Here is a 57,671-nt window from a genome sequence, read left to right on the forward strand (position 1 = left end):
CGTTTGCTTGCTTTGTTCAGTTTTCAAAGGTCTACTGCGTTGTTTCAGCAACTTTTAAATCATATCAGATTGACAAGTGATTGTCAACTAAAAGTTTGAAGTTTTTTTCGTTTGAACAAAGTGTTTAAAACGAATTTTCCTCGGCTGCTTAACAGCGACTTTGTTATTTTAGCAATCTGTTTGCCGTCTGTCAATCACTTTTTTAAGTTTTTTCCAAACTTTTTTAATTGCTGTTCTCAAGCGTTGTTGCTCTCTTGAGGACATGTAATAATATACCAACTAAAACACGTGAGGTCAATGGATTTCTTGTGCTTTTTTTAACTTTTTTTCATATCCGATTGTTTATTTCTTTCTAGCTGATAATCATTCGTTATTTAAGCTTTTTCATGCAAAATTAACGGGTAAAAAGCGGAAATATCTAGTGAAGTTTTCTATTAAAAAAACCTGCCGATCATTGAAATCGACAGGTTTTTCTATTTTATCTCATTGTTGGGAACAATAGGACGTCGCGAATCGATTGCGCATCAGTCAACAACATGACTAGTCGGTCGATTCCGATTCCTAGTCCTCCTGTTGGCGGCATACCATATTCTAATGCCTCTAGGAAATCTTCATCCACCCCATGAGCTTCATCGTTTCCTTGTTCTCGTTCTTTTTCTTGGTCTTCAAAACGTGCTCTCTGATCGATAGGATCGTTTAACTCAGTGAAGGCATTGGCAAATTCTCTGCCTACAATAAATAGTTCGAAGCGATCGGTAAAGCGACCGTCATCCGGATTTTTCTTCGCCAATGGAGAAACTTCTACTGGGTGACCATAAACAAAAGTTGGTTGTTGCAGTGTATCTTCTACGAATGTTTCGAAAAATTCATTGATGATGTGTCCTACAGTCATCGCATCAGTAATCTCAACATGATGTTTTTTAGCCAATTCACGAGCTTCGGCAACCGTCATTTCTTGCCAGAAGTCAACACCGGTTTGCTCTTTGATGGCATCGACCATGTGGATCCGTTTGAATTCAACTTCCAGGTCAACTTGTTGCCCGTCATAGCTGATGGTTGCATTACCAAGAACCTTTTGGGCGGCGTTGCGGATAATTCCTTCTGTCAGGTCCATCACATCACGGTAATCGGTATAAGCAGTATAGACTTCGAGCATCGTAAATTCTGGGTTATGGGTCGTGTCGATTCCTTCGTTTCGGAAAACCCGACCAATTTCATAAACTTTCTCCATGCCACCGACAATCAGACGTTTTAAATGCAATTCCAAAGCGATACGCAAATATAGGTCCATATCCAATGCATTATGATGGGTCGTAAATGGACGGGCAGCGGCTCCGCCGGCTTGATTGTGCAGAACCGGTGTTTCCACTTCCAAATAGTCCAATCCATCTAAATAGCGACGGATTTCGCTGATAATTTGGCTGCGTTTGGTGAAACGGTCAAAACTTTCCCGGTTGCTGATTAAATCCAAATAGCGTTGACGGTAGCGTTGTTCAACATTCGTCAAGCCATGGTATTTATCAGGCAACGGGCGCAACGCTTTTGATAAAATCGTGATTTCTTTGGCTTTGATGGTTACTTCACCGGTATCGGTTTTCATGATTTCACCGGCTACACCGAAGAAATCTCCAAGGTCAGCATGTTTGAAAACATCATAAGCTGCATCTCCGACTTGATCTTTGCGAACGTAGATTTGGATTTGTCCTTCCCGATCTTGCAAATGGGCAAAGCCGGCTTTGCCCTTGCCTCGTTTGGTAATGATGCGGCCAGCGATACTTGCTGAGAGATTCATTTCCGCTAATTCTTCTTTTGTGCGTTGGTTAAATAATTCATGCAATTCTGCGGAGTTATGGGTCCGGTCGAAACGCTTGCCGAAAGGATCAATCCCCTCTTCTCGCAACTGTTCCATCTTTTGACGACGAACCAGCATTTGGTCATTTAGTTCTTCTTGTGTGTGTTGTTCCTCTGTCACGAGTGTTCCTCCATTCTGTTTTCTGTTCTTTCTTATAATGCCAATGATGGCGAAAAAAAGCAAGACGATTTAAGCTTTTCGTCTTGTTTTTTATTCTTTATGCAGCTATCTTGCTACCGGATGCTGTTCGATTTTTTCTACAAAAGCATCAAGGAGATCAATGATTGTGTGTTGGTCCTCCGCTTGATTGATAGCCACTTTAACTTTTGCCGCGCGAGGAATCCCCTTTAGATAGTAGGAAGCATGCTGACGAAACTCTCTGGCAGCTACTCCTTCTCCCTTTAAATCCACCAAACGTTGCAGATGTACCTTCGCTGTTGCGATTTTTTCTCTTGGCATAGGTTCGGCCATCAACTCTCCAGTTTCCAAGTAATGTTGTGTGCGATGAATCATCCAAGGATTCCCCAAAGCTGCCCGACCGATCATTACACCATCGGCACCGACTTCTTCCAGCATTCGTTTCGCATCTTCCGGGGTTTTTACGTCACCATTCCCCATAAATGGAATCGTGATATTTTGTTTAACTTCTTTTAATACTTCCCAATTTGCCACACCTTCATACATCTGAACCCGTGTCCGTCCATGCATGGCAATTGCTGAGGCACCGGCTGCTTCTGCCGCTTGGGCATTTTGAACGGCAAAAACATGCTGATCATCCCAACCAATACGCATTTTTACTGTCACGGGAATATCGACGGCAGCAGACACCGCATGTACCATTTCATACACTTTATCGGGGTCCAACAACCATTTTGCACCCGCTTCTGCCTTGATGACTTTGTTGACGGGACAGCCCATGTTGATGTCGATGATATCCGCTTGAGTATTTTCCTGAACAAAGCGCGCTGCTTCAACTAAGGAGTCCTTGTTTCCGCCAAAAATCTGAACACTCAATGGATGTTCCCGTTCATCGATATACAGCATCTCCAAGGTTTTTTTGTTACGAAAATGGATACCCTGGTCGCTAATCATTTCGCAAACGACTAATCCGGCACCAAATTCTTTGACGGTTACACGAAAGGCCGCGTTGGTAATCCCTGCCATAGGGGCAACAACAACGCGATTGGGAATCTCTACATTCCCGATTTTCCATGTGTTGTTCATTTTTTCCCTCCCGCTTCTTCCTTTAATGCAGCTAAATCTTCTTCTGTGTACTGATACTTATTATTGCAAAAAGCGCAAACTGCTTCGGCACCATGATCTTCCTCGATCATCGCCTGAATTTCATCTGGTCCTAGAGCGATGATTGCTTCTGAAAATTTTTCTTTTGAACAGTCACAGGCAAATTGCACGTCAATAGTGTCCAAAAATTCCACTTTGGTAGCTGGCAACAGACCTTGTAAAATATCTTCTGGCCGTTGTCCTTCATCCAATAAGGTGGAAATTCGCGGCGTTTCCTTCAACGCCATCTCAATTGCCTCAATTACGGCTTCATCTGCTCCCGGCATGATTTGGATCATGAATCCTCCGGCCGTTTTGATGGAATCATCTGTATTGACTAACACGCTTAACCCAACGGCAGAAGGAATTTGCTCGGATACGGCCAAATAGTAAGTAAAGTCATCCCCCAGCTCTCCTGATACAATTGGTGTTTGACCGGAGAAAGGTTCTTTCAATCCCAAATCCTTGATGACGGTGAACATTCCTTGGGTTCCAACTGCTCCTCGGACATCAATCTTTCCCTGTTCATTCAGAGGCAAACTTAAATGTGGATTTTTGATATAGCCTTTGACGTCCCCGTGACCGTTACTATCGACGATAATCGCCCCGGCAGGACCATCTCCTTGAATCTTGATAGTTAATTTATCTTCACCTTTAACGGTAGCTCCCAGCAACAAGCCGCCAACCAGCGCCCGTCCTAAGGCAGCCGAGGAAGTATTCCATGTATCATGACGCTTTTGCGCTTCGGCAACTGCGTGAGTCGCGCTGACTGCGTATGCACGAACAAAGCCGTCGTATGCTAATGCTTTTACTAAATAATCTTTCATGGGATCAATCGCTCCTTTTGATTTTACTTATGAATCATACTAGGAAGCAGCTTTTTTTTCAACGTTGCCGGTTCAAAACAAATAAAAAACTTAAAAAATCCAGCCAGAGGGACGGATTTTCCGTCTTCTGGCTGGATCTGTCATTTCTTATTGTTCATCTTTTGGTTGATCGGAATCATCTTTTGTGCGAACTTCTTCAGCTTCTGCGTCAAAGTACTCTTTCGCTTCTTCAAAATCAGATTTTTCAGCGGCTTGTTTTTCCGCATCCTTTTCTTCCAAGGCACGTTTTGCTTCTTCAAAAGTTTGTGCTTTTTCGCTTGGGTATTCTTCTTCTGTTCCTTCCGGCATTTTACCTTCTTCAAACAGTGATTTGATTGCTTTCGCATCCAAGGTTTCATGTTGCAACAATTTTTCAGCAATCAATTTGTGTTGTTCGCGATGCGCTTCAATGATTTCCCGCGCTTTTTCATGGGCTTGATTCAAAATGCTTCGTACTTCTTGATCGATCTCATAAGCGACTTGTTCCGAGTAAGCTTTGGTTTGACCGTAGTCACGACCGACAAAGACTTGATGATTGCCTTCATATTGAACAGGTCCAAGTTTTTCACTCATCCCGTATTCAGTCACCATGCTGCGAGCCAAACCGGTTGCTTGTTCAAAGTCATTGGAAGCACCGGTAGATTGAACGTTGAAGATGATTTCTTCTGCTGTCCGTCCACCAAGCAACCCAACGATTTGTTCAAACATATCGTCTTTGGTCATTAGCATTTGATCTTCTCTTGGCAAGGCGATCATGTATCCGCCCGCTTTTCCACGAGGGATGATCGTTACTTTATGCACCACTCGGGCACGGCTTAAGACCAAACCAACGATCGTGTGTCCTGCTTCGTGGTATGCCACCATTTCTCGTTCCCGTTTGCTGATTACGCGATCTTTCTTCGCTGGTCCAGCAATAACACGGTCTTCGGCTTCATCCACATCAGAAGCATCGATTTTCTTTTTATTTCGACGAGCAGCAACTAACGCCGCTTCATTCAAGACATTTTCTAAATCTGCACCGGCAAAGCCTGGTGTTTGTTGCGCTACGACTTTCAAATCAACGTCATCCGCTAACGGTTTGTTCCGAGCATGAACCCGTAAAATCGCTTCACGACCTTTAACGTCTGGACGACCCACCAAAATTTGACGGTCAAAACGACCTGGACGTAGCAAAGCAGGATCTAACACATCGGAACGGTTGGTTGCGGCGATGACGATGACGCCTTCGTTGCCGTCAAATCCATCCATCTCAACCAATAATTGGTTCAAGGTTTGTTCCCGTTCATCATGACCGCCGCCCATACCAGCGCCACGTTGACGACCAACGGCATCGATTTCATCGATGAAGATAATTGCTGGTGCATTTTTCTTTGCGGTTTCAAAGAGGTCACGGACACGACTTGCTCCGACACCAACGAACATTTCTACAAAGTCTGAACCGGAAATTGAATAAAACGGTACGCCTGCTTCACCGGCAACGGCTTTTGCAAGCAAAGTTTTACCAGTTCCGGGAGGTCCTTCCAACAAGACACCGGCTGGGATGCGGGCGCCAAGTTCCACGAAACGCCGCGGATCTTTCAAGAATTCAACAACTTCTACTAGTTCTTGTTTTTCTTCTTCTGCTCCGGCAACATCAGAGAAGCGGATACGGTTGGCTTTTTTGTCAGCTTCTTTGGCTTTGGATTTGCCAAAGTTCATGACACGGCCGCCACCACCGCCGCCACCGCCTTGTTGGCCCATCATCATATAGAAGAAAAAGATAATGATTACCAATGGCAGGAAGCTCATTAACAGTGAAAGCCATACGCCGCTGTTTGATTGTTCTTTGATGACTGTTTTCACATCGTTCTCACTGGCTAAGTCCGTCACTTCGCTAAGTGTGGAATCATTTGGTAGAACGGTTGTAGAAAAACTGGTTGTTGGTGTATCTGTGTCTCCCCAAACAGACAGCCCATTGCTGTTGCTGACCGTTTGTTTTTCTTTGTATTCACCGGTAATTTTGTAAACACCATTTGTTGGCTGGACGGAAAATTCTTTGATTTTGCCATCTCTTAATTGTTCGGTAAATTTAGAGTACTCGATGTCTGGCGATTGCTGGCTGCCGTTTCCAAAGATGAAATAGACGACCATGACCATCGCAAGGAGCACGAGTACATAGTATAAGGTATTTTTCAGCATACCGTTATTTTTCTTATTCATGCTTGCCCTCCCTGGCTATTCTTTTATCAATACTGACCATTACATTGTACCATATCTAAATTGAATTCTAGCATTAATTTGACTGATAAACGCTAGGTTTTAAAACTCCTACATAAGGAAGGTTGCGATATTGCTCAATGTAATCTAAACCGTATCCGACCACAAATTCATTTGGCACATCAAAACCGATATAATCTGCTTCGATATCTACCACACGGCCTTCTTGTTTATCTAACAAGGTCACGATTTTTACTGATTTGGCTTTGCGGTATTTGAACAGATCCACTAGATACGCAAGGGTGCGGCCACTGTCAATGATGTCTTCCACGATTAACAGGTCACGACCTTCAACATTGGTATCGAGGTCCTTCAAAATTTTTACTTCTCCTGATGAAACGGTTGCCTTACCGTAACTGGACACGTCCATAAAGTCCATCTCCAAGTAACAATCCATCGCACGAACGATATCTGCCATAAAATGGATTGAACCTTTCAAAACGCCGATTACTAGCGGGTTCTTTCCTTCGTATTCACTGGTCAGTTCTTTCCCCAACACGTCACAGCGAGCAGAAATCTCTTCTTTGGTAACTAAGATTTTCTCGATATCTTTTTCTAACATTTTCTTCTCCTTCCAATGCTACTTCCGATATTTATAAAGAAGTCTGTAGTGTATTTTATCAGTTTCCTCGGCAATACTCAAATAAGAAAAGAGGACCGGTAGAATTGCCACTATGCGTTGTTCCTCATCTTCCACCAGCCAAGCCCGTTCCCGTTGTTCATTAGGTATTTTTTTATCGATAAACACACGACTGACTTTTTTTTGCAACGCTGGAGTCAGCTGAATCCTGTCTCCTGCCTTGCGTTTACGGATTGTTACCATCGTGGAAAAGTCTACCGGTAAAACTTGACTGAATTCTGACCAAAATTTGACTTTTTTGGGAATTTTCCCCGGTTGATCACTGCGCCACAGCGCCAACCATTCATTTTCTGACAAAAAAAGGCTTTCGCCTAACCGCATTTCGTGGCATTTCAGTGCTTCTTGGCTTTGATTTCGCTGCAAAGAAAAGCGGTCATAGGTTTTGATAACTTGCCAATCTTCCTCAAAATCTAAGGTCCACTGGGCTTTCTCACTATTTAGCTGCTGCAAAATTTTCATCAGCTGCTCTTCACTGGCACCGATTCCCAGTTGTTTGCGACTTTCCATAAAGAAATATTGCAAATAAAAATAGCGTTGAGCAGGCGCATTCGCCAAAAAATCAGGCAAGGCAAACTGCCAATCCGCTTCTCGGTGGACGGCTGTTTCAAACCATGCTTTTTGCTGTTGTGTCACCCAGTCTTCTGCCCAAAGCAATTGCTGAGACAATTGCTGAAAATGCGGTAAAATCTGTGGATTTTCTTTTTTTAACAAGGGAACCACCTGATGCCGCAGCCGATTTCGCTGCATATCCAACGAAGAATTGGTTTCGTCTTCATAATAGAAGATTTTTTTTTGCTGGGCGTAGGTTTGAATTTCTTCTTTGCTGAAGGACAGCAGTGGACGAATCAGCTTTCCGCCAGCAAAAGATTGGCTGGGACGGATTCCGGCAGCACTTTTCAAATTGCCTTCCCGCATCATTTTCATCAGCATCGTTTCCAGTTGGTCATCACTGTGATGGGCTGTCATCAGAGTATCAAAATAATACGTCTGCATCAGCTGACGAAAAAAATCATAGCGAAATTGCCGTGCCGCATTTTCCATCCCGGCGATTGGCGGATTTTCCCAGCGACGAACATAACAGGGAATTCCTTTTTTTTGACAATAGTCCTGCAAAAACTTTTCTTCCTGCTGTGACGCCTCCCGCAACTGATGGTTGATATGAGCCACAGCGATGGTGCAGTCGATTTTTTGACTGACTTTTTCCATCAAATCCAGCAAAACCATTGAATCTACCCCGGTAGAGACCGCCAGCAAAATATTTCGCTGTGGCTCCCAGTAGCCCTCCTGATTGCCCCGCTGCCAAAACGCTGTTTCTAATTCCACACACTTCACCTGCTTTTTTTAAGATTCTATCCTTGATTGAATGACAGAAAAAAAATCCGAACTATCGTAGAAAGCACTCCAAAGCGCCACAGTTTTGCGACAAGGACCAACCGGACCGCAGGAGCAATATTCTATATAGTTCGGATTACATTTGATTTTGGTAATCATGGGTTCAAAAACTTCTAATCAGGAACGAATAGGTCTGATTTCTTTATCTTTGAACGAATGAATACAACTTCATTCCGCCTTTGTTTCACTCTCTGCAAAACAAATTCAGTTATTAGTTGCGACGCCCACCGCGGCCACCGCGTTTTCCTTCAGTATTGCGTTTCAAAGATGTCAGACGGTCATCGCTGTCTTTCAAAAATGAACTCATCAATGAATCGAAGTCTTGTTTATTGGCAGCATTCATTGGGCTTTGCCCACGAGAAAATGATTTCTTTTGTACGGGACGGCTGCTGCGTGGTTCTTTTTTTACAAATTCACGTTTTTCTTGCGGTTGTTCTTGCGCTTTGCGAATTGATAAGCCGATTTTCCCGTCATCTCCAACAGAAGTGACCAATACCGTTACTTCATCGCCAACCTTCAACACATCATTGATATCTTTGACAAAGCCATTTGATACTTCGCTGATGTGAACCAACCCGGTTTTTCTATCCCCTAAATCGATAAATGCACCAAAATTTGTGATACCAGACACTTTTCCTTGTAGCTTAGCTCCTGCTTCGATTGACATATAAAAACTGTTCCTCCTAGTTTTTTCCCTAAATATATATTTCACTACTCATTGGTAGTAGTAGACGATTGTGATTCGCTTGTTTGATTGTCTCCTTCTGGCAAAGGGTAGACACTTTCTCCGTCTTTTGAATAAAAGAAACGGCTGCGGGCTAATTTTGCCACGTAGTCATCGTCCTTCAACAGGGAAACATCATGTTGGAGCTGGGCAACCGTTTTGGCGGCTTCTTCCTGCTCAAGCACTGCTTCCTGCTTGATTTCCCGGAGTTCTTGCAAACGTTGATGGTCTTGAAACAATTGAAACCCGACAAACACAAAAACGGCTATCGCTGCAATAAAAATCGCACCTAAGCGTCGGCGACGAAAAACAACTTGCTGATGTTGTTCTTTGTATTTTGCATACTGAGCCTTTGCATAAGCAGTGTCAAGCGTCGTAATGTTGTTCTCGTTTTTCATCGCATACTCTCTCCATCTCTCGTGATTGTCGTTCTCATTATACCAACATCAAGATAGCTTGTCTAATCTAATTCGCATGACTTTCTTGACGTGTTTCCGAAATAATTTCGTACATTTTTTCTGCATCTTCTTTTTTCGTTGATTCATGCAGTTCGGTGACTTTGATTTCCAAGAGTTTGTTGCCAAATTGAATCTTTACAAGGTCGCCGATTTTTACGGTACTGCTGGATTTTGCCAGCTTGCCGTTGATCTGGATTCGCCCTTTGTCTGCCACTTCTTTAGCAACCGTTCGCCGTTTGATGATTCGCGCGATTTTTAAAAATTTGTCTAAACGCATCGTTTTTAGCTCCTTTTAAAACGTAATATTTTTTTCCCAAATGGCAGTAATAGCCATTCTCTAACAGTAAACAGGCGCAATCGAATCGCGCTGCCGATGAAAAAGACGACGCCAATCGCCACTCCCACCACACTGATTCCCAGTGCCTGCAATCGGTGTTGGACATTACCAAAAAGAAATGCCACACCGCTATAATAAACCAATATACTACAAATCATGATTCCAATACAGAAAATCAATGTTCTGCCGAATTTTCGTTCCCGCCAAAAAGCGTTTAGGCGAGCATCTTCTTTTTTGATCAGCCGCTGTAAAACTATCGCTAAGCCGGCCAACGTTCCTAAGCTGGCACCCACCGTCCCAAATAGCGCCGTCAATCCCCAAGTGGCAATACATTTCACCAAAAGACCCAACCCGGCTGCTTGGATTGATGTACGGAAGCGGTTTTTGCTTTGGGCAATACTTTGATAGGCTTGGATCATCCCCATCAAAAACACGGAAAAAACAAATAGAGTCAGTGTTTCATTTCCGGAAAAATCCTTGAACAGGGCAAAATTCACATAGGGCAGTAATAAAACTAGGCCCACGGAAGCCGCCAGCGCAATACTCGCCGTCAAACGCAGATAAATTTTGGCGGAATTACGAAACAGGCGTTGATTTTCTTGGTGAAGATACCCCGTCAATGCCGGCAAAAAAGTCGAACTTAATGCTGTTGCAGCCACGAGTCCCAACTGTACTAATGGCTGTCCCCGATCGTAAACACCCTTGGCGATTCGTGCCGCCTGTTGTGTCAGTCCGTAGGTTTCCAACGCATTGGTAATGACAAAGGAATCAATCAGCTGAAATAAAATCAGCAGACCACTATAAATAAAAAGCAGACCGCCTTCAATTAAAAAACGTCGCCGTAAGTCCGGATCTTGAGGAGAAAAAAGCGGCAAACGATTCAAACCTAACGTTCGGCCATGAATTTTTTTTTCGTAATGGGCTAAAATCAGCCACGCGGCAGAACCGCCGACCACTGCCCCAAGCATGGCGATTGTTCCGGTTTGATAGATAGACAAACCAAAATGGCGAAAAGCCCAAGCCGCAAGCAATATCACGCTGACCCGCAGCAACTGTTCCACCACCTGCGAAACAGCAGAAGGTACCATTTGAAGATTCCCCTGAAAATTTCCCCGATAAAAGGCCAACGGAGCAACCAATAAAAAGGCGAAGGACACCACCCGAATCAACACTGCTAACTGGGCATTTCCCATCAGGTAAGCGAAAGCTCCCGCACCAAAAAAAGTAGCTCCCCACAACAGAACCGAAGTCCATAAAACCAATGGATACAGTTTTTCCATGCCTTCTCGTTGCGCTTTTAGCGTAGGCTTTTCTGCAATGTATTTGGAGATAAACTGTGGCAGCCCGGAAAGCGCCAGCGTCATCGCCATGCCATAGATTGGATAAACCTGCTGGTACACATAGAAGCCTTCATCCCCCACCACGTTTTGAAAGGGAACTCGATAGACTGCACTCAGTAATTTCGCCACAAAAGATGCCAACGTCAGCACGAAGGCCCCTTGCATGACTGTCTTCATTTGATTTTTTGCCACAAGTTCGCCTCCGCTCTTTTCTGATTTTTACATGGATTGCTCGTTATTCCGGTTTTTTTGTTTTGTATTTTTCTGCCCGTAATGCTTTAACAAAAGACTGAATTTCTTGCAGCCAGACAATCTCCGACATTTTTTGTGGAATCGTCAGTGTAATCTGCATTTTTTCATTGCTGACTCCCAATGCCGCTTTCAGCTTCGTTGCCGTCAACGCTTCAAACAATTGCTCAACAGAATATGTTTTCGTTCCCACCTTGCTCAACACAAAACGCAACTGCTGCTGTTCCTTGCGAATCGTTTCCAGCAGGGCGCGGTCGCCATCCATCTTGATTTGTCCGATTGTCAGCAAATGAGCCACTTCATCAGGATACTCACCAAAACGATCTAACAAATCATCTTGAACTTCATCCAACATTTCTTCTGTTTCCAATTCGCGGATTCGTTTGTAAATCTCGATTTTTTGCCGTTCATCTTCAATATAGGTTCCCGGCAGATAGGCATCGATTCCCAAATCGATTTCCACGGAGGTTTTTTCGGTTTGCGTATTCTTTCCTTGTTTTCGTGCCACAGCTTCAGACAGCATTTGAGAGTACATATCAAACCCAACGGCATCAATAAAGCCATGCTGCTGTGCTCCCAACAGATTTCCCGCACCACGAATCGACAAATCCCGCATTGCAATTTTAAAGCCGGAACCCAATTCCGTAAAATCTTTGATGGCTTGTAGCCGTTTTTCACTGACTTCATTCAATACTTTTTGCTGTTCATACATAAAGTAGGCATAAGCGACCCGATTTGACCGACCGACACGTCCTCGCAATTGATACAGGGTGGATAAACCCATATAATCAGCATTTTCAACGAATAACGTATTGGCATTGGGAATGTCAACACCGGTTTCGATGATGGTGGTAGTGACTAACACGTCATACTGCCCCTCGATAAAATCAAATAGCGTATTTTCTAATTGAATTTCCGTCATCTGACCATGCGCAAAACCGATTCGAGCATCTGGCACCAGCGCTTGGATTTCATCAACTTTTTTCTCAATTGTAGCAACCCGGTTGTACAAGTAGAAAACCTGTCCTCCCCGAGCCATTTCTCGCAAAATCGCTTCACGGATTGCACCGGGATTGGTTTCCATCACATAGGTTTGAATGGGGTAGCGGTTTTCCGGCGGCGTTTCGATGACTGATAAATCACGAACCCCCAGCATCGACATGTGCAACGTACGGGGAATCGGTGTTGCCGTCAACGTCAAGACATCGACTTGTGAACGAAGTTGTTTCAACCGTTCCTTATGCTTCACGCCAAAACGCTGTTCCTCATCCACTACCAACAAACCTAAATCAGAAAACTGCACATCTTTTGACAATAGACGATGGGTACCCACCACGATATCCACTTGACCGGTCCGTAATTGTTCAATGGTTTCTTCCTGTTGCTTTTTCGTACGGAACCGACTCAGCAAACCGATATTTACCGGAAACCCTTCAAAACGATCCATCATGGTTTCATAATGCTGTTGCGCCAAAATCGTTGTCGGAACTAAAAAAGCGACCTGTTTGCTTTCCTTAATGGCTTTAAAAGCTGCCCGCAAAGCTACTTCTGTTTTCCCAAAGCCCACATCGCCGACTAGCAACCGATCCATTGGCTTGGTTTTTTCCATGTCGTGCTTGATTTCTGCCGTACTCCGCAACTGATCGTCGGTTTCCGTATAAGCAAAGGCATCCTCAAATTCTTGCTGGTACCCGTCATCCGGTCCAAACGCATACCCTTTTTCTGATTCTCGTTTGGCATACAGTGCAATCAAATCATCTGCGATATCTTCGATTCGACTGGATACTTTGCGTTTTGTTTTGCTCCATTCACTGCCGCCAAGTTTGTTGATCTTTGGCGTTTTTGATTCAGAAGCTACATATTTTTGGATCAAATTCAACTGAGTGACTGGAATAAATAATTTGTCCTCGTTTTGGTACACAATCGTGAGGTAATCTTGATGGACACCGTCGACTTCCAACGTCTGCATCCCGATAAATTTCCCAATCCCATGATTGGCATGAACGACAAAATCCCCGGGCTTCAATTCATTGTAGCTTTTTAGTCGTTCGGCATTGGAAATCGTCTGCCGCCGCGCACGTTTTTTCTTGACCTTTTGAAAAATCTCTTTTTCCGTCACTACCACTAACCGATCCTGTGGCAATTCAAATCCGCTTTGTAGACTCCCTTGGATGATTTGGGTACGTCCGGTTATTATTTTGTTGGCCGCTGCCTGCACCGCATAAATTTCATGGTCACGAAAATCATTTTCCATTTTTTGTGCGCGTTCAGCATCTGCCACCACAAAAATCACTGTCTGTTGTTGTTTTTCCCAACGGTCGATTTCTGCTTTTAACAAACCGATTTGGCTGAAAAATTGTTGCATCGGGCGGTATTGAAAATTATGGATTGCTTGAAAGCGCAGATTTCCCATTCCTTTTTGGAACAACGCAAAAAACGTAGTGACAAAATTTTCTTTTTGGAAAAATTGATGACTGTCACTGCCAAAATGTTGTTCAGAAAAGACCCGCAGCTCTTCGATTCGTTGCGTCTGCCATTCTGCTTCTTCCCGTTCGATTTCCCGATTTGTTTCCATAATTCGGGGATAATCGTCCACAAACAACAGACTGTCAGGCAGAAAGTAATCTGCTACTGTATGCTCTTCTTCGTACAACAAATCTGCATAGTAGTTCGCATTTTCTCCCGGCAAATTTTCTTGCCAAGAAGCCGCTAATTGACCAAAATAATCTGTTAAAAATTCCTTGTCTGTGGCTTCTTTCGTAACGGCCAAACGTTTTTTCAGAACTTCCTCCAGCCGCTGCCGCCCGTGAGCCATATCGGCTTCTGAAAAAACCAATTCAGTGGTCGGCGTAATCGTGACCTGCTCCACATTGCCCACAGATCGTTGCGTCTCCACGTCAAAATAGCGCATTGAATCGATTTCGACATCAAACAATTCAATACGGATTGGATATTCAGAGGTGATGGGATAAATATCAAGGATACTACCGCGAATACTGAATTCGCCGGGTTTTCCAATCATACTTTGGCGCTCATAGCCCATTAAAAGCAAAGTTTGCGGCAATTTTTCCAGTGCAAGTTCTGTGCCGATGTTCCAATGAAGCTGGTACTCCCGCCAGGTTTGCGGATCAGGTAATAATTTTCGTAGAGCCGCTACCGGTACGACGTAAATTCCTTTTTTTTGCTGACTGACCGCATTTAAGGTTTCTACTCGTTCCGCCCGAGCTTCTGGAGAAGAAAATGCCATCTCCGCCGACAACACTTCGTCCACCGGAAAGAGGTAAACATTCTCTTCCAAGTTACGTAAATCTTCCGTTATCTGATTGGCATAGTACAGATTAGGTGTGACCAAAATAATTTGTTTTTGAAATTTTTGATACGTTCCAAGAATTGCCAACGTTTTTGCCGAACCGGATAATCCCGTCAGCAATTGCCGCTTGGCTTGTTGCTTGATTTGTTCCTGCCACTGATTGATCAGCGGCGTTTGGTTCATAACATCAACCAAGTTCATTGTTTTGCCCCTCGTTCATTTTAATGTATGCCATTTTCTTACTAGAAAATGACGTTTGATTTTCTCTACATATATCATTCTGCTAGACCACTTGGTAAAAGTGGAACTGAAATTCGTGTTTATTATATAGTAATAAAATTTCTGTGTCTGTTTAATTAAAGTGGTTCATCGTTGCGGTGAAGTCTTGGTTTTCCAGGTAAAATTCACAGGCTGCCACCGCTTTGTCAATGCTGGCTGCAATCGTTGGCAGATCTTCTTTGGCAAAGGGACTCAAGACGTGATTCACTACAGTCATTCCTGCACGTGGTCGGTCGATCCCGATTTTCACACGATCAAAAACAGTGGTGCCTAAATGAGAAATCAGACTCTTCATTCCATTATGTCCCCCCGCACTACCCTTTTGTCGCAGTCGAATTTTTCCTAGCGCCAAATCCAAATCATCGTAAACAACCACCAACTCTTCAGGAAGAATGCCATAATAGGTCATCAGCGGTCCAACAGCACGACCAGAATCATTCATAAATGTTTGAGGCTTCACAAGAAATACTTTTTCTCCATTACTAAAAAAGTCGGCGATTTCCGCTTCGAAAGGACTTGTTTTAAAGCTGATCTGCTGTTTCTTTGCCAACTGGTCAACTGTCATAAAGCCGACATTATGTTTTGTCATTTCATATTTTTTTCCGGGATTTCCCAACCCGACAATCATTTTCATAAAACACATTCACTCTTCTCTTCAAACACAAAAGGCTGGACGGTATCACTACCACCCAGTTGTGTCTTTTCTAATTCTAAAAAATTATAACACAGACGAGAAGGTTGTCGTTACCCATAAACCTCTAAATTTTCATTAAACTTTTAAAGAAGCCGCTAAAAATTTGAAAACTGGCAATCCTATTATTTCAACATTGTAAGCTTTTACACAATATAACAGTTAAAAAAACTGTTATAATTTCAAGCGTATTAGATGACAGTCACAAGGAGAAATGGTACGATTGTGTAGGATAGAACAAATCTGAGGAAGGAATGATACAACAATGACAGATGTCGAAAAAAGAGAGTTTCTTAAAGATCACCAAAAAGTAATTCTTGTCGGAGATGGTGCAGTAGGTTCCAGTTATGCTTTTGCCTTAGTCACACAAAATATTGCGCAGGAAGTCGGAATCGTTGATATTAATACAGCCAAAACTGAAGGAGATGCACTGGATTTAACCGATGCTCTTGCATGGACTTCACCAAAGAAAATTTACTCTGCCACTTATGCGGATGCCCATGATGCAGATTTAGTTGTCATTACAGCCGGCGCTCCTCAACGTCCTGGAGAAACTCGCTTGGATTTAGTTCACAAAAACTTAAAAATCAATCGCAGTGTTGTGACACAAATCGTAGAATCCGGATTTAACGGAATCTTCTTAGTCGCAGCAAATCCTGTGGATATTTTAACTTACGCAACGTGGAAATTCTCTGGTTTCCCTAAAGAACGCGTTATCGGTTCAGGAACATCTCTTGATTCCGCTCGTTTCCGTCAAAAAATTGCGGAACTTGTCAACGTGGATGCTCGTAACGTCCATGCCTACATTTTAGGTGAACACGGCGATTCAGAATTCCCTGTTTGGTCTCATGCCAACGTTGCTGGTCTGCAAATTTATGAATGGATCAAAAATAATCCTGACGTTGATGAAGAAGCAATGGTCAACATGTTCTTTAGTGTTCGTGATGCTGCTTATACCATTATCGAGAAAAAAGGTGCGACCTTCTATGGTATCGCTACTGCCTTGGCCCGGATCACCCGCGCCATCTTGAATGATGAAAATGCCGTGTTCCCATTATCTGTTTATTTGGATGGCGAATACGATCAAAACGACATTTATATCGGTGCTCCTGCCGTAATCAACGCGCAAGGTATCCAACAAGTTATCCAAATTCCATTGACAGATTCCGAACAAGATCGGATGAACGCTTCTGCTTCAGAATTGAAAGCAATTTTGACACAAGCATTCAGCGACCTTGAAAAAGAAGACGCAGAAAACAAATAAAAAAATAGGGCTCATCCATTCGATGGGTCCTATTTTTTCTTTTTTCACTTTCTAATTAACCACCAATTATTACATTAAGGTTTTCTAAGTTTATCTTTAGTTTCAAGCATTATATTCGTTTTTTTTCTTTAATGTGCTATCATAAATTTACATATTTTGATATTCAATTTAAATCTACTTAGAGGAGCATTCTTAATGACCAGAGCATCGCGCCATAAATCACATAGTAAAACCATTATTTTCGTCATCCTAGGTCTAATCGTCGCAATTTCTGCGGGCTATTTTATTCGTGGAAATCATTACGCCGAACGTTTTTTGCCCAACACAACAATTAATGATGTGGACATCAGCAATTTAACGGTTACTGCAGCAAACAAGAAGCTGAAGGGAAATGCCGACGAGCAGGAGTTTTCGATTACAGACGATGGTCAGGTTTGGAAAAGTCTCAAAAAGACCCAATTAGGTTTAAAAACGGATTATACTTCTGAGCTGAATAAAGTTCTTTCTTCTCAAAACCAATGGACTTGGGGTGTTGCCTATGTCTTTGCTGCTGAGAAAGATTCCCTGGACGGCGTTGCCGTAGATGAAGACAAATTAAATCAAGAAATCAGTACATTGGAAACCGAATTGACCGCATTGAATAAAGAGCGGACAGCTACTCAAGATGCCAAGCTGGATAAAGAGGCCACCGGCTTTAAGATCACTGCCGAAGTTCAAGGAGATAGCCTAGATACGAAAAAAATTGTTACTGATTTAAAAAAAGCCGTCAGTTCTTCCGAAGATTCGTTGGAATTAGCGGACTATGTAGAAAAACCAGCCGTTACTTCAACGGATGAGTCCTTGACTAAACAGCTGGATGCTCTCAATAAAATCGCAACAATCAACGCAACCTACTCTATTAATGGTGAAACGTTCCAAATTCCTACTGAAACGATTATGGACTGGTTGACCTACAAAGATGAAAAGGCTGCTGTTGATAAAGAAAAAATTCGTAGCTATGTTGCAGATCTCGGAGAGCAATACAACACCAGCACCAATGATTCCACCTTCAACAGTACCAAACGCGGAGAAGTTTCCGTTCCTGCCGGTACTTGGAGCTGGACGATCCAAACAGATGCTGAAACGGATGCCCTAGCAGAAGCAATGTTAGCTGGTGAAGATTTCACTCGTTCACCGATTGTCCAAGGAAGCACTACTGCAGATCAAGCATTGATTGGTGATACTTATATCGAAGTCGATTTAGAAAACCAACACATGTGGTATTACAAAGACGGTGCGGTTGCGTTAGAAACTGACGTCATCACCGGAAAACCAAAGACACCAACTCCCGCTGGCGTGTTCTATGTTTGGAACAAAGAACGCAACGCCACCTTGAAAGGGCAAAACGACGATGGATCCGATTATGCAAGTCCCGTTGACTACTGGTTGCCTATTGATTGGACCGGTGTGGGTATTCATGATTCTGATTGGCAAACTTCTTACGGTGGTGACTTGTGGAAAACCCGTGGTTCTCACGGCTGTGTCAACACACCACCAAGTGTAATGAAAGAATTGTACGGTTTAGTTTCAGAAGGAACTCCAGTTATCGTCTTTTAGTTTACTAAAAATGGTTCTCGCAAAATTGCGAGAACCATTTTTTTATTCTTCAACAGAAGTAAATACTTCCGATACATCATCGTCATCTTCCAGCTTGTCGATTAACTGGTCTAACTGTGCTTTTTGATCTTCGGCTAAAACAATCGTTGTTTGTGGAATCATGGTTAATTCGGCTTGCGCCAACTTAAAGCCGTCTTTTTCTAATTGATCACGGACTGTAACAAAATCTTCCGGTGCAGTATAGATTTCAAAAACTTCCGCCGAAGTAATCAAGTCTTCTGCTCCAGCTTCCAACACGTCTTCAAACATCGTGTCTTCATCGACTGTCAACCCTTCCCGTTCAATGGCAATATACCCTTTGCGATCAAACAAATAGCTGACAGAACCTGTTTCACCTAGACTCCCCCCGTTTCGAGTAAAGGCGACACGAACATTGGTGGCTGTCCGATTGCGGTTGTCCGTCAACGTGTGCACAAGAATCGCCACGCCGCCGGGTCCATAACCTTCATAGCTTACTTCATCATAATTTGCACTTTCTGCTGCACTGGTGGCTTTTTTGATAGCACGATCTACGTTATCGTTGGGCATATTGGCTGCCTTCGCCTTATCTACTACCAGACGCAAAGCAGGATTCATCGTCGGGTCAGGACCACCTGATTTGGCTGCCATATAGATTTCACGGGAAAGTTTTTGAAATATTTTTCCCCGTTTTGCATCCTGTGCATTTTTTCTGCCTTGAATGTTGTTCCATTTTGAGTGTCCTGACATAAAATTTCCTCCTTCATGCGCCTGCTTCGAAAAAGCGGGACTGACTACTTCTCTATTGTATAACTTTATTGAAAATTTTCAAATTTCTCCTACAACTCGTGATTTATCGTTTTTTTCGCCAGCTCACAACCAGCAACACCAGTAGAACACCTGTCAACGCACCGGCAGAATCCAAGAGGATATCTTGAAACAACGGGGTACGTCCCCCAGTCAGCATTTGATGGTATTCATCCAAGCCGGCATAACCAGTTGCCGCTAACCAGGCAAAAAAAGCACTCCACCAAATAGATTTCATTTTATAAAACAAGGCCAGACAAAAACTGCCCGCCATCACAAAATACGTCAGAAAATGCGCCCCTTTGCGGATAAAAAACTCTACAAAAGAAAAGTATCCTTCCGATTGAATACTGACTTCGCTGCCGGCATACATAAACTGAATCCCAGATAGCTGTTCCTTGAATGGTTCATTTTTCAATACTTTTGACAGCAGACCAATCTGCGACTGCTGTTGGTAAGTTTGTGACGAACTGTAAAAAAGAATCGCAATCACCACTAAACCAATCACTAAATAAAAATTAGGATTTTTCCAAATACGCATGAATTCCCTTCCCTTCGTGCCTACTATCTTACCATGTTTCTCTCTTTTTGAAAAAGGACAATCTATTTTTACTTGTGCTATACTAAAGAAGATATCTAATCGAAAGGGGTCTTTTTTTATGAAGTATGCAATCAATTGGGATCTTGATACGATTTTCCCTGGCGGAAGCGCATCTCCTGAATTGCAACAACGTTTAACAAAATTATCCGAGGAGTTAACAAGCTATGGGGATGCTGTACAGCAATTTGATGCGACAGCAGACCAGCTAGCAACAATCATGCAACAGCAAGAAGTCATCACCAACGGCTTCTCTCAATGCGGCTCATTTATCAATGCCCTGCTTTCTGCGGATGTAAATGATGCAAAAGCGAAAATTCTAAGCGGACAGCTTTCTGATTTGCGTCCTCGTTTCCAATTAACAGCAACAATTTTAGCGAAAAAATTGACAGAACTTTCTGATGAAAGCTTTCAAACATTGCTTACTTCAGAAGCCTTGCAACCCATCGCTTTTCGTTTGAAGGAAACTCGTCGTGAAGGACAGGAACAACTTTCAGAAGCAGAGGAAAACATCATCAACACACTTTCTCTTGATGGTTTGGAAGCTTGGAGCCAACATTACGACACCCTTGTCGCAACCATCGAGATTCCTTTCACCCAAGCAGATGGAACCACAGTAAACCTATCAGCAGGACAAGCTTTCAATAAAATGATGGGCGATCCTGATGCGGCTGTTCGTCAGCAATTATTTGACACTTGGGAAAAAATTTGGGGAGAAAAAGCAGATCTTTTCAGCGATACATTGAACCACTTAGACGGGTTCCGTCTTTCCACCTATAAACTTCACAGTGTGGATGATTATTTGAAACAACCGTTGGAATACAATCGCTTGAAAAAAGAAACCCTTGATGTCATGTGGGATACTGTTCAAAAAAACAAACAACCGATTATTGATTACCTAACTCGTAAAGCACAGCTATTCGGGAAAGAAAAAATGGCATGGCAAGACCAAGACGCCCCAATCATTTTAGGAAACATGGAAGAACGGACCTTCAGCTTTGATGAAGCCGCAGCTTTTATCATTGAGAATTTCCATAAATTCAGTCCTAAAATGTCTAGCTTTGCCAAAAAAGCCTTTGAAAAAAGCTGGATTGAAGCCGAAGATCGTCCTGGCAAACGTCCTGGCGGTTACTGCACGGAATTACCAGAAACCCAAGAATCTCGAATCTTTATGACTTACAGCAACTCTGTCAATGAAGTCGCAACTTTGGCACATGAACTAGGCCATGCGTTTCACAGTAGCGTAATGTGGGACCTGCCTGCATTAAACCGTGACTATGCCATGAACGTTGCCGAAACAGCCAGCACTTTCGCAGAATTGATCGTGGCTGATGCAACCTTGAAGGAAGCCAAAACCAAAGAAGAAAAGATTAATTTATTGGATACAAAAATGCAAAACGCAATTGCGATGTTCATGAATATCCATGCCCGTTATATTTTTGAAAATCATTTCTACCAAGCACGACAAAAAGGATTGGTTTCTACCGATGAAATCACTGAGATGATGGTTAATGCCCAAAAAGAAAGCTACCAAAACGGTCTAGCCAATTACCATCCTCATTTCTGGGCAGCAAAATTGCACTTCTTTATCGATGATGTGCCGTTTTACAACTTCCCATACACCTTTGGTTATCTATTCAGCATGGGAATCTATGCGTATGCTACCAAGCAAGGCACCAGCTTTGAAGATGCCTATATCGCTTTATTGCGAGACACTGCATCAATGACTACCGAAGAACTTGCTGAAAAACATCTACAAGTCGATTTGACAAAACCAGACTTCTGGCAAGCAGGAATCGACATGGTCTTAAAAGACGTAGCAACCTTCATGGAACTGACAGAAGACTATGTAAAATAGTAGCACCTAAAAAACGGACCTCAATTTCTGAGATCCGTTTTTTTTGCATATCAAAAAAAGTCGGCGAGATTCGCCGACTTTGCAATTGATTTCAATGATTAACGATGAATATAAGTGTAACCTGATGCACTCAAGGTTTGGATGTTTGGTCCACCTGGTGTACTAAAGCCCATTCCACCTTGTGAAATTGTAATTGTATTATTTGAAGCGTTGTAAGACTCTACGTAAGCAACATGTCCGTAAGTACCGTCGGCTGTCCAGTCGCCAATTTGTTGACCAGCGCCAAATACAACAATTGTACCAGCTGCCGGTGTTGAGTTAACCGTGTAGCCATCTGCTGCGGCAGATCCACCCCATTGTGCGCCATTTCCCCAGTAAGTTCCAGCCCAAGGAGCACGATTTTTTACATACCAGGTACATTGACCGTAAGAATACATATTTCCTGATGAGCTATGGTCAACACCATTACCGCCATCACCATTATCTGTAACTTCGGTATTGTCACTTCCATTATCTTGTTCTTCTGATGATTTATCAGCAGAATCATTGGATGGTGTTGTTGTTTTAGCAGGTGTGTTTGTTGAAACTTCGGCTGCTGCCACTTCTTGTGCTGCTTTTTCATTCGCTTGACTCTTCGCTTCAGCTGCTGCACGTTCTTCGGCTGCGCGTTTTTGTTCTTCGGCAACTCGTTTTTGTTCTGCTTCTGCTTCTGCTTTTTGTTTCTTCAAGTCTGCTTTGTCATTTTCAGCCGTTGCTTGTTCTGCGGCTAAATCAGCTTTTAAGACATTCAAGTTTGCTTGTTTAGAAGCAATACTATCTTTTTGGTCTTGTAATTGACTTTGATTTTCTGCAATTTCAGCAATCTTTGCTTCATTTTCTTTGATGTTTTTTTCGACTTCTTCTTGATCTTGTTTTTGTTGTTCTACTAGATCATTATTGGCATTAACGATCGTTGTCATGGCTTGCACCCGACCGATAGCATCTGTTAATGAATCAGCATCTAATACTGCATCGATGAAGTTCGTGCTTTGTCCGTTGACTTGAACGTCACGAGCTTGTTTTTTGATTGCTTCTTCACGTTTTGCAATCCGAACTTTTAATTTTGCAATCGTATCTTGTAATTTTACAGTATCATTGCTTAATTTTTCTTGTTTCGCTTCTAAGTCATTGACCTTAGCAGTGACATCCGCAATTTCTGCTTCTAATGCATCGATTTGCGCTTGAGCATCTGCTTGTTGTCCTTTTAAGTCATTGATTTTTTGATCTTGTTGTTCGATTTTTTGATCGAAACTATCTGCCGCGGCTACACTTGGAGCGGCTACTGCTGCGAGCGTCAATGAACATACCATTAATGCTGATAACAAACTTTTCTTCACTCTATTTTTCCCCCGACTGGCTTCATTTTCTATCTGAATTTGACCTTAAAATTATATAAGATTCTTTAAATTCTGTTTTACGATAAATGAATTGTAACATAGCCATATGTCAGCCATATAAAAGTAATGTTACAAAAAAATTTCAATTTCCGTTCTAAATAACAATTATTCTAAAGAAAAAGGAATTGAAAACAAAAAAAGAGTCGATTTAGATATCTGATTCAGCAAACTAAAACGATCACTTTTTAGCCGCTAAATATAGAGATTGGCTGCCCATTTCCTCGAAAATGAATTCAAAATCTTCTCGAGAAATTTCTCTATCTTTGTAGCCATACGGATCATTCACAAAAATTGAGTCCTCATTGTATCCTGTAATCACGCTAGCATGATTGATTGGCGATACTTTAACCTGACCACTCGTTGTATCCCAATACCTAAAATCAGCTTCTGTTGGTCGTACAAAGTCAAGAGTGACCTTTACCCAGATTGGAGTCCCATTTTTAAGTAAATCTAATAAGCTGTCTAGTGATGTTTCTCGGCTCATTACTACTGAAAATTGTTCGTTGACCATTTTTTCAGCAACATCGGCAATCGGTTCTACATCCGCCCCCATAGCGTTGTCTCCTCCCCAAATATCGCCTACAAATCCCTCTTTAGGACTACCTTTTAGTCCATTATCCAGTGTGACCGGCACGTAAGAAAGCAGGTCAGCAAGTTGATTTTTATCTGTTTCATAATTGTAATAATTCAGTAACATAGAAAGAGCCGTCACTTCGCAGCCATTTCCTAATTCCGGTGAAGCAAATTGTTTCTCTAAAGGAACGTCAAGCTGAATAGCATCGGTTCTCTTTATATGAGTGCTTTTTTCTTCACTCTTTGTTTCTGCCTTCGCCCCCTTACTATCCGGATACAACAATCCAAAATAGATACCCATCATTATGCTGATATTGGTAATTTTTTCTTTGTTTTTCTATTCAGTTTTTTCATTTAAAAGACTCCCGAAGATTTACATAATGTACAAATTTTGAAAATCTGTTTCTGGCAAAACAAGTTTCTATTCACGAAGAGCCCCGTTTTCACTTGTAATAACTCAAAAAGGAACCAGCGAGGTACTCGCTAGTTCCACGTTTTAATTTTTTTAAATTACATACGAACAGCGAAACTTGGTCCAAAATAAGGACTGATAGTTGCAGTTGTCACAGTTTCTCCTGGTTGCGGCGCATGAATGTAAGAATTTCCACCTAATGAAATAGCTACGTGATAGGTGCTACCGTGAGAACCCCAGAATAGTAAATCTCCTGGTTGTGCTTGACTAACAGAAATCGTTGTTCCTGCAGATTCTTGTGGTACTGTCCATCCCCCGATATCTCTGCCTAACGCTTCTTTATATACATAAGCAGTAAATCCTGAACAATCGAAACCGGATGGCGTTTTCCCGCCCCATACATAAGGAACACCAATATATTTCATTGCAGTTGCAATCACTCCACCACCTGTTGGTGCAGGTGCTTCTGTAACAGGTTTTTCAGTTGAATTATCAACTGCTGGTGCACTTGGAGTCGTTGGCGTTGTTGTACCACTCGTTCCACCATCGTTACTTGGTTGCGTTGTTTCTTGTGAAGCGGAGCTGGATGAACCTTGTGTTGACGATTGACTTGGTGTTTCAGATGCTTCCGTTTGCGGTGTTTCTGCCACTTCTGCCTCTTGTTCACTTTCAGCTTGCGCTGTTTCGCGAGCTTCTGCTACCCGTTGTTCTTCTTCTTGAATGCGGGCTTGTTCTGCTTCCGCTTCTTCTTTTTGTTTATTCAAATCTGATTTGTCGCTTTCAGCCGTCGCTTGATCAACTGCCAAACTTGCTTTCATCACATTCAAATCAGCTTGTTTTGCTTGCAAATCACCTTTTTGGCTTTCCAATTCTGATTGATTCACAGCAATTTCTTCTGATTTCTTTTTGTTTTCAGTTTGTTTTGCTTTTACTGCATCTTGGTCTTCTTTTTGTTGTTGAACTAACTCATTGTTGGCATTGACGATTGTTGTCATTGCTTGTACCCGACCAATTGCATCCGTTAATGAATCTGCATCTAAAACTGCATCAATGAAGTTCGTACTTTGTCCATTAACTTGAACGTCACGGGCTTGTTTTTGAATAGCTTCTTCCCGTTTTTCGATACGTACTTGCAGTTCTTCGATATCTTTTTGTAATTGTTCTGTTTCTTTACGTAAATCAGCTTGTTTTGACAATAAGCTTTCCGCTTTTGTATCAATGGAAGCAACTTGTTCTTCCAATGCATTGATTTGCGCTTGTGCATCGGCTTGTTGCCCTTTTAATTCACTGATTTTTTTATCTTGCTGTTCAATTTTTTGATCAATAGTATCTGCCGCGGCTACACTGGGAGCTGCAACTGCTGTAAGTGTTAGTGAGCATACCAATAATGCTGATAACAAACTTTTCTTCACTCTTCATTCCTCCGACTGGCTTCTTGATTAATAAAACCTTAATTTACTATAAGAATTTCTAAACTCTTATTTCACGATAAGAGAATTGTACCATAGACAGATGTCAGTCAGATAAAAGAAATGTTACAAAAGTATTTCATTTTACCGCTTTCAATTTTATAACAAGAAAAAACCTCCAAAAAATCATTCGACTGCGAACAATTTTTTGAAGGGATAGATACAAAGAACAAATAAAATCATATTTATTAATAGTGTTGGTCCCAAGAAACGGGTAACGAAGAACATACCGTTGACACTGGTCAGCTTAAACAATAACTGGATACCCAGAGTTGCCAGCTCATAGCCGGTGACAAAAATAATCAATCCGAAAAACATCGTGAACAGATTTCGGTACAAGGTTTTCGCCATCGTAAACATTAGCCAAACAAGTATTGGTAACGCCACTGCATAGATACCTAAGACACCGATGTAATAAAAATCATACAAAATTCCCAGAATCAGCGCAGTGATCAACATGAACCGTTTAGAAAGAACCCGACAGCCGCACATCAGGGCTAAAATTAAAAAATGAAATTTTGCCATGTAGACATCCTTCGTCCAGATTTCCAGTAGACGAGTCGCTTGACCATCAAGCAGCATCATAAAAAAGAAAAAAGGTACTGCATAATATTTAACGTATTCTTTTCGCATCCCTTATCCTTCCTTTACCATCCGTTGAACGATCGTCACAACCGACAAATCGTACATTTGTGCATAAGGCTTCACGTAGACCTGTGTATCCAAACCAAAGCTGTCAGCTTTCATTTCGATCACTGTTCCAATCGGCAAATCTGCCGGAGAGTTGCCTCCTAATCCGGATGTTTGTACCACATCGCCGGCTTTCAATTTGTTTTCACCGGTCAATTGGTCGACAACCAAGGCATTGGCTTTTTCATCATATTCACTCAGTAAACCAAATGCTTCTCCGCTTTCGCTGGAAATTCGCACAGGAAAATGGTTGGAATTTTGATTTTCTGATGTCAGTAATTCGATTTTAGACGATGCCAGATTGACTTCAATCACTCGACCAATCAGACCCTTTTGCGACAATACCGCCATATTGACCTCAATGCCGTCTTTTGATCCTTTATCTACTACCAACATGTCCTGCCATGAATTTGGTGAACGGGTGATAACATTGGCAGTCACTTTTTCATAATTTGTTAAAGTTTGGTTGAGTTCCAATTCTTCTTTTAAAGATTTGATTTCACGTTCATAGTTTTTATTTTTTTGTGCTACTTCATCGTAGCTGTCGATTTTTTCTTTCAATCGTTCATTTTCACTATACGTTGTAAAAAGATTGTGGACCGAATTGACGCCATTTTCCACTAAACGAATCGGTGTTGAAACGACTTTATCGACAAGTCCTACGCTGTCATTAACAATGGATTGAAAAAAATTTGTTTTGGTTTCTGAGGCACGTTTGGCGGCTGTTACGCTCAAAACGGTTACCACAAAAATCACCAAAATCAACGTGATGATAATATTTTTATTGGGATTAAACTTCTTCACTTGGACACCTCAACTAATTCAGACTGATAGTATTGATTTTACCACTATTTTGGCATAAACAAAAGACAAGTACAGCGTCTTAAGCTTTTTTTTGCAAATCAACTTTCTTTCTTTTCTTTGCAAAAAAACAACCTAATTTTCTATCCTTGTCTCACATTCAATCTTTGCTTTGAATAACCGCAATAATGCCAGAATCAAAAGAAATCTGGGCACTGTCTGTTAAAAATTCATTGCTGGCAAAAGAGGTCGGAACATTGACCTGCTGATTCGTCAACGTGTATTTACTGTTGCTCAATGTTAAATTTTCCACTGGTGTCAAACAGCAATACCCCAAATAAGTCATTTCCGGAACCCGAGTAATCTCATAGCTGCCGGCAGTCAAATATGTCAACTGATTTTGCCGATCGGCCATCGTTAACTGATGCAAAAATGGGGCGAAGCGTGCTTCCACTCCCAACCAAATATTTGCCAGCAAATGATCCAATCGGCCACCGGTTGCACCAACTAGCAGCACTTCCGCTTCAGGAAATGTTTGAAAAACTGCCGCTAATGCCAATTGGGTATCGGTATCATCCTTTTCAGCAGGGGAAGATTTAATTTCTTTGGCTTTTTGAAAAACCAGTTGTCGTTCCGACTCATTCAGGGAATCAAAATCGCCGACTGCCAAATCCAAAGGAAAATCTCTTCCTATTAAATGGTAGCCTCCCCGATCGATCCCTACATAAAAATCATACTGATCCGACAAGGATGGCCATTCTTCCGGCGGTCCTCCGGCTGCGACTAAAATCTTCATTTACGCCAATGCCTCTTTCAAGGCTTGAATTCTTTTTTCCGGCTGTTCGCTGCCATAAATATAGGATCCTGCAACAAAAACTTCTGCCCCGGCTTTTTGACATTTCACCGCTGTTTCCGGCACGATTCCGCCATCCACTTCGATTTCAAAATGATAGCCTCTTTCTTCCCGTAATTGAGCCAATTCAGCAATTTTTTCAACACATTCTTCAATAAAACTTTGTCCGCCAAAGCCCGGATTAACTGTCATAACTAACACAAGATCTGCCATGGACAAAACATGTTTGATCGCTGAAACCGGTGTTCCGGGATTAATGGTCACCCCCGCTTTGACATTTTGTGCTTTAATCATTTGGACTGCCCGATGGATATGGGGTGTTGCTTCCTCATGAACCGTGATGATGTCTGCGCCGGCTTTAGCAAAATCTTCGATATAATTTTCTGGATCAACAATCATCAAATGACAGTCTAACGGCAATTTTGTGATGGGACGAATTGCCGCCACTACATTTGGTCCGATGGTAATGTTCGGTACAAACTGTCCGTCCATCACGTCCACATGGATATAGTCCGCTCCATGCTGTTCAACAAATTGGATATCCCGTTGCAAATTGGCAAAATCCGCGCTTAAAATAGATGGCGCAATTTTCATATTACTCTCTCCTTTTGCGATAAACCGGACGCCGGTTTTCGATTTCTGCTAAAAATTGTAAATAATTATCGTATCTTGTTTGGGCGATTTCTCCACTTGCGACCTGTCGCTTGACCTCGCATTGCGGTTCTTTGTCGTGCATGCACTCCCGAAACTTACAAAGGTGAGAAGCGGCAACAAATTCAGGAAATTCTTTCGGCAGTTCTGTGGACTCAATCGCTAAAAAGTCAATGGAACTAAATCCTGGCGTATCCGCAACTAAGCCATCAGCAATCGACAACAATTCTACATGCCGCGTGGTGTGCTTCCCCCGACCAAGTGAATCCGAAATTGCAGCGGTAGCCAAATCCAACTCCGGCAAAATTTTATTCAACAGGGTAGATTTCCCTGCCCCAGATTGCCCCATAAATACACTGATTCGTTCAGGAAACAAGCGGGTCAAGTCGTCAAAACCATTTTCTGAAGCAATCACCGTGTAGCCGATTTTTTCATAGCAGGCTTTGATCGTCGCCACCAGCGATTTATCCGTTAGTAAATCAATCTTACTTAAATAAATGATAGGTTCGATTGCTTCATACTCCAAAGTCACTAAAAAACGATCCAGCAGATTAAAAGAAAAATTGGGTTCCACCAGACTGGCAACGATGATTCCTTGATCGACATTGGCTACCGGCGGACGGACCAGCTCGTTTTTTCGCGGCAAAATTTCCAGTAGATAGCCGTCTGTCAGGTTGCTGCTTTCAAAAATTACTTCATCTCCGACTAACGGAGTGATTTTGCGGTTACGAAAATTCCCTCTTGCCCGAGTCTGATACACCTGACCCTCAGCTGCGACATAATAAAAGCCGCTCAACGCTTTTCGAATTTGCCCTCTCACGAGATTCCCCCTTGCTTTGTTCATTACCTATTTCCTGATAATCATCCGTTGCTTTCGATTCTCTTCATGGTTCATTCTAACATAGATTAGGGGAATGATTAACTGGGGATTCCATTTCCTATATTATTCAATCGACATTAGTAAAAAAATCATATTCCCCTATCTATAAGCAATATCTCAATTTTCTTGAATTCGACTCATTAACATAAAATGCTTCAATTAAATAATTCTGTTGAACTTGCTGTGTAGTGAGCTGATTCTCTTTTGCTATCTGCTTGATTTTTGATTTAAAACTCATTGCATTCTTGAACCTCACAATAACACTCCCATATAATTTCTAACTTTTTCTTCTACTCCAAACATCCGAGCGTATCGGAACAACTTATTTACATCTTTTTCTTTGTCTGTAGCATAACGCTTAAATGCAGGTATAACTTGCTCGAAATCTGCATCATACTTAGGTTTTAATAATTCTGCCAACACCCGTTCGATTTCATAGACCTTTACTAAGGTACCTCCAGGGCGTTTCGCTTCAATGATTCCCATCTCATACTGTTCATTTTTGCTGATGGTTACTGGTCGGATATTATCAGCCTTCATCCTTGTGGTTGAGGTACCTTGCTTAAAGGTCATTACAATCTGTATAGGCACTCGATCTGAATACCCTAACAAATAAAGAGCCGTTTCATGCGAAAAAATCCCCTTTGGATATCTTTGTTGCAACAGAAAAAAATCATCTGCATAGCCATTTTTGGTAACATAAATACCTCGTTGAACTGGAAATAATTTTTCTAGCCTCTCTAAATCTTGTAATACCCATCTGCCTACGCCAAGTTTCTTTAATTCTTTAGTAGTAATAATTCCATTATTTTGATTGGCAAATCTTAAAACTTTTTCTACTTGAGTCATAGTTATCACCTACTTCTATGCTAATATCTTGGGTTTATTATAGCATATTAGCAGGTTTCGCTCTACTTACTTTTTCCCGGGATTTTTTTTTCAAGCGGCACAAAAAAACGCCCCTAGAAAGGAGCGTGGTGGATAGCGCAGTAAGAAAGAACCTGATTCGTTAAAAGTGAAATGTCGAGATTTTCTGCGTTCTGCACTATCAAGGAGCGGAAAGACGTTTCGAATAATTGGCAAATAAACGGCTTCCCGATGAAAAAGATTTCGTACCTAAAGTATACGTTTAGCGAAAGAAAATTGAAAATGCGTATCGGGATATTTTTTCTTATTTTTCTATTTGTAAAACGGGGGACCCTTCCCGCTGTTCAACTTTCTACTAAGCGTATCTGCACCTATATTAACGATGTTGTCATCCATGCTAGAGAAACGAATTTACAAATTTCCTAAGATTTCTTCCTAACCTCTAACCTTTTTCGCTGAACGCAATTTATCGATTTTTTTCTCTAACGCATGGATGGTGAAAAGAAAATCATTGTAAAATGCGTGGAAAAGCTGTGCTTGGGCATGATATTCGCCGCTGAGTTTTTTCTTGTTTAAGGAATCAGAGCTTTCATCAAAATAGTGTTTCATCACTGTTAACGGTTCTGCCCACGAAGCTAATTTTTCCAACTCACTTTTTAATAAGTAAATTTCTTGATGGGTAATAGCTTTAATCGGCTGCTTATTCTTTGTCTGATATTTTCCTACCTTTACAATATCCATCTAACCTTCCTCCAATTAAGTGAAATTTATTTTTTACATCTTTGCTATCAAAAAATCCATAAAAAAGAGGTACCGGACGACTGTCCAATACCTCTGACATAGCAAATAAACGAGCAGCGGTCTACCTTGATAACTTCCTAACTTCAAATAAAAATTGCACTAAACCGATAGAAATCCAGCATAAAATTAGGTACAATTAACAAGGTTAGTGCTTGCACTAACTATGGCAACTTGATTGATCAGTTCGTCCTGATTTTTCAAGGCCTTGTGGTTTAGCGTCAACTAAACTGCAAGGTGCCTTTTTTTATTCGATTTATCCCGTCAAACGGAAAATATTAAAGAGTACAAATCTAATACAACAATTTCACTTTAGCCACGCACTCATTTATTATCTCTAGAGGCGCTTTTTCTACAAATGAAAAGCCCCTAGATGCTATGTCGATCATTCGATGATGTTCCAAAAGTATTTCACCCTTGCTTTTAAGATCAGTAGTTAAAGGAACATGCAATGGAAAACTTTTTTCTTTAGTAGTTATAGGTGCAATTCCCACCATATAATTTAGGAACTTATTAGGCTTGGAGAGAATAATACAAGGACGCTTCCCCATCTGTTCATGTCCCTTAGTTGAATTTAAGTTCACATAAATGATATCTCCTTGTTCTAAATCACGATAATCCTTTTTAACGACCATTAAACTATTTCCCTTCCCACAGGATTTCCCCAATCAAATTTCTCCTCTTCCCCTAGCGGAGAACCTTCATAGTCTTCAAATAATTCATCCAATGTACTAGGAATATCCTTCTTTGGTGTTAAAACAATTTTTCCATAGTCGATGACCATGTCAAATTTTGTGGCAGAAGGATCTCCCAGTTCACTTAGTTCTTCTTTACTAATCCTAAATCCCTGTGAATTTCCCCATTTCTTTAATTCAATCTCTTTAGCTAACATGGTATCAACTCCTCACTTAAAGTATATACATGTATAAACTCATTGTCAATTAAAAAATTCCTTGTAGAATTTTTTATTTTTCTATTTGTAAAACTGTCGTGGTTTCCCGCTCTCCAACTTTACGAATCCCAACCCCTTTTGGAAAAACAAATTGCAGTATTGTCTGTTTCGGTTTGGTAAGTCCGATTTGAAAACGAATACCGTTCATTTTTTCGCCCTTTAATTTCACCGTATACAAATTTCCCGGTAAGTTTTTAAAGATCACTTTTCCATTTTCATCTGAGTTCACGGCATAAGGCACATCATTTCGCAGCAACGTTTGTTTTCCCTTACGGTCAAACAGCACAACTTGTTGATTTTTTAGCGGTACGCTTTGAGCATCTTCCAGATAAAATACCACGTCGATGGTTTTTTTTCGCAAACGGTAATTTTGACAGACCCGATAAAAAAGATAGCCCAACACCCCCAGCAACAAAACAATGCCCAGCATAATCAACACCTGCTGCAACAGACGAGATTCATTGGTTTTCTTGACGGTTGCCGCCATTTCTTCGGTGTAAGGTACCCGATGCCCACGAACCAGCAAACGGTGGGAATTAATCATATAAGGCGTACAGGTGATCAGTGTCACCAAATCTTCGCCGGACACCAGTTTCAGATCTTCCGTGACGTTTGGTTCCACCACCTTGATCTGATCCACTTCGTACGCCAATTTTTCTCCAAGAATTTCCAAAACAAAAATATCCTTAAGCTTCACATCCGGCAAATCCGTGAACAACTGTCGCTGAGGCAACCCACGATGGGCAGAAATCGCTGAATGCGTATTTTCACCGCCGGTAGGATAAGACGTTCCCTGCAAAACCGTGGCACCACGTTCCAGCAACCGATCATTCGTGGTGTCAAACACCGGCATCACCGCTTGAATGCTGGGAATCGTCAGCGTTCCAATCAAATGTTTTTCGATGTACTGCTGACTGGCAGACTTTTCTTGCGAGGCTTCTTCAAACGGATCGGCATTCGGTGCCGTCCCTTTTTTTGCAATTTCCTCGTTTGCCTGCTGCATCGCCGTTAATTCTTGTTCCTTCGCCTTTTTTTGATACCGCTCAATCATCCGCTGATCGATAAATCCATTGATCGCATCCGAATAAAACGGATAAAGTGCCGTTAAACTTCCCACCAGAAAAAGGAAAATCATGATAATTCTTGTAATCAGTTGTTTTTTTACACCCTTTTTCATACCATCCCTCCATCAAAAAGAACGGTTTGTTTTTCCCGAGATTTCACAACCCGCACTCGTTTTTTTCGGCTGGATAAACGAAACTCTCGGTCACGAACCCGCCAGATTTTCGCTTTTAGTTTTGGTGCCACCTCTCCTTCAGCGACTACCCAATAAATGCCGCCGGGAATTTCTGAGAAAACCACTTCATTTTTCTCCATTGCCGTTGCAAAAATCGGTTCATCCTTTCGCAAAAACGGTGTCTCGTTTTTTGATAATAATTGAAAACGTCGGGGGGATTTCTCCTCGACAAAAAAGCGCAGCATATACGTTCGTTTTGAAGCCTGAAACAGAACTGCCTTCCGCCACAGCCAATAGCTGAACAAACTAAGGACAGCTACTGCGGCGGCTGACAATACCGCCAATCGCCAAAATTGAAAACGTCGGGTTTGCGTGATGACCGCCCCCATTTTTTCCTCGTAAGGAATACGAAAACCCGTTACCAATAAACGATGAGAATTTACCATGTAGGGGGTACAGGTCAACAACGTTACCAAATCCCGATCCTCTTGAATCGCCAGCACTTCGATATTGTCTGGCAAAACCACCTGAATCTCATCCACCTCATAGGCCAACCGTTCTCCCAATACATCAATATAAAATTGATCTCCTTTTTCCAGTTTTTCCAAATCAGTAAAAATCATTTTTTCCGGAATTCCGGTGTGTCCGGTAATCACCGAGTGGGTATTATCGCCGCCGATGGGATAGGAGGTTCCCTGCAGCAAAGTCGTTCCTTTTTCCAGCAGTGCTTGATTCGTTTCGTTGAAAATCGGCAAGCTGGCACGGATTTTAGGAATATACAACGCTCCTAATAAATGCTGCTCATAATAATCGGCAGAATAATTTCCGTTAAATTCTGTCGTATCAAACAATTCCTCCATCAAACCAATCCCGGCAATACTGTTGGCTTCCTGTCGCTTCGCATTTTCTGCCGCCATTTTTTCCAACGCCTGTTCCCGATTCTTTTGATTTTCCGCCGCCGCTTCTCGCTGATGCTTCTCCACCATTTTTTGATCGATATAATTATTTAAAGAATCCACAAAGAAAGGATAGGAAAAAACGCCGATGCCGGTTAGGAACATCAACACGATCAGACCTTTAATCACTAGATTGGTTCGTTGCTTTTTCGCCTCTGATTGCTGCGGTTTTTTCACTACCGTCACCTCCGTTTTGCTTTTTTTGCTATGTAGATGATTTTAAAAACAGGCTGAAACACTTCTCAACTGAGTCTCTCAGCCTATTCTTATGATAAAAATAAAAATTAGTCGTTCGTTTGTTTTTCCCGCTTATACCAAACAAATGCCCCCAGCATCAAGCCAAGACCAATTGCTAAAAAGGCTAAAATGCCGTTACCGCCTGTCGCAGGTAGAAGCCCCTTGGGTGTGTTGTAAATCGTTGTGAATTTTTCCGGATCAGAGTAGTCGCCAACGTTCACGGAAAAATGCGTTTCTTTTTCGGTGATGATGAAACCTTCTGGAGGGGCGATTTCTTCAATAACGTAATTCAGATGTTCAAAATTTGTTAATGGCGCCAATCCCAACAATTTTATTACTCCATTTGCATCAGATATAAATATGGTTGCCTCTTTTTCATCCTCGGTTCCATCAAAATTTAGTCCATCATCCATAAGTATTAGATATAATTTGACCTCACCATCAGTCATATATATGCGAAACTTGGCTCCTGATAATGGTGTATTAGTATGAGCATTTAATTTTTTGAATTTATGTCCTAGCATTGCAACTTTCTCTGACACCACCGTATCTGGACCCGAACCAAAATCAATTATTGCTTTATTTTCTAATGCTTTATCAGCTGTATCGGGTGAAATTCTCATAGAATACCAGATATTAAGGATGGTACCGGCTAAGTCTAGGACTTTTTCACTATTAAGATTAAAAATTATTGTAAATCCACCATCATCTTCCAGTGATAGCTGATAGTCCACGTCTTCACTAAGATTCATCATATATACGCTACGATTCTCATCAAATGCCAATCCTTTATCAGGAATGTCTCTTACTTCAAATTTCGTTTTATTCTGTAAATCTTTTGGTATATTGACCCAAATTCCATAATCAGCTCTATCTCCAAAATTGACATATGCGGTTTCTTCATCAATTTCTACAGCAGGCTCACCTTCTTTGATCAAACGCTTCTGGTTCCTCCGCTGTATATTCTTCGGATACAAATGAACATGGCTAAGTTCCTCGTCTGTAAAGCCCCCATCTTCCTCCATCTCATAAGCCGGCATTGGAAGAACCATTGGCGCCGCCATTTCGGTCACATTCGATGGTGCTTGGGTTTCAATAAAGAGATAAACCGCATCAACACCACCAGATTTTTTCGCCAACTTTTCAAATGTTGCTGTTCCTTCCGTTCCCTCGGTTGTTTTCTCACCAACCTTCGTACCATACGCAGAGACTATTTTTCCTGTTGCATCTTCTTGAATTTTTTTAATTGCTTCCTCACTGGTCATTCCTGTGGCAAATGGCAGAGTTGTCAAATCACCCAAAACATATTCTTGATATTTTTCGGTGACATCATAGACAACAAAGGTTGCTCCCGCCAATTTTGTTCCACCGAAATCTTTCATGATACTTCCGGTGTTTTGTTGATTTTTTGGTCGTGTGACTCCTTCTGTATCGATATTCCACGCTCGTTTATGGATAGTCACATCCACCGTTTTTGATTCTGCCGCCTGTGAAGACCCATTTCCAGTAAATAAAGCTCCTAAAAACATTGGCAAAAGCATCAGAATGATTGCTAAAAGTTTTGGCACTTTCTCTCTTTTCATATTCCCCTCCATGTTCACGTATTTGTTCATCCACAACGTTTATCCTTTTGAGTAAAATGAGCTGAGACAGTTTTACAACGACTGCATCAGCTCATTTCTATTCTACCTTGACTAAAATCTCTTAAACTTGTGCTTGTTTCTTAGAATTTTTGTACCAAACGAAGGCACCTAGCATCAGACCGAAACCAATCGCTAGCAAAGCAATGATTCCGTTACCACCTGTTGCTGGAAGGAGACCTTTAGGGGTGTTTTTCACCGTTGTCAGATAAGCTACATCAGCATAACCGCCTGCTTTCACTTCAAATTCTGTGACTTCATCGGTAATGATAAAACCATCTGGTGCTTCAATTTCTTCCAACATGTAAGTCCCTGTTTTCAACCCTTTAATCTCAAATTTCCCTTCAGAATCGGAGGTAAAAACTGTTCCATCTTTCTTGACGCTCCAACCGTTTACAACACTATCTTCAGCCATTGCATATGCTTTTCCCGTACCTGGAGTTTCTTGATAAATTTTAAATTTCGCTCCTAGCAATGTTTCACCTGTATGAGCATTTGTTTTTACAAATTTGTGACCATGAGTACCAACTTTTGGCGCTGATAACGTTTCACTTGTCGTTCCTAAAACAATCTCCGCATTATTTGCCAATCCAGCATCCAATACGTCCCCTGTAAGTTGCATTCTATATTCAATTCGAATGGCACTTCCAGATAAAGCTTGTATTTTTTCACTTTCTAAATCAAACTCAATCGTGAAACCACCTGTCTGAGGATTTTTCGTGAATTCATAGTCTTCATCTAAGACAAGTCCATCAATAGAAATAGAACCGTTTTCGTCTTCATAAAAAATCAAGCCTTCATCAGGTGTATCTGTCACGGTAAAAGTCGAAAGACTGTTTAGATCAGCAGGAACATAGACTGTTATTCCATAGCCTACTAGCCCACTTGAGTCGAGATCATAGTACGTATCTTCTCCAACTGTTACTTTTGTGTCGTACCATTCTTCATAGAGGAGCTCTTTTTTATTCTCTCTCCGAATATTTTTTGGGTATAGATGAATATCATTTAATTCTTTATCCGAAGGTGTACCATCACTATTTAATGCGTAGATTGGCATAGAAATTACCATCGGCTGTGCCATTTCAGTAATATTTGTGGGTGCTGCTGTTTCGATGAAAAGATAAACCGCATCCCGATCATCGTTTTCTAACGGAAGATTTTCAAAGGTTACTTGTCCCAGTATATTTTCCTTTTCATCTGTTCCAGAAGTAGTTCCTTTATCTATCATATTATATTCATCATCTTCAACAAAATCCGCTGCATTATCTTGAATATATTTTATCGCTGACTCTACCGTGTGTACCGAATCTTTATCATTTAGTAAATCATAGTATCCATTCGTTACATCATAGACAGTGAATTCAGCACCATTTAATGCTTCGCCACCAAAATCCATCAATTCACCCGTGTTTTGCTTAGGAAAATCCGTCTCTGGGAGACTATCTTTCCAAACTCGTTTATGCACTGTCACATTAACATGACCATCTGTCGGTGATGTTTCTTGTGCATCTACACTATTTCCGGCTCCCATTGCGCCGAAAAGCAATGGCAAGGCCATCAAACCTGTCGCTAATAAGCCAAATATTTTTTTCGCTTTCATTATTTTCCCTCCTATTTTTTTCGTAATGGTCGTGGCTGAAACAATTATCATTGATTCAGCCACAACTTCTTACTTTCTATTCTCCGTCTGATTTCGCTTTAGCCATTGCTTTACGGCGATACCAAATCACCGTTGCGATTCCCAGTACTAAAACACCAATCAACGAAATAAATGATTTGGCTTCTCCAGTCACTGGCAGAAACGGTTTTTTAGGAGGAACCTCACCCGGTTGTTGCGGTGTTGCTGGATCTTCTGGATCAGTTGGCGGTGTTGGTGTTTCATAGTTGTATACACGGGGTTCTGCTTTTTGATAAGCAGAAGCCGGTACTACACCACTTTCCAATTCATCCATTTGTTGTCCGTTAACTGTTACATACAACGGATTACCGTTCTCATCTTCCCAAGAATCAGGAACGACTACCGGAATATCCGTTTTTTCGATCTGATAGCCTTCAACGGATTGAACTTCTTCAAAGAAGAACTCTCCCGATGGCAACAAACGTCCACCTGTAGTAACAACTCCATCTTTATCTGAAGTAAACTTGCTAACATCCGGATTATTTAGCGGATCATCGGATGGAATCCAACTATTTTGTAAATCGGAAACTGGGCTTAGATCAAGATAAAGTTTTTGATTGCCTACCATTTGGTACAAGACGAAAATCGCGCCTTCTAATGGAACACCAATTTCTGGTGAGTCTGCATTTTCTTTTCCATATTTAAAGAAATACGGATCACGCAAGTACCCGATGTTTTTCGGATAGATGTGAATTTCATCTAATTCTTCTGTTTGATTGGTAGGATTCATGATTGGTAGTGCAACAATGATTGGATTTGCGATTCGCTCCAAATCAATATTGAATTCCACCGTGTCGTTATCCACTTCATTTTCAAAAATCAGATAAAGTGCATAACGTCCATCTTTCGTCCGAGAAACAGGAACACGAGCTGTACCTCGAGGATTATCCTCTGCACCAGTTGAAACTGTTGCTATTTCCTGAATTTTACCGCTCTCGATCAATTCTTTAGCTGCCGTTCGATTACCATACTCTTTCATCAATGCTTCTAATGATTGATCTGCTTTTTCTGCATAGAAGTAATCTGAAATATCGTAGACAGTGAACTCTGCACCATTTAATGGTGTCGGTCCAGTAACGATGTCAAAATCTTCGTCCAATTCCAGTCCGTTATTTTCATACGCGACCTCATCTTTGTTGATATCTCGTATGATTCGTTTATGAAGCACCAAGTCTACGGTATCACCTTGTGCATCCGCCTGTGTTGCTAAACCAAACACGCTAATCATCGGTAGCAGAAGTAAAAGTGTTAGGAGAATTCCTTTTAATCGTTTCATTTACTTCGCCCCCTTTCGATTGCGGTACACATAGTAGACGGTCGTTCCAATCGCAAAGATGATAAGTGTCGCCGCGGCAATCATAGATGCTTTCCGCCCTTGCCCACCAGTTGATGGCAGCAGACCTTTAACGGTGTTATTGATTGTCAACCGAATAATGTTATCGGCTCCTTTTATATCTACCTCATGTTCTTCTTCATCAATCGTTACTGTTCCATCTGGATTGATAACAATCTCAATTGGTTTATCCAACCCAACATGACCTTCTGGTGCTTTTGTTTCTGTCAAGGTGTACGTTCCCGGACGTAGCTTCGTAAATTCTACTAAACCAGTTTCATCAGCACTCGTTCCTGTATCGTTGTATACAGGATCAACGCCGATAAGACTAAATTTAGCTCCCGCTAATTTATTACCAATTGTATCTTCTTTGGTAACACTAACCTTGAAGTCATTTAAGGAGTTGGTGATTTCCCAACCGTTGATTTCGTTGACCGGATTTTCTGTTGTTCCATAAGTTATATTGAAATCAACTTTATTATCAATCATCACCCCACCAGTAATACCGATGTAAACTGTCCATGGACCTTCTTCAGATATTGCATATCCAGCGGGCGCTTTCGTTTCTGTCAGTGTGTATACTCCCGGCTCTAGATCAGTAAAGGTTACTTTTCCATCTTTATCTGATGTTATAACCACATCAACAAATGATTCATCTCCAGATAGAGTAAATTCAGCTCCATCCAATTTGCTACCAAATTCATCTTCTTTTAATAAATTGATTGTGAATGGATAAAGGTTGTTAATCACTTTGCCATCTTCTAAATTAGTAGTTTTAACATAGGCTTTCTCCTGTGCATTAAGCGCTATCTCAAAAGTAATATCGGCAGCTTTTTCATGTCCATTAGGTACATCAGTTTCTTCAATGGTGTAATTTCCTACTGGTAGATCTCTAAATGTTACTTTATCAGTAGAAAAAATTTCGCCGATATGCTTAACTTCTATTCCACCTCTAAAGATTGTGAATCCGGCACCTACTAATTTCGTTACTCCATCATGAGTAAGTTTATCGAAACTAAAGGATATTGTTGGTAATAGATTGGTGACCGTTACTGTTTTTGGTGCATCTGACGCATCAAATTCAGATACTGAGTAGATTGGGTTAGCATAGTTATTAACTGCACGTTCAGTATAGGTACCATCCTCATTTTTTACCTTTTCAACGACACGATAGGTAATTAAATTTCCGCCTTCATAGCTAGCAAGTTGATTGAATGTCGTTTTTAGTTTATTACCTGTACTATTGGCGGGAATTGCAAAACTAGTTACATCTGTCCAAGAAGTTCCCACTTGTTTTTGTAGTTGCAGAACGATGTCTTCTTGTAATTCCCAAATATTACCAAAGTCATTCCACACTTTTTCTACATCGACACTAAATTCTGTGGATGGCGCCTTACCAGAAGGTACACCAAAATTCACGGGTTCATTACTTCTAGTAGGTTTAAACGTTGTAGGTCCATTTATTGGGTACCAATGATCCTGCTTAAATCCTTCTCCAGTATTAAGACTTACTTGATAATGGATTTGAATTTCTTGATCTTTCGTCAAGTTAATTCCAGATACATTTAGCTCTCCTGTTTCTTTGTTAATTATACTATCTGTTGGTACAACTGCTTGTGCTATTCCAACACTTGTAATAGTCGGCGAGGAGCTTACATAACTATATTGCGAACCAATCGGATCATTGATACTTCCGCCAGATACCGTTCCGACAATCTCGATTGCTTTGTTTGTCAAATACGTCGCAATGTCATCTGCACTTTCAGCATTCTCATAATAATGTGTTCCCTCTGAATCTGTGGTGGTCATGAATTTTAGTCGTGCCCTGATTTGTTCTGCACTTAAACTACTAGCATCATCTTTATCTAGCTGAATTCCTAGTCCATGAATCTCAATACCTGCAGCTTTAGTAAGTATTGATTCACCGATTGTCGCTGGGTAAGTATTATTAATAGCTATCCGTGAACCTTCAGGATCAACATAGTATCGACTAAAATTTGCAGACTGTCCGCTTCCATCAGTCGAATTATAGTTAAATGCTGTTCCAATAGCCATTGAATCAGGGAGATTATCATATTCACTTGTATCCAACATACTAGCACCCGTAACCGTTGAACTATAGGTCGGAACTCCATCCGTTAAGAGAACGAGTACTTTTCGATCACTCGAACTAGCAGCAAGCATTTGTCTAGCCATTCGAATTCCTGCCTGTGTATAAGTTCCACCGGTAGGATTATTAGTAGTAGCAGCTTTAATATTATCTTTTACAGTATCAAAAGGACCTAGACTTACTCTGGTGTTAGCGCCATTACTAGCAAAGCTTACATACCCCAAATTTATTTTATCAGTGATTCCTTGGTCAGCAGCATCAATCGTCTCAACAAAGCTTTCTACACCAGCTTTAAGTGATCTAATACGATCTGGATTTCCATTTGTTCCCATACTTCCTGACCAATCCGCAACTAACACGATATCGGTAGATAAAATATTTCGATTCTGATTTCCTTTGACATTTAGATAAACATCAAAAAGCCCCGGAGTATTTTCACTCTCTTTTGCAAATTTTCTAATAGCAAAGTCAGGTGTTTCGTCTGCGACTGAAGAATAGTAATCGATATACCCATCTATAATATTTGCAGGATTGCCATCCCAGCCACCAGTCCAATTGCCATCGAGATTGCTAGAGTTCCCTTGGTAGTTAATCACATTGGGCTGTCCATCCATTAACCAATTATTTTCTGGATAGGTTCCACTCTCATCTGTTGTTTGCGGAACGTCAAGAGCTACATAATCAACAGTCGCTCTAGCTGCTAGTCGAGATTGTACGATTGAAGTGAGGAGTGACTCAGAAATTTCTCCTGAATTATCAGATTCATCTTTTTCTGATTTTTGAGAGACCTCATTTGTTGATTTTTCTGTTTCTCCCTCAGAAACTGCATTCTCTTCAGCTACAACCTCCTCCACCGCAACTTCCGCTGTCAACACATGCGGTCCGGCTGCTTGGGAAGATAGCACATCTGTTGTTTCAACCGTTTCACTCACTTCTTCTGTCTGAGTCACAGCTTCTGTGGTTTCCGCAGCTTCGTCTTCCTCTGCTTCTGCCGCCATTACTGCCGCAACTTCGACTTCGGTTGTTACTGTCCGCTGTTCATCCATTTGCACTTTGATTGTCAGATTAGGATCGGTTTTAGGTACTTCCATCACCACTTTTCCATCTGATTTTGCAGAAAATTCTTTTTCCACAAACCAATCATTTTGTTTCGTCAAACCTGTTTCGTTCATATTAACCACTGTACCGACGCCATTTGCTGCTTTGTCCAATCGTAGCTTCATCAAGCGCTGCACATCATCTGGTGTGCTGACGTCTTGATCCTTTTGGTAGCTGACTGTCCATTCAATCGTTGTTTCTTTCTCTACATACGCTGTCTCCACTCGACCGTAATTTTCTTCATCAAAAATTACTTGCTGGGTACTGGTGATTGCTTCCGCTTGATCCGGCAGCAATGTCGCCAATGTAGTGAAATAAGGGAAAACGATTGTCAAGATAACTACGATTGGTAAAGCAGGGCGCCATTTTTTCATAGGCTTCATTCTTTTGTACACTTCCTTTCTACTAAACTACTAACTCTTAACACAAAGTTACTGATCGACATTTTAATGGGGAAATTTCGTCGTATTCTGTTTTTCAATCCTTCACTTTTCCATTTACAGACATCACTTTTTTACAATGAAAAAAATCGTATCTGCCTCTCCCTCCTTTTCAAACCCTTTTCTAATTTATTACACTTCAAGAGTAACAATTTAATCGTTTTCTCACAAACTATAGAAAAGTCAGATAACTCAGTAATTAAATAACATTGATAAACATATAAATATTATTATAAAAGATAAAATAAGGACTTAAATAATTTATCTTCACAAATCAATCGTTACATTTATCACAAAACAAAACTTATTTTACGAAAAAAGATTATAAAAACGCACTATTTTACTGACCTACGTAAAAATAACTAGAATTATAATATAATAAACAACGTGCATTATATTAGATTAAGATTATAAAACATCCTGTTTTTTTCGATAATTATTTGATAACAGCAAGCCCTTTCTTTATAATTAAAGTAGAAAGAGGTGGGGTTATGCTGGCGACAATCATGTTATCGAAAAAAGAACAGAAGAAAATCGAAATTTTTCAATTTTTAGAGACATTGCCTGCTGGTGAACATTCTGTGAAGTCAATTAGCGATGGTTTGGGCTTCGTTTATAGTAGCACCCAAAATTTATTAGCGGAAATGAAGCTGGAATTTGATGAATTATGCGAAGATAACATCACTTTTTTTACATTACAAGGACAGATTCATTGGCCAATCATCGGAATAACCTACGATCAGTATTTCTCTCATTTAATCCAACAAGGAGTGCCTTATCAAGCGTTGCTTTATATGCTGGAACGCCCCCGCCATAATTTAAAGGATTTTTGTGCTTCTCATTACATAAGTATTGCTTCAGGGATGCGGCATCTGCAGCCCCTTGCGGAATACCTGCAACAGTTTAATCTCCTATTTAACCGCACCAAGCTTTCATTAAAGGGAGACGAGCGTTTGATCCGTCTGACTTTTTTTAATTTTATTTGGGCAGTATCAAAAGGAGATGAAGAGTTATTTCAACATTTTCAACGAGGCGAATTAATGGCAACTTTAGCATCTCTTAGCAAGGAAGTGCCTATGGGTCGAGATTACGTTGGTGCAAAGGAAGTCTATTTGTTTGCGGAAATCACTTATTTGCGAATCAAGGGGGAGTTTTGGGTGGAAGATGATTCGCAGTATGACCCGGTCTTGATTCATTCAAGTTCACTGACCGCTCAATCGTTGCAAGATTTTTTTCCGATTAAAGAAGAACATCTGATAGCAGAATATCGTTTCATGCAGTTTATGCACTTTTACGCCCCGACCTATGCGGATGAACAGGACCCGCGACTGCCAATGATGCAGGAACATTTTCAGCAAAAAAATCAGCTAACCACGATTTTGCGAAACTTTGAAAAATTTTGGAGCAAGGAAATTCTTCGAGGTGATTTTAATCTTTTTGAAAAAAATCCGGCGATTCACGGAAATCTTTACAATATTCTTTTTTGCTACTACGTGTTTCCCCAACGCATTCCGACATTGTTTAATTTGCTGAGCTACTTTCGGCAAAACCAGTCTGTGCTTTTTGAAGCGTTGCAAAAACAAGTTGCTTCCTTTTTCCAACGTTTCAGTCGACGACAGGGTTTTGAATGGCTGCAAAATTGCCAGCAGTGCATCACTGATTTATTTACCTGGTTAACCTTGGAATATTTTGAGGAATCCGGACAACGACAGTCCTTGCTCGTTGCTTTGGTGATGGAATCCAATCAGCTTTTTCTACAAGATATTAAAAATCACTTGAAGGATCTTTCCTTCATTAAACTGGTCCCCTACTCTATTTACGAAAAAGAGCACTATGACTTTCTGATTTGTTCTTCCGCGCTATTGCTCCCAGAAGAAAATCAGACACCCTTTTTCGTTTTCAATTTTTTCAGCAAGAATACCGATTACGTTACTCTTTACCGGGAATTGCGTTATTGGCACCGGAAGAAGAATCTTTCCTATAAAAACCAGATTCCTGTAAATAGTTAACGTTCATTTGTGTGTAACCAAAAAAAGCTGATCCCACTGGTTTTCCCCAGTGAGTTCAGCTTTTTTTCGACTATCATAATTTTCTTGATTCTTACAGGTTTCTAGGTTGCTTTTCTGCCAAAAAAGAAAGACACGATGGCAACTAAGATAACTGCGCCAATAATTGATGGAATGACTGCCATTCCTCCGACGACTGGTCCCCATGTTCCTAACAGTGCTTGCCCGATAGCAGAACCCACCAAACCGGCGATCACATTTGCGATGATTCCCATTGAACCACCTTTATTTGTGATTGCTCCAGCAATTGCGCCAATAACACCACCTACAATTAATGACCAAATAAATCCCATAATTTTTCTCCTCCTTTACTGAACGTTGTGTTCACTCTTTTTTCAACTTCCTACAATAAGATATTTATGAAAAGCAGATATATCTCATGATAAGATACCTTGCTTATTCCCAAAAAATTTTTGTTACTTTGTAAAATCTTTTTTACTCAGATGGACCGCAGCAATCACTGCCAAAATCACAGAAAGCACGATCACGACCCAGAAACCTACCTGTGAACCCTTCCCAGGAAGTCCACCGGTATTCATCCCCCAAATACCCGACACGAGGGCGGGAATCGAAATCACAAGTGCCGCTGAATCCAAATATTTCATCAGATGGTTCAGATTATTGTCCATCATATCGGTGAACAACCCACCGATTGCCTCCAAAAGATCGCGATAAATAGCAATCAATTTATTCACCTGCCGATGGCGCAGCTGAACATCATAGACCAGTTCTGGGTTATCGATTTTTTCGAGAAATTTGGTTTTTTCCCAGAGATACGTCAGTGTTTCATCCTGATCCTGTAAGGTATGATCGATATACACGATATCCCGTGTCGTATCAGCCAAATTAAACAATTCTTGGTTCTCAGTAGTTTTCCGAGCGGCTTTATCCAATTGATCAATCCGCACCTTAATTTCTTCTAAATCTATCAAGTAGTGGTCGTAGATCGACAATAGTGAATAAGCAATTATTTGTTCAAAACAATTGAATTCTCGTGAATACTTGGCGATCATCGAGGGAATAAAATCAGAATCCCGGCAAGAATAGGTCAGCAGCATTTTCTCAGCCACAACAAAAGAGATTGGATGCAGTCGGGATTCAATTGATTGCTCTGTTTGATCCGATAGATTCAAAACCACCAATGAGTAAACCTCTCCTAATTTCTCTGATTGCAGATGTTCTACTCGTGAAACTTCTTCCGGTTCATCAATCCCTGCGAATAAGTCGATTGGCAAATCATATTTTTCTGCGATGTCTTTGATTTCATCCTCAGATAAATTTTGAACATTCACCCAATTCGCTTCTGCAGCATCACTCTTGAGGGTTCCAGCAGCATTCAGCTTGTAGTACTCAATCATTTTTCCCTCCATAAAGATTAATTTTTTCTCATCTTTAATACAATTGTCCTCTTTTGCGGATTTTTTGTCAAAAAATAACTATTATTTTATTTTTATAGAAAAAAATACAACTATAATTAGATTTAATCCCTTGAGTATGAGCATTTCTTTTGAATAGTCGTAAAAAAAAGTAGAAACTAGGAGTAAGAATGAATTTCCCATCACTGGAGGTGTTTCTTTGTTAGTAATCATTGACATGCAAAACCATATTCTTGATCCTGAAAGTGAATTTTACCTTCCAGATTCGGAAGAACTGGTAAAAAGAATCCAACATCGACTGGAAATAGCTCGAGAAAATCAGGAATATATTCTCTACACCCGAGATATTCCAATCGAGTATAAAGACACTGCCAATGAAGAGCAAAAATCACTGCAACTTATTCCAGAGCTTACGCCAAAGAACGGTGAGCGGATCGTCAAAAAATATTACTTTAGTATTCCTCCAGAAACTTTGGTGGAAATCAAAAAAGCTCTGTTTGACAGCAAACAAGAGCAAAAAAATATCGAAATTACCGGTGTAGAAACCAATTTGTGTGTTCTTTCAAATGCCATCGAGATACAAAGTGCTTTTCCGGAAGCAGATTTTTTGATTGATCCAGCTTTGGTTTCTAGCAGAAAACACGGAGCGAAGGCACTGGAGTTGTTGAAGGCATTTAATATGCAGGTTGGTGGTAGGGAAAATTAAAAATGAGCGCTATAATTTCTAGGACTGATAGAAATATTCTATCGGTCTTAGTTTTTTTGTAAAAAACAAAAGAACATACAAAAACCCCCGACAAGCCAAACGTCACCGTTTGCCTTATCGGGGGTTTCCTTATTTCTTATTTTTCAAAAAAATCAAAATTAACGATCTTCTGAAGTAACACCAACTGTTGCCCAAACATTGTAGTCAACGTCGTATGCCCAATCCCAACCAGTTACACGTTCTGAGATAGGTAATACTTCATTACGGTAAAGTGTTGGAATAACGAAGGCTTCATCAGAAGCGTATTCTTGCCATGCATCGAAAGCTTCTTTACGTTTGTCATCATCAAAGGAAGCTTTTGAATCGATTGCTTGCAATAATTTTGTGTTTTCTTCTGATTCGAAACGAGTGTAGTTGAAGGCTGAGTTAGGACCATACAATCCGGTTGGTGAAGGATCTGAACCTGTTCCCCAAGCACCTTGGTACACATCAATTTCAGGATCGTCATTTTCTAATTTATCATAGAATGCTTGGAAATCGATCAAACGGCCAGTCGTATATTCAACATCTAAACCGATTGCTTTCCATTGTTGTACATAGTAATCTGCTAATGGTTGTGCGGTTTCACCACCGGACATAGAAGCGAAGTTGATAGTTAATTTTTCGCCATCTTTGTTTTCACGGATTCCATCGTCATCAGTATCTTTGTAGCCAGCATCATCCAATAATTTGTTTGCTTTGTCCACATCTTGTGTATAGCCTTTTACTTTTGTATCATGCAAAGTACCAAATACTGGTGGGATTAGGGTTGTCGCATTGCTACGCAAACCGTTGTAGAACTTGTTACCCACGGCATCGTTGTCGATGGCATAACCCATTGCTTGACGTAGAGATTTGTCAGCCATTTTTGAGTTTTCATCGTATTCAACTTTGTTTTCATCAGCATTCCATTTACCTAATTTGAAACCAAGGTAAGTATAAGATTGTTCTGGACGACCTAAGATTTCATAGCCTTCCACGTCTTTATACGTTGCATAAGCATCTGTTGGCATAGAAAGTGCGATATCGTATTGTTTTGATTTCAACGCTTCTACAATTGATGCAGATGGAACAGATTTAAAGACCATTTTTGAAAGTTTTGGTTTTTCGCCATAGTAATATTCATTTGGCGCAAATTCAACTGATTCGCCTTTTACAATGTTCTTCATGTAGTAAGGACCAAAAGTAACTGGGTTCTTACGAACAGCATCACTTGATTCCATGTCTTTGACTGCAATACCTTCAAAGCTGTGTTTTGGTAACGCGTTACTCCAAACACCACCACCGGCTTGCATCATACCTGGATGCACTTCTTTATAAGTGATCGTTACTGTTTTGTCGTCGTCTTTTTTAATACCGGAAATTGTGTCAGCTTTCCCAGCGTGGTAATCTTCCATCCCTACGATATTCGTAAAGTTGGCATCGTAACGGATACCGGTATAGTCTTTGTCTCCAATTACTTCATAAGAGAAAATCACGTCATCTGCTGTCACATCTTCGCCATCTGACCATTTCAAATTGTCACGCAAAGTAATCGTTGCTGTATTGTTGTCTTGATCAAGTTTCAAGTTTGCGGCACCGCCGTCAACGATTTTGAAGTCATTATCTGTTACAAATAATGATTCAACACTTGCTTGCATAAATTGATAATCATAGTTATCTTGATAGAATTCTTGTTGGAACAAACCTTGGAATTGCGTATCCATAACTACCGCTACATCCAATGTTCCGCCGTCGATTGCTTTTTTGTCATTTGATACTTTTAGAGGTAATTTGCTTGCATCCTCTGTTTCCGTCGCTGAATTTCCACCTGACGAATCTGTTCCCCCGTTACCGCCGCCACATGCTGCCAGTAAAGCAACAGATGCTAAAGCGATTACTCCAAAAATCTTTTTCTTCATCCTATATCCTCCTCTAATCTATTAACCTAGTCGTTGACGGGCATCCGCAGAGCGCTTGAATGCTTGTCCAACGTAATTAATGCTCAACATCAGTACCAAAATCAGTATCGATGCTGGCAACCAGATCCATTGTTTATTCACCAGTACGTCCCCGTTGCTGGCGAAGCTGATCAATGTTCCCAAACTTGGCACATTGGTCGGTAACCCGAAGCCCAAGAAGGTCAGGGTCGTTTCAATTCCGATATTCGCCGCAAAGTTCATGGTCAAGTTGGTAATGATCAATGAGCTCAAATTCGGCATGATTTCCCGGAACATGATTTTAAGATCCCCTGTTCCCATCGTTTTTGATGCAGAAACATAATCTCGACGACCTTCCGATAAGGTTTTACTGCGGAAGAGCCGGGCTTTTCCTACCCAATAAAAGGCACTCATGATCCAAATAAAGGACCAGACATTGTATCGAGGAATAATCGTTACGAAAACGATAATAATCAACATAATTGGTAGAATCATGACAAAATCTACGATTCGCATCAAAATATTGTCAATCATCCCGCCATAGTAGCCAGAAATAATTCCCAAGCCAACACCGATAATCGAAGTAATGATTGTGATGGCAAAACCAATCAAAATCGAATTTCTTGCCCCGATGATCAATTGACCCCAGACATCCCGACCACCTTCATCAGCACCTAAGAAGAATTTTACGCCATCCATAGATACTGAACCAGGAGGAGCGTATTTATCTAAAATACTGACATACATAACCTTGTCTTGATCAATAATAATTGCCGCAATAAAAACGAAAAGCAATACGGCGATCAGTAAAATCAGCGAGAAAATCGCTAATCTATCTTTTAAAAATTCACGAACGATCATTTGAAATCCCATAGGTGGGATACTTTCTTGCTTCAATGCTTCTTCTTTTTTTTCAGCCATTTTCTTTCTCCCTCCCTATTGAATTCTGATCCGTGGATCGACGATACTCATGATGATATCTGATAATAGTGTACCGATCAGTGTTGCAATCCCTAAAATCAGCACCAAGGAGGTGATAACGGCGTAATCCCGTTGAGAGATACTATCGATAAATAATTTACCAACACCAGGATAAGCAAAGATTTGTTCAATAACGACTGATCCAGCAATTAGGGAAGTAATTTCATACCCCATTTGGGAAGCAATCGGTAAGGACGCATTTCTAAAAATGTGTCGAGAAAAGACTTTCTTTGTTGGTACCCCTTTTGATCGCGCTGTCCGTACAAAATCCAGAGATTTCGAATCGATGACTTCGCTTCGCAGGTATTGGATCGTGACCGCGGTTCCTAAGAAAGCTTGTGTTAAGGAAGGTAAGACCAAATGATACGCCTTATTCCAAAAGGCCGCCATGCCAGTCAAACCAGCATTCACAGAGCCGCTGGTTGGGAACCAGCCTAGACGATACCCAAAAACAAAAAGCATAATCAAAGCGAAGATAAACAATGGTACAGCGAAACTGAAAAAGTTGTAAACCACTACGACTTTATCCAACCAAGAATTTTGGTAACGACCAGCTAACATTCCCAGCGGTACAGCAATCAAGTAAGTAATGATGACTGTCAAAAGTGACAACCATAATGTATTTACGATCCGACCGGCTAATAAAGAAGCTACTGGCAATTTGTAGATAAAGCTGCGACCGAAGTCTCCTTGCAGTGCATTACCGATCCAACGGAAATATTGGGTGTACCATGGATCATTCAAACCAGCAGTTTCCCGTAATTGTGCAATAACTGCAGGGTCTTGGTTTGGATTGATCAACCCAGTAAACGGATCCCCAGGCATCATTTTTGCCAAAACAAAAATCAAAATACTCAAAATAATTACTTGAGGGATCATCAATAATAAACGACGCAGAATTGTTTTCCACATATTATTTTGCCCCCCCATCTTTTAATGCAACTTGGTGTGTGCCGGTCAATTTTCGCAAATCATAGACACGTCCCGTATTGTCATAATATTCCTTTTGACGTCGAATGTATTCTTCCTCTACCCGGCGGCGTTCATCTTTATGGGCTTCCCGGTTTGGTACATCGATTTGTGGAATAGCAGATAGTAGGCGTTTGGTATAAATGTGGCGCGGGTCATTATAAATATCTTCCCGACTGCCGATTTCAACGAAGCGGCCTTTATACATGATAGCGATATTGTCACACATGTGTTTGACAACACCCAAGTCATGGGAAATGAACAAATAGCTCAAGCCGTATTCTTGTTGGATTCGTTTCATAAAGTTCAAAACCTGTGCTTGAACGGATAAGTCCAAAGCAGAAACCGGTTCGTCAGCTACGATCAATTTTGGATTGGAAGCTACTGCTCGAGCAACTCCTAACCGTTGTCGTTGTCCGCCGGAAAATTCATGAGGATACTTGTACAACGCATCCCCGGGCATCCCAACGATGTCCAACAATTCCCGAACCCGTTTCTTTTCTTCTTGATCGCTCAAGCGTTCAAAGTTGCGTAATGGTTCGGCAATGATATCGATAACCCGTTTTTTAGGATTCAAACTGGACATAGAATCTTGGAAAATCATCTGTACATCTTTGTTGTAGTTCATTTTCCGGCGATTCGCCCGTTTGGTTACATCTTGTCCGTCAAAAATGATTTCGCCGCTGGTTACTTTTTCTAACCCGACGATGGCTTTTCCGGTAGTCGATTTTCCTGAACCGGATTCGCCAACTAAACCATATGTTTTTCCTTTTTCAATCACGAAGTCCACGCCGTCCACAGCATACACATAATCGGTTACTCGATTGAAGAAACCGCTACGAATCGGATAGTGGATTTTCAGATCTTTGATTGTAATTAATTCTGACATTTACACTTCTCCTTCGTCTCTAAAATGGAAATGCTGATAGCACGTGCAACGTACTAAATGATTAGGCGCCACTTCATGAAGGGTTGGATTTTCTTCATGGGCACTTTCCGGAATCCAAGAAATTCGAGGAGCAAAACGGCACCCGGTACGAAGCATATTTTTCAATGAAGGTACTACACCTTCGATAACGTGCAATTCATCATTTTCTGAGTCATCCTGTGGAATCGAGTTCAACAATGAACGAGTGTAAGGATGTTGCGGATTAGCAAATAATTCTTCTGCTGTTGCCACTTCAACAAATTGTCCAGCGTACATTACCGCCACCCGATCTGCCATCTCAGCCACAACCCCTAAGTCATGGGTGATCAGAATAATTCCTGATTGGGTTTCTTCCTGCAAATCTTTTAGCAAATCCAAAATTTGTGCTTGAATGGTTACGTCTAGTGCCGTCGTTGGTTCGTCTGCGATGATGATAGGTGGTTTGCAGGCGATGGCAATGGCGATGATTACCCGTTGCCGCATCCCGCCGGATAATTCATGGGGGTATTGACGACCCACACGAGCCGGATTTGGGATTCCTACTTGACCCAACAATTCTAATGCCCGTGCTTGGCGCTGCTCAGCATTCATGTCGGTATGGTAAGACAACCCTTCTTTGATTTGGTCTTCAATTCGCATCAATGGGTTTAAGGCAGACAATGGATCTTGGAAAATCATTCCAATATCATTTCCGCGAATTTTATTATAAAGTGTCTCATTTAAGTTTGATAAGTTCAAATCTTTGTACAAAATTTCGCCGGTGATTTTGGTGTTGTTCGGATCATGGAGCCCCATGATGGTCGTAGCCAATGTACTTTTGCCACAACCGGATTCGCCTACGATCGCTAAAATCTCATTGCGGTCTAATGTAAACGAAACACCGTCTACTGCATCATAATACTCATCTTTAATACGAAAGCCTGTATGTAGGTTTTGAACTTCTAGCAATTGATTATCTCCTGACAATCGAATACCCCTCTCTGCTTCGGATGAAGTTTTTTACTGAAAAATGATTCAAAAAAAGCTGTCCGTTTTTTGCCCATTGGTTTCTTAACATTGTGTAATATTTTCTTAATAATTATATAGAATGAAACGGTATATTGCAAGTTTTATTATTTAAAAAGCAGAATTTTCAGAATACTTTCACTATATTTCCACACATGATTTGCGGGTAAAAAAAAACGCGCCTAATCAGAGCGTTCTAATTAGGCGAAATACTTAGGCTAAATGGCTTGCAATGTAGTCAACTGCTCCGCCAACAGTTTGGATTTGTTCAGCATCCTCATCAGAGATTTCGGTACCAAACTCATCTTCTAATTCTAATACAAACTCCATTACACTAATAGAATCCGCGTTCAAGTCATCTTTAATACTCATTTCATCGGTAACTTTATCCGCGTCGACCTCAAAATGATTGGCGATCACGACGGCTACTTTCTTAAATACTTCATCACGTGTCAATTGCATTCACCTCCACGCTTTTGACTAAAGTTGAAAAGTTAGCTAATACAGATTTTACGTCTTTCTGTTGCGTTTGTCTAGACTTTTTTGCAGTTTCATTACAAAAATGTCAGACTAGTTTCGAATAAACATTCATTTTTCGTCATTTTTTTCATAAAATTCAACCAATTGATTCACAACATCCGTTTCCAACATGGTGTGAATTTGGTGGATTGTATAGGCGACCGCTTCTGGTCCGGTAGCTCCGTGGGTCTTGATGACCGGTGCTTTTAAGCCAAACAAAACGGCACCGCCATGTTTGGAATAATCCAGTTCATTTTTTAGTCCCCGTAGTGAATCTTTCAATAAAACGGCACCTAATTTTCCTTTAACGCCGGCAGATAAAATCGATTCTTTTAATAATGCCATTAAATTCAGCGCTGTTCCTTCGATCGATTTCAACACGGCATTGCCGGTAAATCCATCCGTCACCACAACATCGGCTGCGCCGGTCAATAATTCCCGTGCTTCTACATTGCCGATAAAATGGATGCTTGGTTCGTTTTTCAACAAGTCAAAGGCGGCTTTCGTCAGCTCACTGCCTTTGGTTTCTTCCGTTCCATTGTTCAACAAGCCCACTCTCGGCTCTTGGATTCCCCGAACATTTTTTGCATAGAAGGAACCTAAAATACCGTATTGCAGTAAATGTTCTGCTTTGTTTTCTGCATTGGCACCCAGATCTAGCATATCAAAGCCGGTCTCTTTGCCCATCACCGGCAGTGTCGACATCAAGCCGGGGCGTTCCACGCCTTTGATTCGTCCGACGATAAACAGCCCTGCCGCTAATAGCGCGCCTGTGTTGCCGGCAGAAAACACGGCATCCGCTTCTCCTTGTTTCACTGCTTGTGCTGCCAAAACCATCGAAGCATTTTTCTTTCTGCGGATTGCTTTTACTGGTTCATCATCACTGTTGATTTTTTCATCGGTATGGATGATCGTCACATTGGCGTGATCCGTCACGTATTTTGTTATTTCGCTTTCTTTTCCATAAAGTTGAAAGTGGATGTCTGGAAATTCTTTTTTCGCCAGCATGACCCCTTCAACGATTGCTTTAGGGGCATTGTCGCCGCCCATCGCATCAACCGCAATTCTCATCATAGGTATCGTTCCCCGCATTCTTAGGTTAAGTTTTATTTTTTCTCTGCCGATTTTCTGAGCACCAAAAAGCAAAAAAGCGGCGATTTTTTTTCATTCTTTTTTAGTATAGCATATTTTTTTAGTCGAAAAACTGGTTTTCTGCCGCTTGCTTTTCGAGGTAACCTGCCAGTGGTGCATAGTCTGGTAAGACCTGCCAATTCTGCTTTTTCCAAATTTCTTGGGCTTCTTGTCGGGCAACTTCCAAAATCGTTGCATCCGCCACAATATCTCCTGCCATAAATTGAGGCAAGCCGGATTGTCGAAAGCCAAATACTTCTCCGGGGCCTCGCAACTCCAGATCTTTTTCACTCAATAAAAAGCCGTTGTTGGTTTCTGTCATGATTTTCATTCGTTCGACACCCATCTCGTTTTTTGGATCAGCGACCAAAATGCAATAAGAAGCCTGCGCTCCACGACCCACCCGGCCCCGTAATTGGTGTAGTTGGGCCAAACCAAAGCGATCCGCATCCATAATTAGCATGACGGTCGCATTCGGTACATTGACACCGACCTCAATCACGGTTGTAGAAACCAAAATCTGCGTGTCGTTGTTTTTGAAGGTTTCCATGATGGTTTCTTTTTCTTGGTTTTTCATTTTTCCATGAAGCAAATCCACCTGATAGTCCGGGGAAAAATACGCCTGCAAGCGTTCATAGATTTCCACAGCATTTTTGACATCCAAGGATTCAGATTCTTCAATCAGCGGACAGATCACATACATTTGATGCCCCTGCTGCAATTCACGAAAACTCCATTCTAAAACCGAATCCAATTGCGGCGGACGAATCCAGCGAGTCTCGATGGGAACTCGCCCTGCCGGCAATTCATCGATGATCGAAACGTCCATTTCTCCATATGCTGTGATTGCCAACGTTCGGGGAATCGGCGTTGCTGTCATAAACAACACATCAGGATGCAGCCCTTTTTCCCGCAAAACCCGCCGTTGGTTAACGCCAAAACGGTGCTGTTCGTCCGTGATGACTAAACCGAGGTAGGCAAAATTGACCCCTTCTTGGATCAACGCGTGGGTCCCAACAATAATATCAATCTCCCCATTTGCCAATTGTTCCAAAATCACCCGTCGCTCCTTTGCTTTGGTAGAACCTGTCAGCAGGGCTGTACGAATTTCTAGCGGATCAAAAAGTTGATTCAAACTTTCCATATGCTGCTGCGCCAAAATTTCAGTTGGCACCATCAATGCGCCTTGAAATCCAGCCGTTACCGTCGCGTAAAGAGCAATGGCGGCGACCACGGTTTTGCCGCTGCCGACATCCCCTTGCAGCAAGCGCTGCATGTGTCTTGGACTGCGCAAGTCACTGCAAATTTCATTGGTGACTCGTTTTTGGGCATTGGTCAATTCAAAAGGCAGTTTCTGGGTAAATTGCTTTAATCGTTGCACGTCGTATTGAATGGCGATTCCATTGACCTCTGCTTTTTCCTTTTGTTTTAACCCTTGAACCTTCAATTGAAATAAAAAGAATTCTTCAAAGATCACTCGTCGTTTAGCCTGATGGTTTTCTTCGGGATTTTCCGGAAAATGCATCGCAAACATCGCCTGTTTTCGATCGATCAAGCGATATTTTTCCCGCAAAGACAAAGGTAGGTTTTCTTCGATTTCCTCACCAAATTGTGTAAAAGCCTGGCGAATCAATTCGATCAAAGTTCGTTGTTTGATTTTCTTATTCACGTGATAAATCGGCGCAAAATCTCCCTGACTTTGACTGCCAAGGATTTTCATTCCTGTCAACGCTTGGCGTTTGGCATCCCATTTGCCATAAACAGCCAGCTCTTCTCCCATAATCGCTTTGTCCTTCAAATACGGCTGATTGAAAAAAGAAACATTGAACACGCCATGATCCTGCATCATCCGAAACTGCAGCCGGGATTTTTTATAGCCGAAACGGTTGAGTACTGGCGGAGAAACGACAACACCTTTGATGGTCACCTTTTCCTGATCTTGAATCTCCTGCAAGTCCCGTTCTTGAATGTCTTCATACCGAAACGGGTAATAGCTCATTAAATCCTCGACGGTCAAAATTCCCAGTTCCGCCAAATCCTGTGCTCTTTTTTCTCCGACTCCCTTTAAAAACTGAACTGCGGTCGTTACCATCCAACTCCTCCTTCCCGATGCTTTCTCTCTTTGCAAAAAAACAGGATGGTCCATAACTTATAAGTGAAGTTATGGCTCATCCTGTCAGAATCATGTAAAAAACTGCTGATCCGTCTTATTCTGCGGCAAAAAGATAAGGATATACAGGTTGATTTCCCGGATGGATCTCAACTTCCAATTCTTCATGTGCTTCTTGTAATGCGGCGCCTAATTTTTCGGCATCGTCTTGTGTAGCCTCATCACCAAAAATAATCGTAACGATTTCGGTTTCATCTGAAATCATTTGATTCAAAGTAGTCAAAGCAGTCGTTGACTGATCTGGATCAGAAACGACGATCTTACCGTCGATCATTCCCAAAAAGTCTCCTTCTGTAATCGTCACTCCATCGATGGCGGTGTTACGAATCGCATGGGTAACGGAGCCGCTGACAACATTTGCCAAGGCATCGCTCATCGTAGTTTTGTTTTCTTCCAGTGTTGCTTGGTCATTAAAGGACAGCATTGCCGTCATCCCTTGTGGAATCGTACGACTTGGAATTACCGCAACAGGGACCTCTGCGACTTCTGCCGCCTGATCTGCTGCCATAAAGATATTTTTATTATTCGGTAAAATGATAACCTGTTCTGCATTGACTTTATTAATCGCAGTCAAAATATCTTCCGTACTTGGGTTCATCGTTTGACCGCCGCTGATAATATAATTAGCGCCCAGGCTCTTGAACAATTCGCTCACGCCTTCACCGGCTGCGATTGCGATGATTCCATAAGGAACCCGAGGTGCTTCTGCAAATTCTTGAACCTGTTCGTCATGTTCCAAAATCGTTTCGTGTTGTAAACGCATATTATCGACTTTGACTTTGACTAATGAACCAAATTTTTGCCCGTAGTTCATTACTTCGCCGGGATGCTCTGTATGCACGTGGACTTTGATGATTTCATCATCGTTGACGACAAGCAAAGAATCGCCGATTTCATTTAGATAATTACGGAAAGTTTCATAATCAAAAGTACTG

The 57,671-nt window shown here is 41.3% G+C and carries 47 protein-coding genes and 1 pseudogene (1 of these 48 running past the window's edge); 5 read left to right on the forward strand and 43 right to left on the reverse strand.

From position 1 onward, the window contains the following. Positions 1-478: 478 nt before the first annotated feature. The 12 genes from lysS to pth form a co-directional block, all read right to left on the reverse strand. Positions 479-1,972: a lysine--tRNA ligase gene (gene lysS / locus FFM66_RS01855; protein ID WP_048603385.1), complete on the reverse strand. Its 1,494-nt coding sequence runs from the start codon at positions 1,970-1,972 to the stop codon at positions 479-481. A 105-nt stretch (positions 1,973-2,077) separates the two neighbouring features. Further along, a complete protein-coding gene (gene dusB, locus FFM66_RS01860; RefSeq protein ID WP_137604874.1) occupies positions 2,078-3,076 on the reverse strand; it encodes a tRNA dihydrouridine synthase DusB in 999 nt (332 codons plus the stop codon). Next, positions 3,073-3,960, reverse strand: a complete 888-nt coding sequence (hslO, locus tag FFM66_RS01865; protein WP_137604875.1) for an Hsp33 family molecular chaperone HslO — start codon at positions 3,958-3,960, stop codon at positions 3,073-3,075. Before hslO ends, dusB begins: the two co-directional genes overlap by 4 nt. A gap of 147 nt (positions 3,961-4,107) precedes the next feature. Next, complete coding sequence (ftsH, locus tag FFM66_RS01870) at positions 4,108-6,198, reverse strand: ATP-dependent zinc metalloprotease FtsH (protein WP_137604876.1); 2,091 nt, start codon at positions 6,196-6,198, stop codon at positions 4,108-4,110. A gap of 73 nt (positions 6,199-6,271) precedes the next feature. Further along, positions 6,272-6,817, reverse strand: a complete 546-nt coding sequence (hpt, locus tag FFM66_RS01875; RefSeq protein ID WP_048603381.1) for a hypoxanthine phosphoribosyltransferase — start codon at positions 6,815-6,817, stop codon at positions 6,272-6,274. A gap of 18 nt (positions 6,818-6,835) precedes the next feature. After that, positions 6,836-8,218 carry a tRNA lysidine(34) synthetase TilS gene (gene tilS / locus FFM66_RS01880; protein WP_137604877.1) on the reverse strand — a complete coding sequence of 461 codons (1,383 nt, stop codon included), beginning with the start codon at positions 8,216-8,218 and terminating at the stop codon, positions 6,836-6,838. A gap of 280 nt (positions 8,219-8,498) precedes the next feature. After that, positions 8,499-8,954, reverse strand: a complete 456-nt coding sequence (locus FFM66_RS01885; RefSeq protein ID WP_048603379.1) for a S1 domain-containing RNA-binding protein — start codon at positions 8,952-8,954, stop codon at positions 8,499-8,501. 44 nt (positions 8,955-8,998) lie between these two features. Continuing rightward, complete coding sequence (locus FFM66_RS01890; protein WP_048603378.1) at positions 8,999-9,409, reverse strand: FtsB family cell division protein; 411 nt, start codon at positions 9,407-9,409, stop codon at positions 8,999-9,001. 67 nt (positions 9,410-9,476) lie between these two features. Next, positions 9,477-9,746, reverse strand: coding sequence for an RNA-binding S4 domain-containing protein (locus FFM66_RS01895; protein WP_048603377.1), 270 nt, complete (start codon positions 9,744-9,746; stop codon positions 9,477-9,479). A 5-nt stretch (positions 9,747-9,751) separates the two neighbouring features. Beyond that, positions 9,752-11,338, reverse strand: coding sequence for a putative polysaccharide biosynthesis protein (locus FFM66_RS01900; RefSeq protein WP_048603376.1), 1,587 nt, complete (start codon positions 11,336-11,338; stop codon positions 9,752-9,754). Positions 11,339-11,381: 43 nt separating this feature from the next. Beyond that, entirely contained in the window at positions 11,382-14,888 is a 3,507-nt protein-coding gene (gene mfd / locus FFM66_RS01905; protein ID WP_371851507.1) for a transcription-repair coupling factor, read from the reverse strand. Positions 14,889-15,057: 169 nt separating this feature from the next. Further along, positions 15,058-15,618, reverse strand: coding sequence for an aminoacyl-tRNA hydrolase (pth, locus tag FFM66_RS01910; RefSeq protein ID WP_048603401.1), 561 nt, complete (start codon positions 15,616-15,618; stop codon positions 15,058-15,060). 322 nt (positions 15,619-15,940) lie between these two features. Here pth and FFM66_RS01915 point away from each other — a divergent pair, with 322 nt between their 5' ends. Further along, positions 15,941-16,939 (forward strand): L-lactate dehydrogenase, encoded by a 999-nt coding sequence (locus tag FFM66_RS01915; protein ID WP_137604879.1) that lies wholly within the window; start codon positions 15,941-15,943, stop codon positions 16,937-16,939. A gap of 195 nt (positions 16,940-17,134) precedes the next feature. Continuing rightward, the gene (locus tag FFM66_RS01920; protein WP_137604880.1) at positions 17,135-18,535 is read left to right on the forward strand and encodes a L,D-transpeptidase family protein; all 1,401 of its coding nucleotides are present in this window, start codon (positions 17,135-17,137) and stop codon (positions 18,533-18,535) included. A 42-nt stretch (positions 18,536-18,577) separates the two neighbouring features. Here the strand turns inward: FFM66_RS01920 and FFM66_RS01925 are convergent, their stop codons facing one another. After that, entirely contained in the window at positions 18,578-19,303 is a 726-nt protein-coding gene (locus tag FFM66_RS01925) for a YebC/PmpR family DNA-binding transcriptional regulator (protein WP_137604881.1), read from the reverse strand. Between the two features lie 103 nt (positions 19,304-19,406). Continuing rightward, entirely contained in the window at positions 19,407-19,901 is a 495-nt protein-coding gene (locus FFM66_RS01930; RefSeq protein WP_137604882.1) for a VanZ family protein, read from the reverse strand. Between the two features lie 118 nt (positions 19,902-20,019). On the opposite strand from FFM66_RS01930, the gene FFM66_RS01935 reads away from it, so the two are divergent. Then, complete coding sequence (locus tag FFM66_RS01935) at positions 20,020-21,816, forward strand: M3 family oligoendopeptidase (protein WP_137604883.1); 1,797 nt, start codon at positions 20,020-20,022, stop codon at positions 21,814-21,816. Positions 21,817-21,914: 98 nt separating this feature from the next. On the opposite strand, the gene FFM66_RS01940 is transcribed toward FFM66_RS01935, so the two are convergent. The 18 genes and pseudogenes from FFM66_RS01940 to FFM66_RS02030 form a co-directional block, all read right to left on the reverse strand. Next, positions 21,915-23,192, reverse strand: coding sequence for a CHAP domain-containing protein (locus tag FFM66_RS01940; RefSeq protein ID WP_137604884.1), 1,278 nt, complete (start codon positions 23,190-23,192; stop codon positions 21,915-21,917). A gap of 238 nt (positions 23,193-23,430) precedes the next feature. After that, positions 23,431-24,126, reverse strand: coding sequence for a C39 family peptidase (locus FFM66_RS01945; protein WP_171000775.1), 696 nt, complete (start codon positions 24,124-24,126; stop codon positions 23,431-23,433). 209 nt (positions 24,127-24,335) lie between these two features. After that, the gene (locus FFM66_RS01950; protein WP_137604886.1) at positions 24,336-25,649 is read right to left on the reverse strand and encodes a C40 family peptidase; all 1,314 of its coding nucleotides are present in this window, start codon (positions 25,647-25,649) and stop codon (positions 24,336-24,338) included. 183 nt (positions 25,650-25,832) lie between these two features. Next, positions 25,833-26,339: a rod shape-determining protein MreD gene (mreD, locus tag FFM66_RS01955; RefSeq protein WP_048603366.1), complete on the reverse strand. Its 507-nt coding sequence runs from the start codon at positions 26,337-26,339 to the stop codon at positions 25,833-25,835. A gap of 3 nt (positions 26,340-26,342) precedes the next feature. Beyond that, complete coding sequence (gene mreC / locus FFM66_RS01960; RefSeq protein WP_048603365.1) at positions 26,343-27,200, reverse strand: rod shape-determining protein MreC; 858 nt, start codon at positions 27,198-27,200, stop codon at positions 26,343-26,345. A 157-nt stretch (positions 27,201-27,357) separates the two neighbouring features. Next, positions 27,358-27,993 carry a thiamine diphosphokinase gene (locus FFM66_RS01965; RefSeq protein ID WP_137604887.1) on the reverse strand — a complete coding sequence of 212 codons (636 nt, stop codon included), beginning with the start codon at positions 27,991-27,993 and terminating at the stop codon, positions 27,358-27,360. Next, positions 27,994-28,644, reverse strand: coding sequence for a ribulose-phosphate 3-epimerase (rpe, locus tag FFM66_RS01970; RefSeq protein WP_137604888.1), 651 nt, complete (start codon positions 28,642-28,644; stop codon positions 27,994-27,996). A gap of 1 nt (position 28,645) precedes the next feature. Next, positions 28,646-29,545, reverse strand: coding sequence for a ribosome small subunit-dependent GTPase A (gene rsgA, locus FFM66_RS01975; RefSeq protein ID WP_137604889.1), 900 nt, complete (start codon positions 29,543-29,545; stop codon positions 28,646-28,648). A gap of 288 nt (positions 29,546-29,833) precedes the next feature. After that, positions 29,834-30,430, reverse strand: a complete 597-nt coding sequence (locus FFM66_RS01985; protein ID WP_137604890.1) for a type IV toxin-antitoxin system AbiEi family antitoxin domain-containing protein — start codon at positions 30,428-30,430, stop codon at positions 29,834-29,836. Positions 30,431-30,883: 453 nt separating this feature from the next. Next, complete coding sequence (locus tag FFM66_RS01990) at positions 30,884-31,189, reverse strand: hypothetical protein (protein ID WP_048603360.1); 306 nt, start codon at positions 31,187-31,189, stop codon at positions 30,884-30,886. Between the two features lie 350 nt (positions 31,190-31,539). Beyond that, a complete protein-coding gene (locus tag FFM66_RS01995) occupies positions 31,540-31,881 on the reverse strand; it encodes a type II toxin-antitoxin system PemK/MazF family toxin (protein WP_048603359.1) in 342 nt (113 codons plus the stop codon). Further along, entirely contained in the window at positions 31,881-32,138 is a 258-nt protein-coding gene (locus tag FFM66_RS02000; RefSeq protein ID WP_048603358.1) for an AbrB/MazE/SpoVT family DNA-binding domain-containing protein, read from the reverse strand. Before FFM66_RS02000 ends, FFM66_RS01995 begins: the two co-directional genes overlap by 1 nt. 73 nt (positions 32,139-32,211) lie before the next feature. After that, positions 32,212-33,375, reverse strand: a complete 1,164-nt coding sequence (locus tag FFM66_RS02005; RefSeq protein ID WP_048603357.1) for a class C sortase — start codon at positions 33,373-33,375, stop codon at positions 32,212-32,214. Between the two features lie 457 nt (positions 33,376-33,832). Next, positions 33,833-34,496 (reverse strand): annotated as a pseudogene (locus tag FFM66_RS11525) (class C sortase); the annotation flags it as partial. A gap of 179 nt (positions 34,497-34,675) precedes the next feature. Continuing rightward, positions 34,676-36,211 carry a SpaH/EbpB family LPXTG-anchored major pilin gene (locus FFM66_RS02015; protein WP_171000776.1) on the reverse strand — a complete coding sequence of 512 codons (1,536 nt, stop codon included), beginning with the start codon at positions 36,209-36,211 and terminating at the stop codon, positions 34,676-34,678. Between the two features lie 121 nt (positions 36,212-36,332). Further along, the gene (locus tag FFM66_RS02020; RefSeq protein ID WP_171000777.1) at positions 36,333-37,868 is read right to left on the reverse strand and encodes a SpaH/EbpB family LPXTG-anchored major pilin; all 1,536 of its coding nucleotides are present in this window, start codon (positions 37,866-37,868) and stop codon (positions 36,333-36,335) included. 76 nt (positions 37,869-37,944) lie between these two features. Then, on the reverse strand, positions 37,945-39,222 hold the full coding sequence (locus tag FFM66_RS02025) for a pilin N-terminal domain-containing protein (RefSeq protein ID WP_137604893.1): 1,278 nt from the start codon (positions 39,220-39,222) through the stop codon (positions 37,945-37,947). Beyond that, positions 39,223-42,870, reverse strand: coding sequence for a SpaA isopeptide-forming pilin-related protein (locus FFM66_RS02030; protein WP_137604894.1), 3,648 nt, complete (start codon positions 42,868-42,870; stop codon positions 39,223-39,225). A gap of 548 nt (positions 42,871-43,418) precedes the next feature. Between FFM66_RS02030 and FFM66_RS02035 the strand changes: the two genes are divergently transcribed. Further along, positions 43,419-44,936 carry a helix-turn-helix domain-containing protein gene (locus FFM66_RS02035; protein ID WP_137604895.1) on the forward strand — a complete coding sequence of 506 codons (1,518 nt, stop codon included), beginning with the start codon at positions 43,419-43,421 and terminating at the stop codon, positions 44,934-44,936. A 101-nt stretch (positions 44,937-45,037) separates the two neighbouring features. Here the strand turns inward: FFM66_RS02035 and FFM66_RS02040 are convergent, their stop codons facing one another. Next, positions 45,038-45,286, reverse strand: coding sequence for a GlsB/YeaQ/YmgE family stress response membrane protein (locus FFM66_RS02040; protein ID WP_137604896.1), 249 nt, complete (start codon positions 45,284-45,286; stop codon positions 45,038-45,040). Positions 45,287-45,409: 123 nt separating this feature from the next. Continuing rightward, a complete protein-coding gene (locus FFM66_RS02045; RefSeq protein WP_137604897.1) occupies positions 45,410-46,351 on the reverse strand; it encodes a magnesium transporter CorA family protein in 942 nt (313 codons plus the stop codon). Between the two features lie 217 nt (positions 46,352-46,568). Here FFM66_RS02045 and FFM66_RS02050 point away from each other — a divergent pair, with 217 nt between their 5' ends. Beyond that, positions 46,569-47,075 (forward strand): cysteine hydrolase family protein, encoded by a 507-nt coding sequence (locus FFM66_RS02050; RefSeq protein ID WP_137604898.1) that lies wholly within the window; start codon positions 46,569-46,571, stop codon positions 47,073-47,075. Between the two features lie 158 nt (positions 47,076-47,233). On the opposite strand, the gene FFM66_RS02055 is transcribed toward FFM66_RS02050, so the two are convergent. The 9 genes from FFM66_RS02055 to FFM66_RS02095 form a co-directional block, all read right to left on the reverse strand. Next, positions 47,234-49,015: an oligopeptide ABC transporter substrate-binding protein gene (locus FFM66_RS02055; protein WP_137604899.1), complete on the reverse strand. Its 1,782-nt coding sequence runs from the start codon at positions 49,013-49,015 to the stop codon at positions 47,234-47,236. A gap of 21 nt (positions 49,016-49,036) precedes the next feature. Further along, a complete protein-coding gene (locus FFM66_RS02060) occupies positions 49,037-49,954 on the reverse strand; it encodes an ABC transporter permease (RefSeq protein WP_137604900.1) in 918 nt (305 codons plus the stop codon). A 15-nt stretch (positions 49,955-49,969) separates the two neighbouring features. Further along, positions 49,970-50,926: an oligopeptide ABC transporter permease gene (gene opp4B / locus FFM66_RS02065; protein ID WP_048603345.1), complete on the reverse strand. Its 957-nt coding sequence runs from the start codon at positions 50,924-50,926 to the stop codon at positions 49,970-49,972. 1 nt (position 50,927) lies between these two features. Continuing rightward, a complete protein-coding gene (locus tag FFM66_RS02070; RefSeq protein WP_048603344.1) occupies positions 50,928-51,872 on the reverse strand; it encodes an ABC transporter ATP-binding protein in 945 nt (314 codons plus the stop codon). After that, positions 51,873-52,877, reverse strand: a complete 1,005-nt coding sequence (locus tag FFM66_RS02075; RefSeq protein WP_137604901.1) for an ABC transporter ATP-binding protein — start codon at positions 52,875-52,877, stop codon at positions 51,873-51,875. A gap of 252 nt (positions 52,878-53,129) precedes the next feature. Then, positions 53,130-53,372, reverse strand: a complete 243-nt coding sequence (acpP, locus tag FFM66_RS02080; protein WP_048603399.1) for an acyl carrier protein — start codon at positions 53,370-53,372, stop codon at positions 53,130-53,132. A gap of 132 nt (positions 53,373-53,504) precedes the next feature. Continuing rightward, positions 53,505-54,506, reverse strand: coding sequence for a phosphate acyltransferase PlsX (gene plsX, locus FFM66_RS02085; protein WP_048603398.1), 1,002 nt, complete (start codon positions 54,504-54,506; stop codon positions 53,505-53,507). 121 nt (positions 54,507-54,627) lie between these two features. Then, the gene (gene recG / locus FFM66_RS02090) at positions 54,628-56,658 is read right to left on the reverse strand and encodes an ATP-dependent DNA helicase RecG (protein ID WP_137604902.1); all 2,031 of its coding nucleotides are present in this window, start codon (positions 56,656-56,658) and stop codon (positions 54,628-54,630) included. Between the two features lie 115 nt (positions 56,659-56,773). Further along, positions 56,774-57,671, reverse strand: the 3' portion of a protein-coding gene (locus FFM66_RS02095) for a DAK2 domain-containing protein (RefSeq protein WP_137604903.1). Its footprint extends 779 nt past the window's final position; only the last 898 of its 1,677 coding nucleotides appear in the window; its start codon lies off the right edge, out of view — the gene reads right to left on this strand; its stop codon occupies positions 56,774-56,776.

This window comes from Enterococcus songbeiensis (assembly GCF_005405265.1).
Lineage (GTDB): Bacteria > Bacillota > Bacilli > Lactobacillales > Enterococcaceae > Enterococcus_C > Enterococcus_C songbeiensis.

Bases quoted from the DNA above. Each gene is read 5' to 3' on its own strand.
- dusB (WP_137604874.1), bottom strand. From the start codon at position 3,076: ATGAACAACACATGGAAAATCGGGAATGTAGAGATTCCCAATCGCGTT.
- hslO (WP_137604875.1), bottom strand. From the start codon at position 3,960: ATGAAAGATTATTTAGTAAAAGCATTAGCATACGACGGCTTTGTTCGT.
- ftsH (WP_137604876.1), bottom strand. From the start codon at position 6,198: ATGAATAAGAAAAATAACGGTATGCTGAAAAATACCTTATACTATGTA.
- hpt (WP_048603381.1), bottom strand. From the start codon at position 6,817: ATGTTAGAAAAAGATATCGAGAAAATCTTAGTTACCAAAGAAGAGATT.
- FFM66_RS01885 (WP_048603379.1), bottom strand. From the start codon at position 8,954: ATGTCAATCGAAGCAGGAGCTAAGCTACAAGGAAAAGTGTCTGGTATC.
- FFM66_RS01890 (WP_048603378.1), bottom strand. From the start codon at position 9,409: ATGAAAAACGAGAACAACATTACGACGCTTGACACTGCTTATGCAAAG.
- FFM66_RS01895 (WP_048603377.1), bottom strand. From the start codon at position 9,746: ATGCGTTTAGACAAATTTTTAAAAATCGCGCGAATCATCAAACGGCGA.
- mfd (WP_371851507.1), bottom strand. From the start codon at position 14,888: ATGAACCAAACGCCGCTGATCAATCAGTGGCAGGAACAAATCAAGCAA.
- pth (WP_048603401.1), bottom strand. From the start codon at position 15,618: ATGAAAATGATTGTCGGGTTGGGAAATCCCGGAAAAAAATATGAAATG.
- FFM66_RS01915 (WP_137604879.1), top strand. From the start codon at position 15,941: ATGACAGATGTCGAAAAAAGAGAGTTTCTTAAAGATCACCAAAAAGTA.
- FFM66_RS01920 (WP_137604880.1), top strand. From the start codon at position 17,135: ATGACCAGAGCATCGCGCCATAAATCACATAGTAAAACCATTATTTTC.
- FFM66_RS01925 (WP_137604881.1), bottom strand. From the start codon at position 19,303: ATGTCAGGACACTCAAAATGGAACAACATTCAAGGCAGAAAAAATGCA.
- FFM66_RS01930 (WP_137604882.1), bottom strand. From the start codon at position 19,901: ATGCGTATTTGGAAAAATCCTAATTTTTATTTAGTGATTGGTTTAGTG.
- FFM66_RS01935 (WP_137604883.1), top strand. From the start codon at position 20,020: ATGAAGTATGCAATCAATTGGGATCTTGATACGATTTTCCCTGGCGGA.
- FFM66_RS01945 (WP_171000775.1), bottom strand. From the start codon at position 24,126: ATGGGTATCTATTTTGGATTGTTGTATCCGGATAGTAAGGGGGCGAAG.
- mreD (WP_048603366.1), bottom strand. From the start codon at position 26,339: ATGCGAAAAGAATACGTTAAATATTATGCAGTACCTTTTTTCTTTTTT.
- FFM66_RS01965 (WP_137604887.1), bottom strand. From the start codon at position 27,993: ATGAAGATTTTAGTCGCAGCCGGAGGACCGCCGGAAGAATGGCCATCC.
- rpe (WP_137604888.1), bottom strand. From the start codon at position 28,644: ATGAAAATTGCGCCATCTATTTTAAGCGCGGATTTTGCCAATTTGCAA.
- rsgA (WP_137604889.1), bottom strand. From the start codon at position 29,545: ATGAACAAAGCAAGGGGGAATCTCGTGAGAGGGCAAATTCGAAAAGCG.
- FFM66_RS01985 (WP_137604890.1), bottom strand. From the start codon at position 30,430: ATGACTCAAGTAGAAAAAGTTTTAAGATTTGCCAATCAAAATAATGGA.
- FFM66_RS01990 (WP_048603360.1), bottom strand. From the start codon at position 31,189: ATGGATATTGTAAAGGTAGGAAAATATCAGACAAAGAATAAGCAGCCG.
- FFM66_RS01995 (WP_048603359.1), bottom strand. From the start codon at position 31,881: ATGGTCGTTAAAAAGGATTATCGTGATTTAGAACAAGGAGATATCATT.
- FFM66_RS02000 (WP_048603358.1), bottom strand. From the start codon at position 32,138: ATGTTAGCTAAAGAGATTGAATTAAAGAAATGGGGAAATTCACAGGGA.
- FFM66_RS02005 (WP_048603357.1), bottom strand. From the start codon at position 33,375: ATGAAAAAGGGTGTAAAAAAACAACTGATTACAAGAATTATCATGATT.
- FFM66_RS02015 (WP_171000776.1), bottom strand. From the start codon at position 36,211: ATGAAAAGAGAGAAAGTGCCAAAACTTTTAGCAATCATTCTGATGCTT.
- FFM66_RS02020 (WP_171000777.1), bottom strand. From the start codon at position 37,868: ATGAAAGCGAAAAAAATATTTGGCTTATTAGCGACAGGTTTGATGGCC.
- FFM66_RS02025 (WP_137604893.1), bottom strand. From the start codon at position 39,222: ATGAAACGATTAAAAGGAATTCTCCTAACACTTTTACTTCTGCTACCG.
- FFM66_RS02030 (WP_137604894.1), bottom strand. From the start codon at position 42,870: ATGAAGCCTATGAAAAAATGGCGCCCTGCTTTACCAATCGTAGTTATC.
- FFM66_RS02035 (WP_137604895.1), top strand. From the start codon at position 43,419: ATGCTGGCGACAATCATGTTATCGAAAAAAGAACAGAAGAAAATCGAA.
- FFM66_RS02040 (WP_137604896.1), bottom strand. From the start codon at position 45,286: ATGGGATTTATTTGGTCATTAATTGTAGGTGGTGTTATTGGCGCAATT.
- FFM66_RS02045 (WP_137604897.1), bottom strand. From the start codon at position 46,351: ATGATTGAGTACTACAAGCTGAATGCTGCTGGAACCCTCAAGAGTGAT.
- FFM66_RS02055 (WP_137604899.1), bottom strand. From the start codon at position 49,015: ATGAAGAAAAAGATTTTTGGAGTAATCGCTTTAGCATCTGTTGCTTTA.
- FFM66_RS02060 (WP_137604900.1), bottom strand. From the start codon at position 49,954: ATGGCTGAAAAAAAAGAAGAAGCATTGAAGCAAGAAAGTATCCCACCT.
- opp4B (WP_048603345.1), bottom strand. From the start codon at position 50,926: ATGTGGAAAACAATTCTGCGTCGTTTATTATTGATGATCCCTCAAGTA.
- FFM66_RS02070 (WP_048603344.1), bottom strand. From the start codon at position 51,872: ATGTCAGAATTAATTACAATCAAAGATCTGAAAATCCACTATCCGATT.
- plsX (WP_048603398.1), bottom strand. From the start codon at position 54,506: ATGAGAATTGCGGTTGATGCGATGGGCGGCGACAATGCCCCTAAAGCA.
- recG (WP_137604902.1), bottom strand. From the start codon at position 56,658: ATGGTAACGACCGCAGTTCAGTTTTTAAAGGGAGTCGGAGAAAAAAGA.